This window comes from Metabacillus mangrovi (assembly GCF_009711125.1).
GTDB classification, from domain to species: domain Bacteria; phylum Bacillota; class Bacilli; order Bacillales; family Bacillaceae; genus Metabacillus_B; species Metabacillus_B mangrovi.
In genome coordinates, this window is record NZ_WMIB01000008.1 from 57,672 (window position 1) to 115,342 (window position 57,671).

General features: G+C 47.4%; 56 protein-coding genes, 1 tRNA gene, 1 pseudogene and 1 riboswitch (2 of these 59 cut by a window edge). Of the genes and pseudogenes, 46 read left to right on the forward strand and 12 right to left on the reverse strand.

The window, feature by feature from the left end; all coding sequences use genetic code 11:
• The 7 genes from GKZ89_RS10025 to GKZ89_RS10055 form a co-directional block, all read left to right on the forward strand.
• Nucleotides 1–642 carry the 3' portion of a dipeptide epimerase gene (locus GKZ89_RS10025; protein WP_155112272.1) on the forward strand. Its footprint begins 432 nt before the window's first position, so the window shows 642 of its 1,074 coding nt (coding positions 433–1,074); the start codon falls outside the window, past its left edge; the stop codon is at nt 640–642.
• A gap of 15 nt (nt 643–657) precedes the next feature.
• The gene (locus tag GKZ89_RS10030; protein WP_155112273.1) at nt 658–1,635 is read left to right on the forward strand and encodes a C40 family peptidase; all 978 of its coding nucleotides are present in this window, start codon (nt 658–660) and stop codon (nt 1,633–1,635) included.
• Between the two features lie 160 nt (nt 1,636–1,795).
• Nucleotides 1,796–3,475, forward strand: coding sequence for a choice-of-anchor I family protein (locus tag GKZ89_RS10035; protein ID WP_155112274.1), 1,680 nt, complete (start codon nt 1,796–1,798; stop codon nt 3,473–3,475).
• Nucleotides 3,476–3,619: 144 nt separating this feature from the next.
• Nucleotides 3,620–5,002, forward strand: a complete 1,383-nt coding sequence (locus GKZ89_RS10040; protein ID WP_155112275.1) for an MATE family efflux transporter — start codon at nt 3,620–3,622, stop codon at nt 5,000–5,002.
• Nucleotides 5,003–5,519: 517 nt separating this feature from the next.
• Nucleotides 5,520–6,509: a LacI family DNA-binding transcriptional regulator gene (locus GKZ89_RS10045; protein WP_155112276.1), complete on the forward strand. Its 990-nt coding sequence runs from the start codon at nt 5,520–5,522 to the stop codon at nt 6,507–6,509.
• Nucleotides 6,510–6,788: 279 nt separating this feature from the next.
• Nucleotides 6,789–7,412 carry a DUF47 domain-containing protein gene (locus tag GKZ89_RS10050; RefSeq protein WP_155112277.1) on the forward strand — a complete coding sequence of 208 codons (624 nt, stop codon included), beginning with the start codon at nt 6,789–6,791 and terminating at the stop codon, nt 7,410–7,412.
• Nucleotides 7,413–7,423: 11 nt separating this feature from the next.
• Nucleotides 7,424–8,428, forward strand: a complete 1,005-nt coding sequence (locus GKZ89_RS10055; protein WP_155112278.1) for an inorganic phosphate transporter — start codon at nt 7,424–7,426, stop codon at nt 8,426–8,428.
• 47 nt (nt 8,429–8,475) lie between these two features.
• On the opposite strand, the gene GKZ89_RS10060 is transcribed toward GKZ89_RS10055, so the two are convergent.
• The 4 genes from GKZ89_RS10060 to GKZ89_RS10075 all read right to left on the reverse strand — a co-directional run bounded on the left by GKZ89_RS10060 (nt 8,476) and on the right by GKZ89_RS10075 (nt 14,767).
• Nucleotides 8,476–9,300 (reverse strand): carbohydrate ABC transporter permease, encoded by an 825-nt coding sequence (locus GKZ89_RS10060; protein WP_155112279.1) that lies wholly within the window; start codon nt 9,298–9,300, stop codon nt 8,476–8,478.
• Nucleotides 9,300–10,160, reverse strand: a complete 861-nt coding sequence (locus GKZ89_RS10065) for a carbohydrate ABC transporter permease (RefSeq protein WP_155112280.1) — start codon at nt 10,158–10,160, stop codon at nt 9,300–9,302. Before GKZ89_RS10065 ends, GKZ89_RS10060 begins: the two co-directional genes overlap by 1 nt.
• Before the next feature lie 78 nt (nt 10,161–10,238).
• Nucleotides 10,239–11,522 (reverse strand): ABC transporter substrate-binding protein, encoded by a 1,284-nt coding sequence (locus GKZ89_RS10070; protein ID WP_155112281.1) that lies wholly within the window; start codon nt 11,520–11,522, stop codon nt 10,239–10,241.
• A 554-nt stretch (nt 11,523–12,076) separates the two neighbouring features.
• Nucleotides 12,077–14,767 carry a M14 family metallopeptidase gene (locus GKZ89_RS10075; protein ID WP_155112282.1) on the reverse strand — a complete coding sequence of 897 codons (2,691 nt, stop codon included), beginning with the start codon at nt 14,765–14,767 and terminating at the stop codon, nt 12,077–12,079.
• Between the two features lie 216 nt (nt 14,768–14,983).
• Between GKZ89_RS10075 and GKZ89_RS10080 the strand changes: the two genes are divergently transcribed.
• Genes GKZ89_RS10080 through GKZ89_RS10090 form a run of 3 tightly spaced genes read left to right on the forward strand, consistent with a single transcriptional unit; the run spans nt 14,984 to nt 16,534 of the window.
• Entirely contained in the window at nt 14,984–15,130 is a 147-nt protein-coding gene (locus tag GKZ89_RS10080; protein ID WP_155112283.1) for a hypothetical protein, read from the forward strand.
• A gap of 53 nt (nt 15,131–15,183) precedes the next feature.
• Nucleotides 15,184–15,909, forward strand: a complete 726-nt coding sequence (locus GKZ89_RS10085; protein ID WP_155112284.1) for a VOC family protein — start codon at nt 15,184–15,186, stop codon at nt 15,907–15,909.
• 58 nt (nt 15,910–15,967) lie between these two features.
• The gene (locus GKZ89_RS10090; protein ID WP_155112285.1) at nt 15,968–16,534 is read left to right on the forward strand and encodes a biotin transporter BioY; all 567 of its coding nucleotides are present in this window, start codon (nt 15,968–15,970) and stop codon (nt 16,532–16,534) included.
• A gap of 3 nt (nt 16,535–16,537) precedes the next feature.
• Here the strand turns inward: GKZ89_RS10090 and GKZ89_RS10095 are convergent, their stop codons facing one another.
• Nucleotides 16,538–17,296, reverse strand: coding sequence for an alpha/beta hydrolase (locus GKZ89_RS10095; RefSeq protein WP_338324919.1), 759 nt, complete (start codon nt 17,294–17,296; stop codon nt 16,538–16,540).
• A gap of 90 nt (nt 17,297–17,386) precedes the next feature.
• A riboswitch (SAM riboswitch) is annotated at nt 17,387–17,490 on the reverse strand.
• 123 nt (nt 17,491–17,613) lie between these two features.
• On the opposite strand from GKZ89_RS10095, the gene GKZ89_RS10100 reads away from it, so the two are divergent.
• A complete protein-coding gene (locus GKZ89_RS10100) occupies nt 17,614–18,195 on the forward strand; it encodes a histidine phosphatase family protein (RefSeq protein ID WP_155112287.1) in 582 nt (193 codons plus the stop codon).
• Nucleotides 18,196–18,231: 36 nt separating this feature from the next.
• On the opposite strand, the gene GKZ89_RS10105 is transcribed toward GKZ89_RS10100, so the two are convergent.
• Both GKZ89_RS10105 and GKZ89_RS10110 read right to left on the reverse strand, forming a co-directional pair.
• Nucleotides 18,232–18,669 carry a GNAT family N-acetyltransferase gene (locus GKZ89_RS10105; RefSeq protein ID WP_155112288.1) on the reverse strand — a complete coding sequence of 146 codons (438 nt, stop codon included), beginning with the start codon at nt 18,667–18,669 and terminating at the stop codon, nt 18,232–18,234.
• Nucleotides 18,666–19,727, reverse strand: coding sequence for an NAD(P)H-dependent flavin oxidoreductase (locus tag GKZ89_RS10110; protein ID WP_241680200.1), 1,062 nt, complete (start codon nt 19,725–19,727; stop codon nt 18,666–18,668). The genes GKZ89_RS10105 and GKZ89_RS10110 overlap by 4 nt, the downstream gene beginning before the upstream one ends.
• Nucleotides 19,728–19,956: 229 nt before the next feature.
• Between GKZ89_RS10110 and GKZ89_RS10115 the strand changes: the two genes are divergently transcribed.
• Entirely contained in the window at nt 19,957–21,546 is a 1,590-nt protein-coding gene (locus tag GKZ89_RS10115; RefSeq protein WP_155112289.1) for a peptide chain release factor 3, read from the forward strand.
• A 1,049-nt stretch (nt 21,547–22,595) separates the two neighbouring features.
• On the opposite strand, the gene yidC is transcribed toward GKZ89_RS10115, so the two are convergent.
• The 3 genes from yidC to GKZ89_RS10130 all read right to left on the reverse strand — a co-directional run bounded on the left by yidC (nt 22,596) and on the right by GKZ89_RS10130 (nt 24,905).
• On the reverse strand, nt 22,596–23,411 hold the full coding sequence (gene yidC / locus GKZ89_RS10120; protein ID WP_155112290.1) for a membrane protein insertase YidC: 816 nt from the start codon (nt 23,409–23,411) through the stop codon (nt 22,596–22,598).
• Entirely contained in the window at nt 23,377–23,724 is a 348-nt protein-coding gene (locus GKZ89_RS10125) for a hypothetical protein (protein ID WP_155112291.1), read from the reverse strand. The genes yidC and GKZ89_RS10125 overlap by 35 nt, the downstream gene beginning before the upstream one ends.
• 86 nt (nt 23,725–23,810) lie before the next feature.
• Nucleotides 23,811–24,905, reverse strand: a complete 1,095-nt coding sequence (locus GKZ89_RS10130) for an oxidoreductase (RefSeq protein WP_155112292.1) — start codon at nt 24,903–24,905, stop codon at nt 23,811–23,813.
• A 140-nt stretch (nt 24,906–25,045) separates the two neighbouring features.
• Between GKZ89_RS10130 and GKZ89_RS10135 the strand changes: the two genes are divergently transcribed.
• From GKZ89_RS10135 to GKZ89_RS10275, 29 genes and pseudogenes are all read left to right on the forward strand, one after another.
• A complete protein-coding gene (locus GKZ89_RS10135) occupies nt 25,046–25,702 on the forward strand; it encodes a haloacid dehalogenase type II (protein ID WP_155112293.1) in 657 nt (218 codons plus the stop codon).
• Between the two features lie 47 nt (nt 25,703–25,749).
• Nucleotides 25,750–25,986: a CsbA family protein gene (locus GKZ89_RS10140; protein WP_155112294.1), complete on the forward strand. Its 237-nt coding sequence runs from the start codon at nt 25,750–25,752 to the stop codon at nt 25,984–25,986.
• A gap of 826 nt (nt 25,987–26,812) precedes the next feature.
• Nucleotides 26,813–28,792 carry an excinuclease ABC subunit UvrB gene (uvrB, locus tag GKZ89_RS10145; RefSeq protein WP_162356691.1) on the forward strand — a complete coding sequence of 660 codons (1,980 nt, stop codon included), beginning with the start codon at nt 26,813–26,815 and terminating at the stop codon, nt 28,790–28,792.
• A gap of 7 nt (nt 28,793–28,799) precedes the next feature.
• Entirely contained in the window at nt 28,800–31,673 is a 2,874-nt protein-coding gene (gene uvrA / locus GKZ89_RS10150) for an excinuclease ABC subunit UvrA (protein WP_155112295.1), read from the forward strand.
• A gap of 437 nt (nt 31,674–32,110) precedes the next feature.
• On the forward strand, nt 32,111–32,422 hold the full coding sequence (locus GKZ89_RS10155; RefSeq protein WP_155112296.1) for a magnetosome magnetite crystal formation protein family: 312 nt from the start codon (nt 32,111–32,113) through the stop codon (nt 32,420–32,422).
• A gap of 64 nt (nt 32,423–32,486) precedes the next feature.
• The gene (locus GKZ89_RS21490; protein WP_155112297.1) at nt 32,487–33,599 is read left to right on the forward strand and encodes a DUF4097 family beta strand repeat-containing protein; all 1,113 of its coding nucleotides are present in this window, start codon (nt 32,487–32,489) and stop codon (nt 33,597–33,599) included.
• 6 nt (nt 33,600–33,605) lie between these two features.
• Entirely contained in the window at nt 33,606–33,809 is a 204-nt protein-coding gene (locus tag GKZ89_RS10165; protein ID WP_155112344.1) for a PspC domain-containing protein, read from the forward strand.
• The gene (locus tag GKZ89_RS10170) at nt 33,802–34,167 is read left to right on the forward strand and encodes a phage holin family protein (RefSeq protein ID WP_162356693.1); all 366 of its coding nucleotides are present in this window, start codon (nt 33,802–33,804) and stop codon (nt 34,165–34,167) included. The genes GKZ89_RS10165 and GKZ89_RS10170 overlap by 8 nt, the downstream gene beginning before the upstream one ends.
• A 251-nt stretch (nt 34,168–34,418) precedes the next feature.
• Nucleotides 34,419–35,279 (forward strand): metallophosphoesterase, encoded by an 861-nt coding sequence (locus GKZ89_RS10175; RefSeq protein WP_162356696.1) that lies wholly within the window; start codon nt 34,419–34,421, stop codon nt 35,277–35,279.
• A gap of 117 nt (nt 35,280–35,396) precedes the next feature.
• Entirely contained in the window at nt 35,397–36,323 is a 927-nt protein-coding gene (hprK, locus tag GKZ89_RS10180) for an HPr(Ser) kinase/phosphatase (RefSeq protein ID WP_155112299.1), read from the forward strand.
• A 33-nt stretch (nt 36,324–36,356) separates the two neighbouring features.
• A complete protein-coding gene (gene lgt, locus GKZ89_RS10185; RefSeq protein WP_155112300.1) occupies nt 36,357–37,178 on the forward strand; it encodes a prolipoprotein diacylglyceryl transferase in 822 nt (273 codons plus the stop codon).
• 5 nt (nt 37,179–37,183) lie between these two features.
• On the forward strand, nt 37,184–38,143 hold the full coding sequence (locus GKZ89_RS10190) for a nucleoside recognition domain-containing protein (RefSeq protein ID WP_155112346.1): 960 nt from the start codon (nt 37,184–37,186) through the stop codon (nt 38,141–38,143).
• The gene (gene ppaX / locus GKZ89_RS10195) at nt 38,118–38,759 is read left to right on the forward strand and encodes a pyrophosphatase PpaX (RefSeq protein WP_155112301.1); all 642 of its coding nucleotides are present in this window, start codon (nt 38,118–38,120) and stop codon (nt 38,757–38,759) included. Before GKZ89_RS10190 ends, ppaX begins: the two co-directional genes overlap by 26 nt.
• Nucleotide 38,760: 1 nt before the next feature.
• Entirely contained in the window at nt 38,761–39,285 is a 525-nt protein-coding gene (locus GKZ89_RS10200; protein WP_155112302.1) for an acyltransferase, read from the forward strand.
• Between the two features lie 321 nt (nt 39,286–39,606).
• On the forward strand, nt 39,607–40,779 hold the full coding sequence (locus GKZ89_RS10205; RefSeq protein ID WP_338324916.1) for an ATP phosphoribosyltransferase regulatory subunit: 1,173 nt from the start codon (nt 39,607–39,609) through the stop codon (nt 40,777–40,779).
• Complete coding sequence (gene hisG, locus GKZ89_RS10210; RefSeq protein WP_155112304.1) at nt 40,772–41,425, forward strand: ATP phosphoribosyltransferase; 654 nt, start codon at nt 40,772–40,774, stop codon at nt 41,423–41,425. Before GKZ89_RS10205 ends, hisG begins: the two co-directional genes overlap by 8 nt.
• Nucleotides 41,406–42,614 (forward strand): annotated as a pseudogene (gene hisD, locus GKZ89_RS10215) (histidinol dehydrogenase); the annotation flags it as partial. The gene hisG and the pseudogene hisD, both read left to right, overlap by 20 nt.
• Nucleotides 42,615–42,620: 6 nt before the next feature.
• The gene (gene hisB, locus GKZ89_RS10220) at nt 42,621–43,205 is read left to right on the forward strand and encodes an imidazoleglycerol-phosphate dehydratase HisB (protein ID WP_162356706.1); all 585 of its coding nucleotides are present in this window, start codon (nt 42,621–42,623) and stop codon (nt 43,203–43,205) included.
• Between the two features lies 1 nt (nt 43,206).
• Nucleotides 43,207–43,824 carry an imidazole glycerol phosphate synthase subunit HisH gene (gene hisH / locus GKZ89_RS10225; RefSeq protein WP_155112306.1) on the forward strand — a complete coding sequence of 206 codons (618 nt, stop codon included), beginning with the start codon at nt 43,207–43,209 and terminating at the stop codon, nt 43,822–43,824.
• Entirely contained in the window at nt 43,824–44,561 is a 738-nt protein-coding gene (hisA, locus tag GKZ89_RS10230; protein ID WP_155112347.1) for a 1-(5-phosphoribosyl)-5-[(5-phosphoribosylamino)methylideneamino]imidazole-4-carboxamide isomerase, read from the forward strand. Before hisH ends, hisA begins: the two co-directional genes overlap by 1 nt.
• Nucleotides 44,558–45,316: an imidazole glycerol phosphate synthase subunit HisF gene (gene hisF, locus GKZ89_RS10235; protein ID WP_155112307.1), complete on the forward strand. Its 759-nt coding sequence runs from the start codon at nt 44,558–44,560 to the stop codon at nt 45,314–45,316. The genes hisA and hisF overlap by 4 nt, the downstream gene beginning before the upstream one ends.
• Nucleotides 45,313–45,924: a bifunctional phosphoribosyl-AMP cyclohydrolase/phosphoribosyl-ATP diphosphatase HisIE gene (gene hisIE, locus GKZ89_RS10240; protein ID WP_155112308.1), complete on the forward strand. Its 612-nt coding sequence runs from the start codon at nt 45,313–45,315 to the stop codon at nt 45,922–45,924. Before hisF ends, hisIE begins: the two co-directional genes overlap by 4 nt.
• A 361-nt stretch (nt 45,925–46,285) precedes the next feature.
• Nucleotides 46,286–47,722, forward strand: a complete 1,437-nt coding sequence (locus tag GKZ89_RS10245) for a tetratricopeptide repeat protein (RefSeq protein ID WP_338324918.1) — start codon at nt 46,286–46,288, stop codon at nt 47,720–47,722.
• 148 nt (nt 47,723–47,870) lie between these two features.
• Nucleotides 47,871–48,821, forward strand: a complete 951-nt coding sequence (trxB, locus tag GKZ89_RS10250) for a thioredoxin-disulfide reductase (protein ID WP_155112310.1) — start codon at nt 47,871–47,873, stop codon at nt 48,819–48,821.
• 543 nt (nt 48,822–49,364) lie between these two features.
• Nucleotides 49,365–49,823 carry an 8-oxo-dGTP diphosphatase gene (locus GKZ89_RS10255; RefSeq protein ID WP_155112311.1) on the forward strand — a complete coding sequence of 153 codons (459 nt, stop codon included), beginning with the start codon at nt 49,365–49,367 and terminating at the stop codon, nt 49,821–49,823.
• Between the two features lie 40 nt (nt 49,824–49,863).
• Nucleotides 49,864–50,778 (forward strand): RNase adapter RapZ, encoded by a 915-nt coding sequence (rapZ, locus tag GKZ89_RS10260; RefSeq protein WP_155112312.1) that lies wholly within the window; start codon nt 49,864–49,866, stop codon nt 50,776–50,778.
• Nucleotides 50,775–51,734, forward strand: coding sequence for a uridine diphosphate-N-acetylglucosamine-binding protein YvcK (locus tag GKZ89_RS10265; RefSeq protein ID WP_162356708.1), 960 nt, complete (start codon nt 50,775–50,777; stop codon nt 51,732–51,734). The genes rapZ and GKZ89_RS10265 overlap by 4 nt, the downstream gene beginning before the upstream one ends.
• 37 nt (nt 51,735–51,771) lie before the next feature.
• Nucleotides 51,772–52,722: a DNA-binding protein WhiA gene (gene whiA / locus GKZ89_RS10270; protein WP_155112313.1), complete on the forward strand. Its 951-nt coding sequence runs from the start codon at nt 51,772–51,774 to the stop codon at nt 52,720–52,722.
• A gap of 65 nt (nt 52,723–52,787) precedes the next feature.
• Complete coding sequence (locus GKZ89_RS10275) at nt 52,788–53,045, forward strand: HPr family phosphocarrier protein (protein WP_155112314.1); 258 nt, start codon at nt 52,788–52,790, stop codon at nt 53,043–53,045.
• A gap of 45 nt (nt 53,046–53,090) precedes the next feature.
• On the opposite strand, the gene clpP is transcribed toward GKZ89_RS10275, so the two are convergent.
• The gene (gene clpP, locus GKZ89_RS10280; RefSeq protein ID WP_162356698.1) at nt 53,091–53,693 is read right to left on the reverse strand and encodes an ATP-dependent Clp endopeptidase proteolytic subunit ClpP; all 603 of its coding nucleotides are present in this window, start codon (nt 53,691–53,693) and stop codon (nt 53,091–53,093) included.
• Nucleotides 53,694–53,899: 206 nt separating this feature from the next.
• Here clpP and GKZ89_RS10285 point away from each other — a divergent pair, with 206 nt between their 5' ends.
• Together GKZ89_RS10285 and GKZ89_RS10290 are read left to right on the forward strand one after the other, a co-directional pair.
• Nucleotides 53,900–54,157 carry a DUF2164 domain-containing protein gene (locus GKZ89_RS10285; protein WP_155112315.1) on the forward strand — a complete coding sequence of 86 codons (258 nt, stop codon included), beginning with the start codon at nt 53,900–53,902 and terminating at the stop codon, nt 54,155–54,157.
• Between the two features lie 55 nt (nt 54,158–54,212).
• Nucleotides 54,213–54,291: transfer RNA gene (locus tag GKZ89_RS10290), tRNA-Arg, on the forward strand.
• Nucleotides 54,292–54,928: 637 nt separating this feature from the next.
• On the opposite strand, the gene yvfG is transcribed toward GKZ89_RS10290, so the two are convergent.
• Nucleotides 54,929–55,147 (reverse strand): protein YvfG, encoded by a 219-nt coding sequence (gene yvfG, locus GKZ89_RS10295; RefSeq protein ID WP_155112316.1) that lies wholly within the window; start codon nt 55,145–55,147, stop codon nt 54,929–54,931.
• A gap of 59 nt (nt 55,148–55,206) precedes the next feature.
• Between yvfG and rpoN the strand changes: the two genes are divergently transcribed.
• The 3 genes from rpoN to GKZ89_RS10310 form a co-directional block, all read left to right on the forward strand.
• The gene (gene rpoN / locus GKZ89_RS10300) at nt 55,207–56,535 is read left to right on the forward strand and encodes an RNA polymerase factor sigma-54 (RefSeq protein ID WP_155112317.1); all 1,329 of its coding nucleotides are present in this window, start codon (nt 55,207–55,209) and stop codon (nt 56,533–56,535) included.
• The gene (locus GKZ89_RS10305; protein ID WP_155112318.1) at nt 56,528–56,797 is read left to right on the forward strand and encodes a glutaredoxin family protein; all 270 of its coding nucleotides are present in this window, start codon (nt 56,528–56,530) and stop codon (nt 56,795–56,797) included. The genes rpoN and GKZ89_RS10305 overlap by 8 nt, the downstream gene beginning before the upstream one ends.
• Before the next feature lie 99 nt (nt 56,798–56,896).
• A protein-coding gene (locus GKZ89_RS10310) for a sugar-binding transcriptional regulator (RefSeq protein WP_155112319.1) crosses the window boundary here: on the forward strand, nt 56,897–57,671 show its 5' portion. 242 nt of this gene lie beyond the right edge of the window; 775 of the gene's 1,017 nt are visible here — the first part of the coding sequence; it begins with the start codon at nt 56,897–56,899; its stop codon lies off the right edge, out of view.

Here is a 57,671-nt window from a genome sequence, read left to right on the forward strand (position 1 = left end):
GAAGACGCTAAAATCGCTGCTGAAAAAGGGTTTGCTGTGCTGAAAGTAAAAGTGGGTGCTGATCCTGAGCAGGATTTCGAACGGGTTGAAGCCATCCAGACTGTTCTTCCTTCCCATATACGCCTGCGGCTTGATGCGAACCAGGGCTGGGATCCGAAACAGGCAGTCGCGTTTATCAGGCAATTTGAGAAGATGAACTGGAATATTGAACTGATCGAGCAGCCGGTAGCGGCAAGTGACTGGGATGGCCTTAAATATGTGACAGACCACTCGGGTATTCCGATTATGGCAGATGAAAGCCTGTTTTCCGCGAAGGATGCGATGAAGCTCGCTGCGGGCCGATATGCTGATATGCTGAATATAAAGTTAATGAAATGCGGGGGGCTCAGTGAAGCATGGAAAATTGCCACTGTCGCTCAATTACACGGTGTGGCCTGTATGGTTGGAAGCATGATGGAATCCTCCGTCTCCGTAGGGGCGGCTGCCCATTTAGCGGCAGCTCATCCGAACATCCGCTACTTCGACCTCGATGCACCTCTTTGGCTGAAAGAAGATGCGTCCTGTATCCAATACGACAGGAATCACGTTCTGCTGTCAGACCTTCCTGGTTTGGGACTTCCTGCAGCAGAACTCATTTCATAAAAGGAGTGAAGAAGGATGAAAAAAATCTGGATTGGAATACTGGCTGTTTTGCTGACGATTGCTGCTGTCCCTTCTGCTGTGAAAGCCGAAAAGAATCAAACCGCCTACATTAATGTATCAGCAGCCACTCTATGGACAGAACCCGATATCCTTCGGGAGGTAGACAAGCCGTCTGCACAAGTACCGGCTGATTTGCGGAAATGGACAAGCTCCATGACGCTGGCTGAAAAGCAGCAGCTTTCAGGGAATGGGATGCTTGAGACTCAGGCACTTTATGGAAATGAAGTAACCATTCTTGAAAGAAAAGGAGCGTGGGTGAAGGTAGCCGTACATGGACAGGGGACACCAAGAAATGAACAGGGCTATCCAGGGTGGATGCCGGCAAAACAGCTTACCTACAGCCCTGCTTTTGCCTTCCACCAGGACAAGCCCTTCGTATTGGTAACAAAGCCAACGGTACAGCTGAAAAAGCTTGAAGTCAGCTACAATACCAGGCTTCCTTATATCAAGGAAACAAAAAAAGCATATAAGGTCATGACTCCGGATGGTAAATCAGCCTGGATCAGCAAAAACGACGCAGCGGCGTACCGATCAGAAGAAGCAATCCCTGAGCCGTCTGGTGAAGAGCTAGTCCGGAAAGGGAAGATGTTTTTGGGACTTCCTTATTTATGGGCCGGCATGAGCGGCTTCGGCTTTGACTGTTCAGGCTTTACCTTTACTCTTTATCAATCTCATGGCATTTCAATACCGCGTGACTCTTCTGTCCAGGCACTGGCAGGGAAGCCGGTCGACCCTGAAAACCTTGAGCCTGGGGACCTGCTCTTCTACGCTTATGATCAAGGCAAAGGGAGAGTCCATCACGTGTCCATGTATGCCGGGAACGGCATGATGATTCATTCACCAAATTCTGAAAGATCCGTTGAACTCATTCCAGTTGATACGAAAGGCTACGCAGAAGAATTCGCAGGGGCGAGACGGTATATTCATCAATAACTAAACATGAAGAAAAGGAACCTGTAAGCGAGCAGGTTCCTTTTTTTGGATGTGTCATCATTCATTTACAAACACTTTACATGGCTGTCCAAGTATGTCCATAATCCCCCCTTACAATTAATGACAGGAAAGCACAGTGATTTTATAAGGGGGAATTCATGTGAAGAAATTCGTTAAGCCGATTATTGCGGCAGTCACAGCTGGAGCATTGCTCGTCCCATCCATTCAAACGAGTGCTGCACAAACTGGAAAGAAAATTGATTTATCCAAGATTGCCGGCTACAGCACAGGGTCCCAGGATGAAGAGGGCGGCGTAGCGGAAATTATTAAATACAACAAAGACAACAAAAAGTTTTACCTGATCAACGGAAAAACCCAGACGATTGATATTGTTTCTCTAAGTGAGCTGAAGAAAGGGAAAAATCAGGAGCTGAAAAAAGAGACTTCCATCAACATTGCTGAAGCAGTCAACTCTGATTCCTTCACCTATGGTGATGTTACAAGCATCGATGTGAACACACGGAAAAAAGTGATTGTCGCAGCTGTCCAGGAAAAGGATTATTCCAAACCAGGCAAAATTGTCGCGACGGATTACAGCGGAAAAGTGCTGAAAACCTTTAAAACAGGCGTTCAGCCTGACATGATCAAAATGAGTGCAGATGGAAATTCCATTCTGACCGCTGACGAAGGGGAACCGAGGGAAGGATTGGAGAAAGGAACAGATCCTGAAGGCTCGGTAACGATTGTGGACGTAAAAACCGGAGCGGTCAAAAAGGTCAGATTCAATAACGCTTCTGTCATTGACCGGGACGTTCATATCCGCAATAAAGAAGGCGGGGCTCTGAAAGACCTGGAGCCGGAATACATGGCCCTTTCCGCTGACGGCAGCAAAGCTTACGTCACGCTTCAGGAAAATAATGCGATTGCAACCGTAGATGTCAAAAGCGGCAAGCTCGTTTCTGTCAAATCTCTCGAATACAAGGATCATTCTGTAAAAGGAAACGAACTGGATGCTGCAAATGATGGGAAAATCAATTTAGAATCCCTGCCGGTTCTCGGCGCCTACATGCCGGATTCCATTACTTCTTATACAGTGAAGGGAACGGATTATCTCGTAACGGCAAATGAAGGCGATGCAACAGAATGGGAAGAGTTTGAAAACGTAAAGGACTTCAAAGATGTAAAAAATAAGATTACGATCGGCAGCAGCCTGTTCAAAGGCATGTCACCAGAGCAGGCTCAGAAGAAGCTTGAAGAAATGAAGAAAAATCCTGCTTATGACAAGCTTGAAGTGCTGACAGACAGAGGCAATGATGCCATCTACACGCTGGGCGGAAGGTCATTCTCCATCTGGAAGGCAGACACAATGGAGCTCGTGTACGACAGCGGCAGCGATTTTGAAAAGATTACAGCGGAGCAATATCCTGACTTTTTCAACTGGTCCAATGACGATGACAAAATGGATAAGCGAAGTGCGAAAAAAGGACCGGAGCCTGAGGATGTCAAAGTCGGAGAGGTGAACGGAAAACCATATGCATTCATTGGACTTGAAAGAATAGGCGGGATTATGAGCTATGATCTGTCCAACCCGAAAGAGGCCCGGTTTGCAGACTATCTCAATACACGCAGCTTTGAGGACAAAATTGCTGGGGACGTTTCACCGGAAGGGCTGGATTTTGTTCCGGCTGCTGAAAGCCCGACAAAGCGCCCGCTCGTATTGGCAGGCCATGAAGTGAGCGGAACGGTCGCAGTCAATCAGGTCGATTCTTTCAAGAAGCAAAAGCATGAAAGAGAAGAAAGACGCGGTTTAATGTTTTTGAAGGAACTGCTTGGCTTATAAAAGGAATGGACAGAACTCCGTATCAGCGGGGTTCTGTTTTTTTGTTTCATTTCTGTAAACATCCAAAAAGTGAGTGCCGGTTTTCCAAAAACTGTGGTACGATACATATTACTGCATTAGTCAATTCATAAAGAAGGTGACAACATGGCCCAGACCCAAACGGATTTGCCGGAAGGCAGCAAGCCAGCCAAAGAGCTGAGTTTATTTATGCTCACATGGCCTATTTTTCTGGAAGTTTTTTTATTTATGCTTATGGGAATTGCAGATACCTTCATGCTTAGTGCGATATCAGATAACGCGGTATCGGGCGTAGGGGCTGCCAATCAATTTTTACATATTGCCATCCTGGTTCTTGAAGTAATTGGAAACGGAGCTTCCATCGTTGTCGCTCAATATATTGGATCTAAACGGTTCCATGAGGCAGCGCGAATTTCGGCGCTGGCTGTCGTGCTGAACCTCGGTGCCGGCCTGCTGATCAGCGCATGCTTCCTGCTGTTCAGTGATTCGATGCTTCAAACGCTCAACCTGCAAGGGGAAGTATTGGCCAATGCACAATCATACCTGCATATTGTAGGCGGGGCGATCTTCCTGCAGGCCATCATCAACTCGCTCGCAGCGATTATCCGGGTGCACGGTTTCACAAAAGAAGCGATGTTCGTCTCTCTTGGCATGAACATCATCCACATCGCCTTGAACTATCTGCTGATTTTTGGCCATTTCGGTTTCCCGGAGCTTGGAGTAGAAGGGGCTGCTGTATCATCCGTTGTGAGCCGTGTTGCTGCGATTATCGTATTTTTCTGGCTTCTGTACCGGATTATGGAGGTACGGATCCGCTTGAAAGACTACTTGACGTTCTCTGCAGAGTTTGCCGGGAAAATTTTAAAGGTGGGAATTCCGTCAGCCTTTGAGCAGGTGATGTATCAGGCGTGCCAGATTGTATTCCTGTACTATGCAACCTTTCTCGGAGCCTCGTCCCTCGCTGCCAGACAATACGCTTCAAACCTGTCCATGTTTATCTTCCTGTTTGCGATAGCGGTTGGAATGGGAACAGCCATTATGGTAGGAAGGTATGTTGGAGGAGGGCAGAAGGACACCGCCTATGGGCAGGTCTGGCGCAGTGCCGCCTGGGCCCTTGCGGTGACCGTCGGGATGGTCGGAGTGATTATCGTCCTGCGGTATCCGCTCATGAGCATGTTCACGGACAATCAAGAAATCATCGAGCTCGGAGCGAATGTCCTGTTGCTCAGCATCGTCCTTGAAACAGGAAGAACCATCAACATTGTGCTGATCAATTCACTTCGTGCGGCAGGTGACGCCCAGTTCCCGGTCTGGATGGGGATGATTTCAATGGTCGGCATGAGTGTCCCGCTCGGATACCTTCTCGTATTCCAGCTCGATCTCGGCCTAGCGGGCATCTGGCTCGCAATCGCAGCCGACGAATGGACACGTGCCATCATCATGTACTTCCGGTGGAAAAGCCGGAAATGGGAAAAATTCGCGCTTGTTAAGCAGAGTGGCGCGGCATAAAGGATCACGCGAGCGGACATTGTCCGCTCTTTTTTAGTGAGAGAGTCTCCAGCCTGCTCAGGCCGGTGAATCCGGTCTCAGAGGACGCTATCTCAGCTGAGACGCCTGAATTCCGCCTCGATCGGTCTGAGAAGCCGTTATTTATGCAGTAAGTGCTGAAATTAAGGCTTCGAGCCATAAATAACGGCCGCTGGGACCGAAAGATTGTGGAAACAGGAATTTAAGATAAAATAGCGGCTCTGGAGACCGGTTCTGGTGTTATTAAGCGGGGAAAATCTCTTTTCACCGGCAAAATGAACGGAACGGAAGTCCTGGAAGGCATCATAATAAAAGATTAAGTCGAAATAAACGAGAAATCCGCTTGCAGACCGAATCCGCTGATTGAACCATGCCGTCCAGTCATTCAAATTCCTCTGCTCATCTTGTATTCTCGCCATTTTTCGTATAGAATTTAAGAATGAAAACGATTTCACGAATCGATTTCACATCAAGGGGGAATTGATAAGGGGGAACTCGATTGGCAACAATTAAAGATGTTGCAAATCTTGCGGGGTTGTCACGGTCTACTGTTTCGAGAGTAATGAATAAGTATCCTTATGTGTCAGAGGAGAAAAAGAGATTGGTAGAAGAGGCGATGAAAAGCCTGAACTACTATCCGAATTCATCTGCACAGACATTAAGAAGCCAAAAGACGGATACGATTGCTGTATTTATCCCGATGCTGACCAATCCTTTTTTTTCGCATTTGCTGGAAGGAATCGATACCGTTGCGACGGAAAAGGGGATCCGGCTGCTTGTATGCCAGACGAAATACGAGGCAGCGATCGAGAAAGAGTTTTTTAATCTATTAAAATCCAAGCAGGTGGACGGCATTATCTTAACGTCCCTTGAAAATGACTGGGCTTCCGTCCGGGAATTTGCGGAGCACGGACCGATCGTGATGTGCAATGAGTATGATGCATCTTCCGGGATGCCAAATGTGTGCCTGGACCAGGTTTATGGCGGATACATAGGGACGAGGCATTTGATTGAAAAGGGGCACAGAAAAATTGCGTTTTGCCAGGGCAGGTTTAAGAGTCTTGTATCCAAAGCGAGAGAGTCGGGCTACAAGCTGGCATTAGAAGAGTTCGGCCTGGCTGCAAAAGAAGAGTATGCGTTCCGGATTGCTGCGGACTACCAGGATGGAAAAGAAGTGCTGAAGCAGATGCGTGCATTGTCTGACCCTCCTACAGCCATTTTTACAGGCAGTGACCAGGTGGCAGCGGGACTCGTATATGAAGCGAGAAATCTTGGGTTGAAAGTGCCGGAGGAGATCGCTGTCATTGGCTTTGACGATCAGCCGATTGCAGAGGTCACATATCCGCAGCTGACCACGATCCGGCAGCCTGCCAGAGAGATTGGAAGACGAGCCATGCTTCTCATGCTGAGCAAAATCCTTTCTGAGGAGAACCAGCTCGAGGATCTGGAGCCCTTGATGCTTGAACTGATCGAACGATCTTCAACGTAAAAATGAAAAGGCTTACAAAACCCTTCTCGTCTGAGAGGGGTTTTTTCTGATAGAGAGGGTAAAGTGTAAATAAACAATTATAAATTACTAACATTAATAAAATTCTTGTTTAATGTTAAGAGTTTGTAAATATTCGAGCAGTTTATTTCCCAATTCGACAAATTCTTATATAATGCCTAAGGATGCAAAAAAAGAGAAGGCATCGCTGTTTTACATTTCCGCATCTGCATACAGCTGTGCCATAGAGAAAAATAATAGGCTCCATGGAGGGATAAGGTAATGGTTTTCTCAAAGAAGAAGGACAAGTTTTCTGATATGCTGATTGATATCGCGGATAACATTAAAGTGGCATCCGAATATTTTGTCACGTATAAGATCTCCAATGCTCATGACTTAAAGGAATTCTTTGAGTCGGTTAAGGATTATGAGAACAAAGGGGACACATTGGTTCATCATCTTGTTAAAGAACTGAATCAGGCATTCATTACTCCGATCGAGCGTGAGGATATTCTTCAGCTTGCCGTTATTTTGGATGATGTGATCGATGGGTTTGAACAGGCAGCAGCTCTGTTTGAGATGTACTCTGTTACCCAGCCGACTGATCACATGAGGAAGTTTGTGACCCAGCTTAATGAAGCGGTCATTGAAATTTCCCGAGCGATTGATTCACTTTCTGAAAGAAAGCTTGATCTTGTAAGAGAGCATGCGATACGAATCAAAGAAATAGAGTCTAATTGTGACAATCTTCTGCGGACGTCTGTAAAGAATCTGTTTGCCGTGGAAAAAGACAATCCAATTAAGATTATCCAGCATAAAGAAATTTTTGAAACGCTTGAAGAAATTGCAGACAGCTGCCAGGGAGTCGCCAATACACTTGAAACCATCATCATGAAAAACGGGTAAGGCGGTTTATTATGGAATTAACTCTTATTATCACCATCCTAATTGTCATCCTTGCTCTGGGCTTCGATTTTATAAACGGCTTTCATGATACAGCCAATGCAATCGCTACTTCGGTATCGACAAAAGCGCTCAAGCCCCGCCACGCGATCATTCTTGCTGCAGTAATGAACTTTGTAGGGGCGATGACCTTTACAGGGGTTGCCAAAACCATTACGAAGGACATCGTGGATCCGTTCACTCTGCAAAACGGCTCAATCGTTATTATGGCTGCTCTAGTTGCAGCGATCGCCTGGAACCTGATCACCTGGTATTACGGGATACCAAGCAGTTCTTCCCATGCATTGATCGGATCGATTGCAGGCGCCGTTATTGCCGCTGCAGGATTCGGTGCGCTGAATTGGGCTGGTTTTATTAAAATCATCCAAGCGCTGATTGTTTCTCCGCTCTTGGCTTTTGCCATCGGTTTTATTGTGTACAGCATTTTTAAAGTGATTTTCAAAAAAAACCGCCAGCGGACGAAGACCAACAACAATTTCCGCCGGATTCAAATTGCTACCGCTGCTTTACAGGCTTATTCCCACGGTACGAATGATGCCCAGAAAGCAATGGGGATTATCACGCTTGCGCTGATAGCCAACGGGTTCCACACGAATCCTGATGACATTCCGCTCTGGGTTCAAGTATCCTGTGCACTGGCGATGGGACTTGGTACTTCAGTCGGCGGCTGGAAGATCATTAAGACGGTCGGCGGCAAAATTATGAAAATCCGTCCGGTAAACGGTGTAGCAGCCGATTTGACGTCTGCCGCTATTATATTCGGTGCTACATACATTCATTTGCCTGTAAGCACTACACACGTGATTTCCTCCTCCATCCTTGGAGTTGGTTCTGCTCACAGGGTAAAAGGGGTTAGATGGGGAACGGCTAAAACGATGCTGATTACCTGGGTCATCACACTTCCGATTTCCGCCTTGCTCGCAGGGATTATGTATCTTCTTCTTAACCTTATATTTTAAGTTTATTCAAAATAAAGGGAGCGCATCTGCGCTCCCTTTTCTGTTCTTTATTTTACTGCTCCATCGGAAACCCCTTTGATAATCTGCTTTTGCGCAATAAAGTACGCGATGATAACAGGGATGATGGAGATGGTCAGGCCTGCAAGTGCGAGATGCCATTGCTTCGTATACTGTCCGAAAAAGAGGAACAGTTTCAGTGGAATGGTATCAGTTCCATCACCGCTGATGACAAGCGACGGAAGAAGGAAATCGTTCCAGATCCAGATGACATTCAAAATTCCGACTGTTACTGAAATCGGTTTCAAAAGCGGCAGGATGATGTGCCAGAAAACCTGGAATTTGTTGCAGCCGTCAATTGTAGCTGCTTCATCCAGCGATTTTGATATTCCCTTCAATGCTCCGTGGAAAAGGAAGATGGAAAGGCTGCAGCCGAATCCGAGATACATAAAAATCAATCCGTTGAAGTTCAGTGCATCAGCTCTTCCGAAAATGGAGACGAGCGGAACCATAACCGCCTGGAAGGGAATCAGCATGGCTGCAATGAACATGAAAAAGATTAAGCCGCTGAGCTTACTCGTGTTCCGGGACAGAGCATAGGCAGCCATCGCAGAGAAAAAGATGATCAATGCAACACTGAGTCCGGTGACGAGCAGGGAGTTCATAAAGGTCTGCAGGAAGGTAAGCTCTTCAAATGCCTGCTTAAAGTTGTCAAATACAAGAATTTCAGGAAGCTTGGTTGTGTTTGTGAAGATTTCCCGTTTTGTTTTGAACGCATTAACAATCATCAAGTAGAAAGGAGACAGCCAGAGCAGGGCCAGCAGGATCCCGAGTATTTCCAGGGTCCATCTTGCTGCTGATTTTTTCTTTTTCATTACAGCTCGACCTCCCGCTTCTTGTTGATGTATACCTGTGTCAATGAAATGGCTGCAATGATTACGAAGAAGATAATCGCTTTAGCCTGGGCGGATGCCATTTGGTTTACCTGGAATGCGGTGTTAACAATGTCCATCGAGACCGCTTGTGTGGAATTGTACGGACCTCCATTCGTTAAGGCGAGATTCTGGTCGTACACCTTAAACGAGTGGGACAGAGTCAGGAACAAGCTGACCGTAAAAGCAGGTGCAACAAGAGGGAACGTGATGCTGCGGAATCTCTGCAGGGCATTTGCTCCATCGATTTCTGCTGCTTCCAGCAGGTCCTGCGGGACATTTTCAAGGTATGCTACATAGATGATCATGATATAACCGGCCATCTGCCAGCTTGTCAGAATGACCATTCCCCAGAAGCCGGTACTGGAATCAGAGAGCCAGCCTTGCATCCATTCAATACCGGTAGCCTTGCCGATCGAATCGAATACTTTTGTGAAAACGAACTGCCAGATAAACCCGAGGATCAGCCCCCCGATGAGATTCGGCATAAAGAAGATGGTGCGCAAAAGGTTTTTTGATTTGATATAAGAGGTGACAAGCATCGCAAGTCCGAGTCCGATGATGTTGACGCTGATGACCGTCGCGATGGAAAATTTAAAGGTGAACCACAGCGAATTCAAAAACTCCTTATCCCCAAGCAGCTTCGTGTAATTCTCTAAGCCTATAAATTGAGCAGCGTTCACTCCATCCCAGTCGGTAAAGGAATAGTAGACGCCGTAGACGAGCGGGACGACAATCACTAATCCCAGTGCAAGAAGAACGGGAGCCAGAAATAACCAGAATGCTAAATCCTTATTTTTCATGATGGCAGTACCTCACTTCAATCTGAATTGTGAAAAGAAAAAGATAACAATGGGTCTGTTATCTTTTTCTTTTAGACTTTATTGACGAGCGTTAGACCATTTATCCTGACTCGCTTTTACTACTTCATCCCAAGTAGCTTTTCCGCCAAGATACTTTTGAACTTCTGCTCCGAATGAGTCGCTCCAGTCCAGAGGGAAGTTTTGGAATACCCATGAAGTGGTGTTGCCTTCATTAGAATATTTATAGATTTCCTGAGAAAGAGGATCTGCGATTTTGCTGGAATCATAGCCTTCGTAAGCAGGGATAAATTTGAACTCGGACAGAACCGCTTCTTTTCCTTCATCTGAAGTGTACATCCAGTCAAGGAAGTCAGCTGCAGCCTTTTGCTCTTCATCGCTCGCTTTTTTATTCACAATGTAATAGCTCGGTACGCCGACAGGCATTTTAGACTCATTGTTCAAAGGAATAGGAATGACACCTGTGTTCTTTTCTGCAAGCTCAGGATCCATCTGTTCAATGGTCGGATAAACCCAGTTCCCTTGCTGAATCATTGCTACGCGGCCGGTAGAGAACAATTCTTCAACTTGCTGGGAGTAATCAAGGTTAATAGCCGGCTGCACAGTGTATTTGTTTTGGAGATCAATATATTCCTTGAAAGCATCTCCGTTCTTGAATGGAACTTCTTTAGCATCATAGGTTGCTTTCGGGTCAAAATTGAAGTCACTGCCCACAAAAAGGTTAGCGGCATGGTTTCCCTGCACCCATTTTTCTTTCCCTGCCAAAGCGAATACGGCATCAAGCTTCAGCTTGTCCTTCTGGCTGTCCAGCTTTTCAGCTGCTGCCGTCAAATCTTCCATTGACTTGATGGAGGCAGCGTCAATACCGGCGTCTTTAAAGATTTGTTTGTTGTAAATGATTCCGTATCCTTCCAGGTTAACAGGAAGACCAATGACTTCTTCACCGATCTTCACGTTATCAAGGGTGCCTTCAAGAGCGAGCCCGGCTGCTTTCGTATCTTTTAGATCAGATAGACGATCGCGGTATTGATCGATATCTGTCTGGCCCGATACTGTGAAAATGGTAGGCTCTTCACCGGATGCCAGTTTTGTTTTAAGGGTTCCGGCATAGTCATTTCCGCCTCCAACCGTCTGAACCTTGATGTTTACATCCGGATTCTCTTCTTCGTACTTTTTGGCAAGGTCTTCAAACTGAGTTTTAAATTCTACTTTCCCCTGAAAGATGTTTAAAGTGACGCTTCCGTCTTTACCGGTGGAACTCGTTTGATCGCCGCCTCCGGTAGAGCACCCTGCAAGTCCGAGAATCAATGCGGATGACAGCAATAATGTCTTTTTATTAATCATAAAATTTCTCCCCTTAACTCGTTTTTATTCCCCTGATGATAACGCTTGCATAACTGCGCGGCCTGAACTGTTTCTGATCGCTTCGGCTGCGGCTTGTCCGCTTTGCACTTCTTTTGCGGCGTCTTATTTATAGCCCCTGTCTGACTGCGGACAAACACCTCCTTTAATGCTGCCGGTATCTGGATGAGATTCTGGCCTGTCCGTACAGAATTCAGAATCACAGCTTTTAAGATTCATATGTACAATGGCTTATACTAGAATAATGGTAGCGCTTTCTTTTGATCTTGAGATGATTATAACTTAATATGGTATCGTTTTCAATACGTTTTCTTAAAAATGAATAAATTATCAAAAGAAGTCTAAACGACTCCGATATTCCTAGATCGTTAATGAGGCTTTAGGAGTGTAAAAGAAAAGGACCAGCCGGGGTTCGGCCAGTCCTCTTTTTAAAGAGACTTTGTTAAAGCATAGTGTTGGTTTTTCACACTTGTTGATTGGAGCGAACGCCTGCAGCGTAAATCAACAACCAAGTTTAACAGAGCTTTTAAAGAAAATTACTTCCCTGCTGCATAAATGGAATTAGCAAGGAGCCTGTAGCTGTACTGAGGGTGAGCTTTATTGGTTAAATCGATTGAGAAAAGAGTCATCTCGTCTTTTGTAAAAGCGATCGTCTGATTTTTCAGGACATCATGGTTCGGCCACCATCCGCTGATAAAGAAGTCTTCCCGTCCGGAGACCTTCGCGAGGATATGACTGTCTTTTGGAACAGCTTTCATATAAGAACCTGTCGCAATATAAAGCTTTTCTTCCGCTGTATATCCGCTTGTCTGGAGCATTTCAGTATTGACGTCTGTCCGGAGAAGTCCTTCATGGGAAGCACGTGATCCGGTTGTGGTCGAATAATCGAAACCAGGCAGGAGGTTTTCTTTTTCAATAAAGTTTAATGCACTGCTGCCTATCCCGATATAAGGCTTTCCTTCCTGTATCAACGCTTTTTTCGCCAGCCCGGCGTCATCTACAACGACGTCTGCCTCTTCTTCGGAAGGGGCAAAAGCAAATCCAAGCTCTTTGAGGACATATTTAGATGCTGCGGACCCTGTACTGTATATCTTAGGCTGCTGAAGCTTCACAGTCTTGACTTTTTTATTATAAGGAACAGTCTCTAAATAATAAGCTTTTTTAATAGAAGAGAGATCTTCGGAGGATACCGCATAATCTCCTGCCGCATAGTTCTTTCCGTCTTCTGTCAGCTGATAAACGGTTTTTTTCATCTTTAGCAGCTTATTGACTGCCTTTACAGCCTCATTGCTGGAATTTTTGATGACATATGAATCTGCATTGCCCTTCATCTTGGTTTTTGGGGCTTCGGCTGTTCTGACCGGCAACAGTACCCCGGCAAAAGCATTTTCCGCCCGCACTTCCATTCTGTCAAATCCGCGCAGATCATGGAAGTTATTGATGACCTCAGCGTACATTTCCTCCCATTCGGACAAGTCCTCGCCGTCATATAGGACCGCGTTTATGAATCCGCGTTTTGCCTGCTTCATATCAATTACGTAGGATCCTTTTGGATATGTTTTGCCGTCAGCTTTCACCTTTTTTTCAGACTTGCTCACCTTGATGCCGTTGCGGATCAGATAGTTCGCCATTTTGTGTGCTTCAAGGACATTTTTCTGCCCCTTTTTGTCTACTGGAATCACGTAGTAATCAGGGAAGAAGCTTTCATTGCCATCGCGGTCCCGGCCGATTTTTTCACCCTCCGGATTCACGAACCAGGAATCAACAGCACGGTTGTCCTCGCCTTTTACTCCCCGCTCATATACATTGAGCTGATTCAGGAACAGCCGCTTCTTGTTTTCAGACACATACTTTGCAGCCCCCAAGCCTGCGTTTACGAGTGCTTTATAGGATTCAGAGTTGATATCCGGTATTTCCACTGTATGTCCCATTGCTCCGTGGAACATCGAGTAAGTGGAAGTATAGGATGGGGTGGCATCGTCAAATTTATTTGGCCAATCCTTAAGAGGAATCAGATAACTGTCGTACTTTGTATTCGCAATTCCCGCTTTCCCCATTTCCTCAGCCTGCTCCATCATCCCATCCATCAGTAGATCATATTCGTAGTTCGGATTGTGTGGCGGGGTACATGGCTCAATAACGAATTCGTCATAGAAGCCGTGGAAATCAAGCAGTGACACAGGTGACCATTTTGTCAGGCCTTTTGCCAGATTCTGAGTTTCGATTTGAGTCTGGTACGTGTTATCCCTGTTCAAATCAAAGCCATTTGCGTTTTGCCGGGTGTTGTGGACGCGTCCGTCAGGGTTTTGGGTGAAGTTAAAGAGAAAGATGACATTGTCGAGTGCCTGATCGATATCCAGGTTTGTTTCTTTTTCTTTCCCTGGCTCACCGGTTTTAAAGGTTTTGCTTTTTTCAGTAGCCATAATCCGGTAGAGCTCAATGATCGCATCCACTCCCGGTGATTCATCAGGATGGATGTTGTTGATCCAGATGGGAACTTTGTAATTGTTCAGTTTTCCGTTCTCTATTTTTCTCTTTATAGCTGCCGGGTTCTCGAGTTTCTGCTTAGCAATCTCGTTTAAATATTGGTCAACGGACGCTTTGTCTTTCGCAAGGACCATAAAATGCATCGGACGTCCTTCCGTTGAGTGGCCAAGGGTTTCAGAGGATACGTACCGTCCATTGATGGCATTTTTGCTGATCCGGTCAACTTCCGGCTTGATTTCCTCCCATTTCAGGTACTCATCATAAACATTCAGTTTCATAGAGGTGACAGCCGATTTTCCTTTAGAGGGATCGCTTACAGCAAGGTCATAATTTCCGATCAGAGCCGGGTAAAGTGTGCGGAGACTTCTTGGTGACACATCATTCGTACCGTACAGAAGGCTGAATTTAATGGTGGCTTTTATTTTGGTTGATCCTTCTATGTAGGCAGGGGGCTCGGAGAACGTAATGTAAGGTTTTCCGGAATATTTTTTTGCATTAGGATCCCATTGCTTCCATTCTTCCAGCGGCTTGCCGCCAAAAGTCCACTTCAGCTGATTGACATCTGTTTTCGTTCCGAGATCTGCCGTAATTTGAATTTCCCGCTCCTCCGTCATCGAATTCTTGGACTGGCTTGCAGTGATTTTTGCGTCATTCGTCGCTGACACGGGAGGTGCAGCAGGCAAGACAAGAGTGAATAGTAAAATAAAGGACAACAGCAGTGAAAATGCTTTTTTCTGCATCGCATTCCTTCCTCTCTTATAATCTGTCAATATAGAACAAAAGATACCATATAAAAGTCGGTAAAAGAATAAGTAATATGCACTAAGATTAATAAATATGTATTTTAGGAGAGTAAAATATAAGATAAAACAAAGTTTTTGTATGATATTATTGTATATTTATTCGTAATGACTCATCCATCCCGTTCATATGAATAACAAAAAGGAGGACGGGCGATGGAGGATTTGATTTTGGCGGCTTCGGGATTGCTGTTTATCTGGTATACGGTACAGGTGCTGAAGGACTGGTGGGGTGCCGAGTACAGGGGCAGATCAGCGGCGGATCTCCTGATCAGGCCGGATAGGGAAAAAGAAAGGGAATAGTTGCCGTTTCCTCTTCCTCCCGCTAAAGTGGAAGAAAGAGGAGGGATCGCAAAATGATGCTTGATCACATCGTTCATTTTGTTGAGAAGCCTGCAGACCGGGCTGGAGCAGCATTTCAGCTGCTTGGGTTTCATACAGCTGCTGGCGGGAGCCATGCCGATTGGGGAACAGCGAACCATTTATGCTATTTCGATCTGGACTATATTGAATTTCTGGCGGTTACAGATGAAGAGAAAGCCGGAAAATCGGTAAACCCGCTTATCAGGCACTGCGCCGCTATGAAGCAGGAAGGATTTGCACAACTGGCTATCCGGACTGGAAATATGGATGAGCTTTTGCAAAGCCTGAACTCTGCAGGAATGCCGGTGGAAGGCCCGTTTGAAGGAAGACGAGTCCGTCCTGATGGAAAAGAAATCACTTGGAGGATGCTCTTTTCCGGCGGGAATGAGGAGCTGCCGTTCTTTATTGAATGGGGAGATCCTGATCACGTGCGCCGGGAAGAGCTGATTTCAGCAGGAGCTCTGGCACCCCATCCAAACGGAATCAAGGGCATCGGGCATATTCTGATCCACTGCAAGAAGCCCGCCGAAACAATTGCTGAGTGGGCGAAATGGCTGCAGTTGGAGAGAGGGGAAGAGGAGAACAGTCTGCTGCTGGGGGACAAGCATCTTTTATTTGAAAAAAGCACAGAAAACAGCGGGATTTATGCGGTTGCCTTCAATAGCCCGAGAAAACAGACCCTGGAAAAGAAGTGGAGAGGTGGGAATTATATTTTCTAGATGGCCTATTTATGTTAACATTACTTTGATTTAAGTTAACATATTGAGGGGGATGGGCATGGAGCAACAAAGAAAAAGACTGCGGATGCTGATTTACAGCGGGATGTTCGCAGCCGTGACAGCGGTTTTCGCACAGATTGAAATTCCTTTGCCGGTTGTGCCGATCAGCGGGCAAACTTTGGCAGTAGGGATAACAGCCGTTATTCTGGGAAGCCGGTATGGGGCTGCAGCCATGGCTGTTTATGCCGGACTTGGAGCAGCAGGTCTGCCCGTCTTTGCGGAGGCAAAAGGGGGGCTGCATATTCTTGCAGGACCGACAGGCGGGTACATCATCGGATTTATCGCTGCCGCGTTTGCCACAGGATGGATTCTGGAAAAGACCGCCTTCACGTTCCGCTGGGCATTGGCAGCGAATATAGCCGGGATGCTGATCACGCTGCTGTTTGGGACCGTCTGGCTGAAAATCGTGCTAAACGTACCTTGGGATAAAGCGATGGCGATCGGGGTATGGCCGTTCATTGCGGTAGGGCTGATAAAAGCCGCCCTTGCCAGCTGGATCGGAGTGGAAGCCAGAAGAAGATTGGTTCAGGCAAGACTTCTTGCGAATGAACGGTCTGCAGCATAATGACTACATGCTCATCCTTTTAGCAGGATGGGCTGTTTTGCGTGCGTAAAAATGGTTTGCTTCCTCTGCAATCCTGTTCAGGTCATAATCCATCGATGCGACGTGATAAGAGTTGGGCAGAAGAATGTACTCTTTTATAGAAGAGGCAATCATGTGGTAAATCTTTTCCGAGCAGGCGGCAGGAACGACATGGTCCTCCGGTGAGCAGAAAATGACGGCAGGGCAGCTGACAGTCTTCAGTTTAACGCATGCTTCCTTCATTGCCTTTTTTAACTCCGCAATGGCATGCAGAGGAACCCGGTTATACGCGATCTCTTTCACATTTGGGTTTTTAATGTCAGGTGCACCCTCTTCCAGGTATCCATCGCTGCCATGAATGTTTTCATAATCAGGAACCTCCAGCGCAGCATTGATTAGACCGATTCCATCGATGTCGGGATAGGCAGAAGCGAGCTTGATGGTCAGGCTTCCTCCCATAGATTGACCGATGACGTACACTTTTTGAAAACGGGCACGCAGCTTCAAATAAGCGGATTCAAGCGTCTGGTACCATTCCTCAGCCGTACTGCATTCCATATCCTCAGGGCAGGTGCCGTGGCCGGCGAGTCTAGGAGCATAAACGGAATACCCTAAGGAAGCGAACTGTTCACCAAGGGCTTCCATGCTTTGCGGAGTTCCGTTAAAACCATGACATAGAAGAACGGCCTGCTCTGAACTTTTATGGATTGAAAAGGACTGGGCGCCGGGTATCACTTTTTTCACTTCCTTCAATGCAGATCTCCTCCTTAGTGGAACAAAATAAATAACCTTCCTGCTGCCCGCTGCTTCAGAAAGGTTCGAATGCTGACATTCCCTTTATCGGCCAAAGCAGACAGCTTTGCTGGCAGGAGCACCTTTCCGTCAGGCGGTTGCTGTGAAGTCATGGAGCCAGATCTCTCGTTCACTCTTCATAAAAAAATATATCCTATAAGTTTACTTGGTTTTAATGTACTTTAGCATGGGAGACCAAGAGTGTCAAGGAGGACAGTGGCCCACTCTCATACTATAATGAAGGGTATGTAAGGAGAGGGAGTGAAGAAATGACGAAGCTTGGTATAATCAGACACGGCATCACGGAATGGAATATGGAAGGGAGAGCCCAGGGGAGCTCAGACATTCCGCTTCATGAAACAGGACGGCAGGAGGCGGAATTGCTTGCGGCCAGGCTTAAAGACGAAGAGTGGGATCTTTTGTACTCAAGTCCTTTGCAGAGAGCAAGGCAGACAGCTGAAGCAGTAAGCAAAAGCCTTGGAGGAATTTCTGTTAAGACTGATGAACGGCTCCGGGAAACAGGAGGGGGACGGATTGAAGGAACCACTGAAGCAGAGCGGCTGGAGAAATGGGGAAGCCGATGGAGAGAAATGGATCTTGGCAGGGAGCTGCCGGAGGAGATCGTGAACCGGGGGCTGTCCTTTATAGATGACGTCCTCAGGGAACATCGCGGAAAAAAAATCCTGATCGTCTCCCATGGATCCTTTATCCGCCATTTGCTGGAGAAGATCGCTCCTGCAGAAGAGGAGCGGCTGCCGCTCGGTAATACATCGATTACCCATCTCCATTTTGAGGATGAAAGATGGACGTGCGGTTTGTATAACTGTACAGAGCACTTGCAGAAAAAATAGGTGGCATGACTCACTGGAACCATCGCCGGTGAGTCATTATTTCAAGGATTTGTACATCACCACATGTGCGCCAATTCCAACAATATCAAATTCACCCCCAATTACAGAAAGCCCTTGTTTTCTGTAAAAGTTCGCTGCGCTCATTCTGGCATTGCACCACCACAGACCAGCGCTGCGTTCAATTAAAAGCTGATTTGCCTCTTTCAGCAATCGGCTTCCAGAACCGATTCCGCGATATTCTGTAAGGGTGGCCATTCCCCGCAGGCGGTATTGAACAGGCTCGCTGAAAAAAGAAGACTTCTCCTTTGAAAAGGTGGCGATACTGATCAGCTTGCTGTCCAGCCGGGCCCCGAGGTGAAGGGTCGTGTCTGCTGAATCTGTATCATAGACGGACTCATGCTGCGGCCGCCCGGGACGGAGCAATTGCTGCCGCAGCGGAATGGTTTCTTCTGCTTGTATGATCTTAATCTTCACGTTCTTGCCTCCTTGTTCGCGTGAATAATGGAATTCACCAGTTCCTCTACTGACTGGCTCCGGCTCAAACGAGGGCTCTGGCCGCACCACAAAGACATGAATTCAGCATCGTTCTGTTCTGCTGCCGCCTTGCGGATGCTCTTCGTCAGTTCATTTTGAAGCGGATAAGGAAGGATTCTGGTCTCATTCTCCATGCCGTGAATAAATTGATTCTTGATTCCGCGTGCTTCTTTTCCGGAAAATGCAGCCGTCACGACTACTTGATCTTCTCGTGCATTTAATACGGCTTCCTTGTAAGCAGGATGGGCACTGCTCTCATGAGTTGTCAGAAAGGCTGTACCCATCTGAACGGCCTGAGCGCCAAGCTGGAGGGCTGCTCTGAAACTGCGTGCGTCCATAATTCCTCCAGCTGCGATGACAGGGACAGATACAAAATCACAAATTTGCGGAACAAGCGACATTAATCCGAGCAAATGCTGTGATGACGGTCCCGAAAACGTCCCGCGGTGGCCCCCGGCTTCGCTCCCCTGTGCGACGATGGCATCCACTCCCCGGTCCTCAAGCAAAATGGCTTCCATGACGGAGGTGGCCGTGCCGATGATAAAAACGCCTTGATTTTTTAACTCCCGAACCTCCTCCGAGGCCGGCATGCCAAATGTAAAGGAGACGACCGGCACGTTTTCTCTCAGCACGATTTCCAGCTGTTCATGGTAGGGACTGGCCATTTCTTGAAGCGCTGGCATGGTTTCTGAAATCCCAAGCTCCCCGCGGTAAGGCTGAAGTGCATCATAAGCCACTTTGATTTCGCTCTCGGAAACATTTTGACTCTCCGGCACGAACAAATTCACTGCGAAAGGAAGCTCCGTTTCAGCCTTCACCTCCGAAATTAAGGAGGAAAGGTCTCCCGGCTTCATATAGCCTGCGCCAATCGATCCGAGGCAGCCAGATTTTGAAACGGCGCTTACAAGCTCCGGCCCTGTTATTCCGCCTGCCATGGGTGCCTGGATGATTGGATAGCGGAGTTTCAGTTTTTCATGCAACAGGATTGTCATGTTCATCCCCCCATTTCTCCTTTAAAAAGTTTGACGTTTTATCTGGAAACTCCTTTTCCAGCATGAAAAATAGGAAAGAGTCATCACATTTTCATGGATGGCGGCGAATAGGATAAATGGGCGGCAGAGCCAATAGCTTTTTGACGTCTGTTTATGGTATATTTTTTGAAGTGCATCTGGACAGCCAACTCTGATTTCAGAGCTGAATAAACTGATATAGAACGAGGTTATATACATGAATTTAAAACAGGAAATTGATAAGCGCAAAACGTTTGCGATTATTTCCCACCCGGATGCCGGGAAAACGACCCTGACCGAAAAACTGCTGCTATTCGGAAATGTCATCCGTTCTGCAGGAACAGTCAAAGGAAAAAAATCAGGCAAGTTTGCCGCATCCGACTGGATGGAAATCGAGAAAAAACGCGGAATTTCCGTTACCTCCAGTGTTATGAGCTTTCCCTACCATGATTTCCATGTAAACATTCTGGACACTCCCGGACATGAGGATTTCAGTGAAGATACGTACCGTACCCTGACGGCTGTTGACAGCGTCGTCATGATTATTGATTCCACTAAAGGCGTGGAGCCGCAAACCATCAAGCTCTTTAAAGTGTGCCGGATGCGCGGTATTCCGATTTTCACCTTTATGAACAAGCTTGACCGCGAAGGACGCGACCCGCTTGAACTGCTGGCGGAAATCGAAGAAGTACTTGGAATTGAATCTTATCCCATGAACTGGCCGGTCGGAATGGGAAAACGGTTCCTCGGCATCTATGACCGCTACTCCGAATCCTTTGTCCGCTTCAACGGAAACGAAGAAGAATCGGTATATAAGGTGGACGAAATGGAAGAAAAAGCGGCGGATATATATGAAAACCCAACGTACCAGGACACCCTTGGAGAACTTGAACTGCTGAATGAAGCAGGGAACGATTTTGATCCGGAGCGTGTCCGGAAAGGTGAACTGACACCTGTCTTCTTCGGAAGCGCTCTATCCAATTTCGGAGTTCAGACGTTTTTTGACACCTTCCTTCAGTTCGCTGCTTCACCTCAGCCGCGCCGCACAAATGAAGGCTTCATCGAACCGGAGAAGCAAGATTTCTCAGGCTATGTCTTTAAAATCCAGGCAAACATGAACACAAAGCACAGAGACAGGATTGCTTTCCTGCGCATCTGCTCCGGCACTTTTGAACGCGGAATGAGCGTCACCTTGAGCAGAACGAACAAAATTATTAAGCTCTCGCAATCTCAGTCGTTTATGGCAGGTGACCGGGAAACCGTCGACGTCGCCTATCCTGGAGATATAATCGGAATCTATGATCCGAACGCCTACCAGATCGGTGATACCCTCACTGCAGGAAAAGACCGGTTTGAATATGAGGAACTTCCGCAGTTCCCGCCGGAAATGTTCAAAAAAGTCCGGGCGAAAAACGTCATGAAATCCAAGCAGTTCAAAAAAGGAATCGACCAGCTCGTACAGGAAGGCGCCATCCAGCTCTTCCGCCAGGAACTGACCGACGACATCATTCTCGGAGCAGTCGGCCAGCTGCAATTTGAAGTGTTCGAGGAGCGGATGCGCTCTGAATACAATGCAGAAATCGAGTTCACCTCCCTCGGAGACCGGATCGCCCGCTGGATCGACGGCGACAAAGTCGACCGGAAAAAATTCGACAACCGGAGCATGCTCGTCAAAGACCGCTACGGCCAATACGCCGTCCTGTTCGAAAACGAATTCACCTACCGCTACTTCAGAGACAACAACAAAGACATCAAACTCATTGATCTCCTGGAGAGCAACGATTACCAAAGCTACTCCGGTCAATAAATAGAAACCCCAACCGGCAGATTGCCGGGCGGGGTTTTTTGGTTTTTTGTGGGGGGGCTAGCAGGGGGAAACAGGGATAAGGCAGGGATTTCTGTGACGTTGTCTGAGACCTAAAAACAGGGAAGAACGCTGAAATCCGGCGAAATAGCGTCTCCTGAGACCGGAAACTGCGCGATCGGTCTCTAGGGACCTTATTTCAGTGGTGAAAGCGCTATCTTTTAGGATTCCGGTCTCAGATGCAGCTATTTTCTGCTGAGAGGGAAAAATCAGGTCACTTTGGCGAAAATAGCGTCTCCTGAGACCGAAACCAGGGAAGAACACTAAAATCCAGCGGAATAGCGTCTCCTGAGACCGAAAATAGAGAAGAACACTAAAATTCCGCGAAATAGCGTCTCCTGAGACCGGAAACTGCGCGTTCGGTCTCCAGGGACCTTATTTCAGTGGTGAAAGCGCTATCTCTTAGAATTTCGGTCTCAGATGCAGCTATTTGCTGATGAGAGGGAAAAATCAGGTCACTTTGGCGAAAATAGCGTCTCCTGAGACCGAAACCAGGGAAGAACACTAAAATTCCGCGAAATAGCGTCTCCTGAGACCGGGAACTGCGTGTTCGGTCTCCAGGGACCTTATTTCAGTGGTGAAATCGCTGACTAGTGAACTTCCGGTCTCAGATGCAGCTATTTCCTGCTGAGAGGGAAAAATCAGGTCACTTTGGCGAAAATAGCGTCTCCTGAGACCGAAAATAGGGAAGAACACTAAAATTCCGCGAAATAGCGTCTCCTGAGACCGGGAACTGCGCGTTCGGTCTCCAGGGACCTTATTTCTAAGGTGAAAGCACTATCTAGTGAACTTCCGGTCTCAGATGCAGCTATTCGCTCCCGAAACCGTAAAATCAGGTCACTTTGGCGAAAATAGCGTCTCCTGAGACCGAAACCAGGGAAGATCACTAAAATCCAGCGGAATAGCGTCTTCTGAGACCGGAAACTGCCCAACCGGTCTCAAGCGCCGTTATTCGATGCAAAAAAAGCGCCCCAACTAGGGACGCTCTCCAATCAATTCTCAAGTGCTTTCGGCACCGCAGTTCCTTTTTCTCTGTAAAGCTGCCTTGCGAGCAGGGTCTGCAAAACAACAAAAATTCCGCCGATCGTCCAGTAGAGCGGGAGGAATGCAGCTGCACCAAAGGAAGCTGCTCCCATCATGATCGGCATCACATAGGCAAACATCGCCATTTGTTTTTGCTGCTCGGCCGGCATGTCAATTTGCGACACTTTTGCCTGCAGGAAGTAAACAGCAGCAGCAATCAGCGGCATGATGGGATCCGGGCTGCCGAGGTCAAACCACAGGAAGGAGTGGGCTGCAATCTCGGGGGTCCGCTGGATCGCGAAGTAAAAGCCGAACAGGATTGGTGTCTGGATCAGGATTGGAAGACAGCCGACTGCAAGCGGGTTGTAGCCGTGCGTCTGATAGAGCTTTAAGGTTTCCTGCTGCATCAAGCGCTGTGATTCTGGATCTTTCTTCTTCGTTTTGTATTTTTCCTGAATCTTCTTCATTTCCGGCTGGATAATGGCCATTTTTTTCTTCATAACCTGCTGGTTTTTATATTGCTTCATCATAAAAGGCATAAGAAGAAGCCGGACAAGGAACGTCACGATAATAATCGCAACCCCGTAGCTTCCGCTAAAGAGAGAGGCCGCAAATTTAATCAGCATGGAAAATGGGAAAACGACAAAATGGTTGAAAAATCCGGCTGTTTCATTGCTGATCGGTGTATGATCCGCCTGACAGCCGCTCAGCAGCAGGACCGAAAACAGCAGAATAAAAATACTTGACCGTTTAAGGAATGTGAACAGAGATGTTTGGTTTGGCATATATGCCCTCCTCGTATTGTTTAGCTTGTTGTGTATACGAGAAAGGGCGGCGGTCTCCATCATCATCAGGTGCGGAGGCCATTTTCATAATCCTGCTGATCCAGATGAGAATTTGGTCCATTCCTCCGGTAAACAACCTGGATGGCTTTGGATCTGAGCAAGCGTTCTGCCACATGCTCTTTACGGACAGATCGGCCTTCAGCGCTTTACCGGCGGTAAAAGCAGCAGCAAGGGTCCCGCCTGCAGAAATGATAAGGGAGAAAAGGACGATTAAATTCCCCACGTCATTCAGAAAATCTAAGTCGAACAGCATCTCTGTTCACCTCCTCTCTTATGTAATGCTTTTATTATATCATTTTTCTAAGAAAGGCATTCAAAAAAACCGCCAGATAATGGCGGTTACAGCTCTGAATCTTTAATATCGGCAAGTGGCATCAGTATCTCTTCCGGATTAAATTCTTTCAGTTCTTTTCCTTTTCTGATCCTTTTAGGAGCATCAGGGTTTGCTAATGCGCCCGTACCGAGGCTGATGAATTCTGCAGTATTCGCGTTTACCAGAGCAGAGGCTTTTCTGGGCTCCTGCAGTTTGCCGTTTGCGATCACCGGCAGACCGCTGAACTCCTTAGCCGCTTCGGCAAGGGACCTTGTTCCGTCTCCAAATGCGGGCGCATAGCCATCTGCATCGGTAACATGAATGTAATCGAGAGGCGTTTTGCCGAGAAGAGAAAAAATCTCTTCCGCATCTTCCTCTCCTTTCCGCCATTTGTAGCCGCTGTCGGAAACCTTAGCCTGGGAAATGCGGATTCCGACAATCATTCCGCTGCCTGCTGCCTGCTGAACATCATAGATGACTTCCATTAAAAATCGCATTCTGTTTTGCAGCGATCCGCCGTAGGAGTCCTCTCTTTCATTAAAGTAAGGGGTGAGAAATTCATCAAGCAAATAGCCGTTCGCTGCATGAATCTCCACTCCGTTAAACCCGGCCTGCCGTGCATTCATTGCAGCCGCTGCAAAGCCTCTTTTCACTTCAGAAATATCCTGTTCACTCATTTCTTTTGGAACAGGATACGGTCCGGAGCCGCCATAAAAACCTAGCTTTTCTCCTTTTGGTGCGACTGCAGAAGGAGCTGCAGTCTGCTTTATATAAATGTTCCCTTGAGACTGTCCGCCTGCATGCATCAGCTGGGCGATCATAACCGCACCGCTGCTTTGCACGGATTCTGTAATCGGCCTCCAGGCTGCAATATGGCCGGCGCTTACAAGGCCGGGCTGATTGTAGTAGCCTTGGCTGTATCGGTCATCTGTATAGATCCCCTCAGAAATAACCGCTGCAAAACCGCCTTTTGCGAAACGCTTATAATAGCGTTCCATGCGGGAGTTGGGCATCCCATCTTCATCTGCACTGATCCGGGTCATCGGAGAAACCATAAACCGGTTTTTTAATTTGTACGGTCCGAGCATGTGTTCAGAAAAAAGTTCTGGATACTTTTCCATAGGTTATTCCTCCAATTTTCACCGTCTGTCCTAAACTACATGATACCCGTTTTCTTTCTTGCAATCACTTTTGCGCACTCGAAGGTTTTGAGGCCGTTATATTGTGCAATAGTAAACCCATAAGGTAAGGAGGCGGAGAAATGTCAGCGAAAATAATCCTTTTTGATGCGTATGGTACGCTATTTGATGTATATACAGTAAAAGAAAAATGCGAGGAGTTTTATGAGGGAAAAGGGGAATCAATCAGCCGGCTGTGGAGGGAAAAGCAGCTCGAATATTGTTTTTTGAGCCAGCTGACCCAAAAATACGAACCGTTCGACCAGCTTACAAGAAAGGGGCTGCAGGCTGCTCTCGATCAGATGGGTGAAAATTATGACACGGAAAGGATAGACACCTTATTCAAAGCTTACGAGCAGTTGCAACCTTTTGAAGAAACAGAAACCGTACTGAAACAGCTAAGTGGGAGAAAAACCGCTATTTTTTCCAACGGCACGAAAGGAATGCTGGACCCTCTTATCAGGCATAACGGGTTTGAAGAGCTAATTGGATCCATCAGTGCAGATGGAATCCGCCAGTATAAGCCCGCACCTGCTGCCTACAGCTATGCAATGGAAAAACTGGGGGCCGCCAAGGAAGACATCCTCTTTGTATCCTGTAACCAATGGGATATCGCAGGAGCAGCATCTTTCGGCTTCAAAACGGTATGGATCAACCGGAAAGAGGAACCGCTATCCCGTCTTGGCTTCAAGCCGCACAAGCAACTAAACAGCCTGGAAGGTCTGGCTGAAATCGGCTGAAGCATGATAGAATAAAAGCATTACTCACAGAGAAGAGGGAGTGCCCGATGCTGACTAAAGCCATAGTCGCATTGATTTTTCCGTTTGTCCTTGTTGTGCTGTTCACAAGGGTCACCTATAGTTATATCGTAGGCACAGCCTTAACCGCAGCGCTGATTATTGCTTCTTATTTAAAAGGATATACCCAGTTTGACTATATAGTGGGCCTGGATGCTGTCTCATTAGTGGCAGGAGCAATCTTTGCCAGAAAAATGAACAGGAAACCCAACCATTTAAATAAGTGAAAACAGCTCTCCCTTAATGAAGGGAGAGTTTTTATGTGCCGGAACCGGATGCTTCCATACTGGTCTGCCTGACCTGACCGAACAGCTGAAAACATAATTTACAGAATTGACCACGTTCTGCAAAACAGAATTTACGTGCCACAAACCCTGAAATACGACCAGTCCGTTAACGTGCCGCTCCACTCAAAGGACGTGCCAAAAAGTGGACTCAACGTGCCAAACTGAATTTACGTGCTCAAACCCAAGTAATACGAGCCGAACCAGTCTGTTAACGTGCCGTTCCACTCAGAAGACGTGCCCAAAAGTGGACTCAACGTGCCAAACTGGATTTACGTGCCGAAACCCAAGTAATACGAGCCGAACCAGTCCGTTAACGTGCCGCTCCACTCAAAGGACGTGCCAAAAAGTGGACTCAACGTACCAAACTGAATTTACGTGCTCAAACCCAAGTAATACCAGCCTAACCACCACCTATACGTGCCGTTCCACTCAATCTACGTGCCCAAAAAAGACCTCAACGTGCCAAACTGTCTTTACCTCCCAGGGTTTCAGCAGTTTCAAACTTCAATCCCTTGTTGCCTGCAAAACTAAATCCATCCTCCACCCCACATCTGGGTCTCAAACTTCCATTCTAAACCCATCCTCCTAACCGAATTTATCCTTTCCACGCATCCATCTTAATAAAAAAGATTGCAGTCATGGAAAAGCGGGAAAACTGTAGGATATGAATGAAGGATTTACAAACATTAGTTCGTATTCTTGGATTATTCCATTCTAAGTATGGTAAAATATAAACAATATTTTGTGCGAATTGGGGGTCAGTGGAGTGGAGCAGCAGTTTAATTTGGTATCGAAATACAAGCCAGAGGGAGACCAGCCCGCTGCCATTAAAAAGCTGGTTGAAGGAATTGCAGAGGGGAAGAAGCACCAGACGCTTCTTGGAGCTACCGGTACCGGTAAGACGTTTACCGTTTCCAATCTGATAAAAGAAGTGAATAAGCCTACCCTCGTGATTGCCCACAATAAAACGCTGGCAGGGCAGCTCTACAGCGAGTTCAAGGAGTTTTTCCCTGACAATGCAGTAGAGTATTTTGTCAGTTATTACGATTATTATCAGCCGGAGGCATATGTCCCCCAGACGGATACGTTCATTGAAAAGGATGCGAGCATCAATGACGAGATTGATAAGCTTCGCCACTCAGCTACCACTTCCCTTTTTGAACGCAGAGATGTCATTATCATTGCAAGTGTTTCGTGCATTTACGGTCTCGGTTCGCCGGAGGAGTATCAGGAGCTTGTTGTTTCGCTGCGGACAGGCATGGAGCTTGAGCGGAACCAGCTGCTCAGGAAGCTTGTCGATGTTCAATATGAGCGGAATGATATTGATTTTAAGCGCGGGACGTTCAGAGTGCGCGGAGATGTCGTCGAAATTTTTCCTGCTTCAAGGGATGAACACTGCATCCGGGTTGAATTCTTTGGTGATGAGATTGACCGGATCCGCGAGGTGGATGCCCTGACAGGAGAAATTCTTGGCGAACGCGAGCATGTTGCAATTTTCCCGGCTTCCCACTTCGTAACCCGTGAAGAAAAGATGAAGATTGCCATTGGGAACATCGAGAAAGAGCTGGATGAAGAACTGGTGAAAATGCGCGAAGCCGGCAAACTGCTTGAAGCCCAGAGGCTCGAACAGAGAACGAGATATGATCTGGAAATGATGAGGGAGATGGGATTCTGCTCCGGAATCGAAAACTATTCCAGGCACTTGACACTCCGGCCGCCAGGCTCCACTCCTTATACTTTGCTGGATTACTTTCCGGATGATTTTATGATTGTCATTGATGAGTCGCACGTTACTCTTCCGCAGGTCCGGGGAATGTTCAACGGGGACCAGGCCCGTAAGCAGGTTCTCGTTGATCATGGCTTCCGTCTGCCTTCTGCCAAGGACAACCGTCCACTGCGCTTTGATGAGTTCGAGAACCACATGACGAACATGATTTATGTATCGGCTACACCGGGGCCATATGAGATTGATCACACTCCTGAAATGATTGAACAGATTATCCGGCCGACCGGCCTTCTCGATCCTAATATCGAGGTCCGCCCGATTCAGGGGCAGATTGATGATTTGATCGGCGAAATCAATGCCAGAGTGGAACGAAATGAACGGGTGCTTGTCACGACCCTTACGAAAAAAATGTCTGAGGATCTGACCAATTACCTCCGGGAAATTGGCATTAAAGTTACGTATCTGCATTCTGAAATTAAGACACTTGAACGGATTGAGATTATCCGGGATCTGAGGCTTGGTAAGCATGACGTTCTGGTGGGGATCAACCTTTTAAGGGAAGGACTTGATATTCCGGAGGTTTCCCTTGTTGCCATCCTCGATGCCGATAAGGAAGGCTTTCTCCGCTCAGAGCGGTCCCTTATTCAGATTACCGGCCGTGCGGCAAGGAATTCGAACGGCCATGTGATCATGTATGCAGATAAAATAACCAACTCAATGGATGTAGCGATAAATGAAACAAAGCGCCGCCGCGAAATTCAGGAAGAATACAATAAAAAACATGGTATTACACCGACAACCATCCAGAAGGATATCCGCGATGTAATCCGGGCGACGATGGAAGCGGTGGACGAAGATACAGATCAAGCAGCACCGAAGCTTGCGAAGATGACGAAAAAAGAACGGGAAAAAGTCATCGCGCAAATGGAAACCGAAATGAAGGAAGCAGCAAAAGGACTCGACTTCGAGAGGGCTGCCGAGCTTCGTGACCTGCTAATTGAGCTTAAAGCGGAAGGATGACGAAAGTATGGCCAGTGAACATATTGTTGTAAAGGGAGCCAGGGCGCATAACCTGAAAAATATTGATGTTACGATTCCGCGCAATCAGCTTGTCGTCCTGACCGGACTGTCAGGATCCGGAAAATCATCTTTGGCATTTGATACAATTTATGCAGAAGGGCAGAGGCGTTATGTAGAATCGCTGTCTGCCTATGCAAGGCAATTTCTCGGACAGATGGACAAACCGGATGTGGATTCCATTGATGGTCTGTCTCCGGCCATCTCCATCGATCAAAAAACAACGAGCCGGAACCCGCGTTCCACTGTTGGTACTGTGACGGAGATCTATGACTATCTGCGCCTGCTGTATGCAAGGGTCGGCAGGCCTGTTTGTCCGAATCACGGAATCGAGATTAGTTCCCAGACGATCCAGCAGATGGTTGACCGGCTGATGGAATTCCCGGAGCGTACAAAAATGCAGGTCCTCGCACCGGTTGTTTCCGGAAGAAAAGGAACGCATGCCAAATCACTCGAAGATATTAAAAAACAGGGATACGTCAGGGTACGTGTTAACGGTGAGATGCTGGAGCTCTCAGAGGAGATTGTCCTCGAAAAGAATAAAAAGCATTCTATTGAAGTTGTTATTGACCGGATTGTTATAAAAGAAGGGATCGAAGCACGGCTGAGTGATTCCCTTGAAGCTGCTCTTGCCCTTGGTGAAGGTAGAGTCATGATTGATGTAATCGGGGAAGAAGAGCTTCTTTTCAGTGAGCACCACGCCTGCCCGTATTGCGGATTTTCGATTGGAGAGCTGGAACCGAGAATGTTCTCGTTCAACAGTCCTTTCGGTGCCTGCTCAGCCTGTGATGGGCTTGGGTCTAAGCTGGAAGTGGATTATGAACTGGTCGTTCCGAATAAGCACCTGACCCTCAAGCAGCATGCGATTGCACCATGGGAGCCGACGAGTTCCCAGTATTATCCACAGCTGCTGGACGCAGTGTGCAGCCATTATGGAATTGAGACGAACGTTCCCGTAAAGGATCTTCCGAAAAACCAGCTGGATAAAATTTTATACGGAAGCGGGAAGGACGAAATATACTTCCGCTATGAAAATGATTTCGGACAGGTCAGAGAAAGCTATATTAAGTTTGAAGGTGTTATGAAAAATATTGAGCGCCGCTATCGCGAGACAAGCTCTGATTACATCCGAGAACAGATGGAGAAATACATGGCCCAGCAGCCATGTCCGACTTGCAAAGGATACAGGCTGAAAAAAGAAACACTCGCCGTGAAAATTGATGGCCGCCATGTAGGGGAAACCACTTCTCTTTCTGTTCACGCAGCGCACGATTTCTTTAAGCATCTGCAGCTGACAGAAAAAGAGATGAAGATTGCCAACCTTATTTTAAGAGAAATCTGTGAACGACTGAGTTTTCTTATAAATGTAGGCCTGGATTATCTGACGTTAAACCGCTCAGCCGGCTCTCTTTCAGGAGGCGAGGCACAGAGAATCCGGCTTGCTACTCAAATCGGCTCCAAGCTGACAGGCGTGCTGTATATTTTGGATGAGCCTTCCATCGGACTCCACCAGCGGGATAATGATCGTCTGATTGAAACGCTTCAGAATATGAGAGACATCGGCAATACGCTCATTGTCGTCGAGCATGATGAGGATACGATGCTTGCTGCCGATTATCTCATTGATATTGGCCCGGGAGCAGGTGTTCACGGCGGAAATGTCATTTCCGCCGGTACACCGAAGGAAGTGATGGAAGATGAAGCCTCCCTGACAGGGAAGTATTTGTCTGGAAAGAAATTTATTCCGCTTCCTCTGGAAAGAAGAAAACCGGATGGCCGCTTTATTGAAATCAAAGGGGCGCAGGAAAACAACTTGAAGGATGTTTCGGTGAAATTTCCGCTCGGTATGTTTATCGCCGTTACCGGTGTTTCCGGATCCGGGAAAAGTACACTCGTAAATGAAATACTCCATAAATCCCTTGCCCAGAGGCTGCATAAAGCAAAAACAAAGCCGGGTGAGCATAAAGAGATCCTTGGCATCGATCATCTGGATAAAGTCATTGACATCGACCAGTCACCGATCGGCCGGACACCACGGTCCAATCCTGCTACGTATACAGGTGTATTTGATGATATCCGAGATGTCTTTGCTTCTACGAACGAGGCGAAGGTGCGCGGCTATAAAAAAGGCCGCTTCAGCTTTAATGTGAAGGGCGGCCGTTGTGAAGCGTGCCGGGGAGACGGAATTATCAAAATTGAGATGCACTTCCTGCCGGATGTCTACGTGCCATGTGAGGTATGCCACGGGAAGCGGTATAACCGGGAAACACTTGAAGTGAAATATAAAGGGAAAAACATTTCCGATATTCTGGAGATGACCGTTGAGGACGCCCTGGATTTCTTTGAAAACATTCCGAAGATCCACCGTAAAATGCAGACGGTATACGACGTTGGGCTCGGCTATATTACGCTCGGTCAGCCGGCGACTACTCTATCCGGAGGGGAAGCACAGCGAGTGAAGCTTGCTTCTGAACTGCACAGGCGTTCCACTGGACGTTCGCTCTACATCCTTGATGAACCGACGACAGGTCTCCACGTTGACGACATTGCAAGGCTCCTTAAGGTGCTGCAGCGTCTCGTTGAAAATGGAGATACAGTTCTGGTCATCGAGCATAATCTGGATGTCATAAAAGCAGCCGATTATCTTGTAGACCTCGGGCCGGAAGGAGGCAGCGGAGGCGGCCAGATCATTGCTTCCGGATCGCCGGAAAAAGTGATGGAGGACCAAGGCTCCTACACAGGCCGCTATCTAAAGCCAATTATTGAACGCGAGCGCAAGCGGATGGAAGAGCTGGTGAAAGAAAAAGAAGCGGCTGTTAAGTGACGGATGAATAAAACCCCCAAGATGGCAGATCTCCATTTGGGGGTTTTCCTGTTTAAAACGGCAGTCGGAGCGTTAGCTTATACTCAGTCAAGCTTCCAGCGCTTTTGCTAGGCGGGAACCTTCCACGTTCAGGTGTTTGCTGCGATTCTCCCTATCTCCCTTTTAACCAAATTATTCCGTTTCCATGCGTTAAGAAATCGCATAGCCTAATACAATATAAATACTGGGCTATATTGAAACAGCATTCTGTCGGACATACGGGCTCGGTGGGCATGCACAGGCCAATCAGAGGGGAAGAGGGATAGGAGGAAAGGCGGAGATCCCGCTAGAGAGAGGATATTTGGTTCAGTAAGAAGGCTGCTTTTTGTGATGCCGGGCTAAAAACTTGAAACCCTGCTTCTTCTCATTCGTATCAATTTAAAAGGAGATGTTCAATCATGCATTCTGACCGGATTATTTCTTCCCTGTGCTATTTCAGTGTGTTGTTTGCTCCGTTTTTACTACCTATCGTGGTTTATTTTGTTACCGAAGATTATGAAACAAAGAGGCACGCGAAGGCATCGCTTCTCTCCCATCTTGTACCGGTGATTTCGATTTTCCTGTACTTCTTTGTTTTTCTGGGAGCGGCTGCTTCCGGAAGTGAGTGGATTGGCGGGATTGCTGTAGTTGGCGGAATGCTGCTGCTGCTTGGTGTAAACGCCGCTGTATTCATCTGGAATCTGGTAAAAGGAATCAAGCTTTTAACATAAAGGGATGGTACACGAAAATCACGAATAAGGTGATAGTAGGCTGAAGGGATAAGGAGGAGTTAAAGTGAAAGAAGAACGCAGAAGAATTCTCAAGCTCGTGGAGGAAGGCAAGCTTTCTGTCGAAGAGGCTTTGTCCCTCATTGAAAAGCTCGATCAGGAGAAGGAAAGCCACGAAAAGAACTGGGCTTCGTTCTCACCTTCCATTTTGCTAAAGAAAGAGGAGAAGGAAACGGAAAATCCTTCTTCAGAAGGAGCTCAGTACGGGCAGGGGAAAACAGCTTCCAAACTGATGAACTGGATTGATACGGCCGTAAAGAAAGTAAAGGAGCTGGATCTTGATCTAGCCATCGGAAGTTCATTTGATGTGCCGCATGTGTTCCAGTTCAGCGGAGAAGGGATGAATGAGTGGGATATTCAAATCGTAAACGGTCATGTGGATTTTAAACCGTGGTCAGGCGATGAAGTCCGGATTGAATGTGATGCGAAGGTCTTTCAGACAGAGAGTGAACTGGAAGCGAAAGAAGCATTCTTGAAAAACTTTTATTGTGAAATGGAAGGAAGCAAGCTGAAGGTTGCGTGCGAAAAAAAATCTATGAAAGCGAATGTCCTCGTTTATTTGCCTGACCGGGCCTATGATTCTGGAAAAGTTAAACTGTTTAGCGGCCCGATTAGAGGGGAACAGCTAACTATAAAGGATTTTAAAGCAAAGACGGCCAACGGTATGATCTCATTAACCGGGATGGCCGGCAGTAAAGCGGAACTTGAAACGGCAAACGGACAAATTAAATGTTCAGGTCATCGATTCGAAACGCTTGAAGCGGAAACCATTCATGGGATGATCGATGTCAGTGGAACAGGCAAAAAACTCGACCTTCAAAGCTTCAACGGTAAAATCATGCTTAACGCGGCGGATCCTGAATGCAGAACCATACATTGCAGTGCTGCCACTGGCAGCGTCGAGATTTCCATTCCGCGTGATGTAAAAACGAGCGGAGAGCTTAAAACGAATCTTGGCTCACTGCACTGCTATCTGGATGCTCTTGAAATTACAGCAGAGAAGCATGATTCGATTGCGAAAGAACTGCGTTTCCGTTCGAATGAAGCTTCAGAAGGTGGACTGTCCGTATTTGCCGATTCGAAAACAGGTTCTGTTGTCTTAAAGCATAAGGAGAGGTGAATCTTGATGAAGAAACTAGTCAAATCTACTACAAACAAAAAAATTGCAGGTGTATTAGGAGGCATAGCTGACCGCTACGGCTTTAATGCGAATGTGCTGCGTATTGCATATGTACTGGCGGCTCTCTTTACAGCCGGATTGCCATTCGTGATTGTGTACGCAGTCCTTGCGATGGTTCTGCCAAAAGAAAGCGGTCCGTACGGTGCTTAGATGGGTTGCGAGCATTCTCATCAATGCGGTTATATTGATGGTCTGCGCGCTCCTTTTTAAAGAAAATTTCCAGCTCGCCGGGATCTGGGCTGCTGTATTGGCAAGTCTCGTCCTTTCAATTGTAAATTTCCTGATCAAACCGTTCCTTGTGTTGCTTACTCTTCCGGTAACGGTCCTGACCCTGGGGCTTTTTCTTTTTGTGATTAATGCGATTACGCTGATGATCACTCAGGCGCTGCTCGGCGATTCATTTAACATCAGCGGGTTCGGAACCGCATTATTAGCCTCTATCGTCATTTCCCTTCTGCATCTGGTCGTGCAAAAAGGAGTGCTTCAGCCGATGAGAGAGAACAAATAGGAACTGTCCGTTGAAGTTCAGTTCTGCTGATTTCCTAATAAAGCTGTCAAATCAGACGGTGTGCTTCCATTCTGCAGGGCATCTTGAAGTGCTGTTTTCCCTGCAGGAGTTAAGCACCTCAATCGTATTGAATAAAAAGCAAAACCCCCGGACATTTCCGGGGGTTTTTTCGCTTCATTTCCCTAACCGGACCGCTCCTTTTTTCTCATGGTTTTCATCTAATGGGGAATGATAACGGTCAGGTGATGACGATGAGATACATGAGGGCTGGTCTAATTGCAACGGTTATTGTTGTTTTAACGGCGGCTCCGTTTAAAGGCCATGCCGATGAGGGCTTTTCTTTTGTTTGGATGAGTGATACCCAGTATTATGCGAAGGATTACCCGGAAATCCTGATGAGCCAGATGAACTGGATTTTGAAAAACAGGTCAACTCAGCGCCATTCGTATCTTGTGCATACAGGGGACCTCGTCCATAATCCAAATCAGTTTGCACAGTGGGAAAGGAATCACATCGCATTCAGCAAGCTGGATCAGCAGGGGTTTGCTTATGGGCTGCTGCCGGGAAATCATGATTTCAAGCAAGAAGAGGGGCTTCAGCCGTACTACCGCTTTTTTGGAGAGCACCGCTTTAAGGAAAAGCCCTTTTATAAGGGGGCGTTTCTCGATAATTGCGGCCATTATGACGAAGCCGGAGGCAGGCTTTTCGTATACATGGGCTGGTGCAGTGCCGGAAAGAAAGAATTGGACTGGATGAATACAGTGCTTAAAGAAAACCAGGATAAAGAAGCAGTGCTGGCTGTCCATGATTATCTGACCTTTCGCGGTACGAGGAGCTACAATGGAGAAAAGATTTACCGGCAAGTCGTTGTACCGAACCCGAATGTGAAGCTCGTATTAAGCGGCCATTATTACGGGGAGGCCGCAAAAACGGATCGGCCCCAAGAGGGGAGAATCGTCCATCAGCTGATGGCGAACTACCAGGGTTTTCCTCAGGGAGGGGGCGGATACATGAAAGTGATTCAATGGAGACAGGATGAGCTGGTGGTTCGGACCTATTCGCCTTATTTGAATAAAGAGCGTGAAAAACCGTATACGCTGAAATATAAATGACCTTCTTGTGATGAGAAGGTTTTTTAATGACCTTCTGAAAGACTATATCCTCATGGGCAAAAGTGCTAAAATGAAAGAAGATTTTACAAAAGCGGTTTCTTAGAAGGGGGATTTATGATGCCTAAGGTTCGTACGAAGGACATTATGGACAAATTTAAAATGGAACTGATCAGCGGAGAAGAAGGAATTAACAGGCCGATAACGACAAGTGACCTTTCCCGTCCAGGCCTTGAAATAGCCGGATATTTTGCCTATTATCCGAAGGAACGTGTTCAAATACTCGGAAAAACGGAGCTGTCTTTTTTTGAGAAGCTGGGCCGGTTCGAGAAAGAAGAGCGGATGGCCGGGCTGTGCAGTCCGATCACACCGGCAATCCTCGTTTCGAGAGAAATGGATATTCCGCAGGAGCTCGTTGATGCATCTGAAAAAACCGGAGTACCCGTTCTGCGGTCCAATATGAAAACAACCAGGCTGTCCAGCCATCTGACGAACTTTCTTGAAAGCCGTCTTGCTCCAACGACAGCCGTTCACGGCGTGCTTGTGGATATTTACGGTGTCGGTGTGCTGATCATTGGGAAAAGCGGGGTCGGAAAAAGTGAAACGGCTCTCGAACTTGTGAAACGGGGCCATCGCCTGGTAGCGGATGACTGCGTGGAAATCAGGCAGGAGGACCAGAATACGCTGATCGGAAATGCTCCGGAATTGATCGAGCATCTACTTGAGATCCGCGGACTCGGCATTATTGATGTGATGACTCTTTTCGGTGCAGGTGCAGTCCGCAGCAATAAACGGATTACACTCGTCATTGACCTTGAAACATGGGATCCAAAGAAGCAGTACGACCGTCTCGGTCTGGAAGAGGAGACGATGAAGATTATCGATACGGATATCCAGAAGCTCACCGTTCCAGTTCGTCCGGGCCGAAACTTGGCCGTCATCATCGAAGTGGCAGCCATGAATTTCCGCTTGAAGCGAATGGGGCTAAATGCAGCTGAACAATTTACAACAAAGCTTGCTGATGTAATCGAAGAAGGAGACCGTTAAAAATTTCAGCTGTAGAAAGAGGAGTGGAAAGATATGCTAGCAGCAATTCAGCCGATTAACCCTATAGCCATTGAACTTGGCGGGCTTCAGGTTCACTGGTACGGCGTTATCATCGGACTTGGAGCTCTTCTCGGACTGTGGATTGCGGTCAGGGAAAGCATCCGGCGCGGGATGCATAAAGATACATTTGTCGATTTGGTTCTGTTTGCCATTCCGATTGCCATCATTTGTGCCCGGCTCTATTATGTTGCGTTTCAATGGGACTACTATTCACAGAACCCGGCGATGATCCCGCAAATCTGGCAGGGAGGGCTCGCCATTCATGGAGGCTTGATTGGAGCTGTCGCAACAGGGGTTATTTTTGCCAGGGTAAAAAAAATATCGTTCTGGAAGCTTGCTGATATCGCTGCACCAAGTATTATTCTTGGTCAGGCCATCGGCCGCTGGGGAAATTTTATCAACCAGGAAGCATTTGGAGGGCCGGTAACAAGGGGATTTCTTGAAGGTCTTTTCATTCCAGAATTTATTATTAACCAAATGTACATAGACGGCCAGTACTATCATCCAACCTTTCTCTATGAGTCACTCTGGAACTTTGCAGGCTTTGCCCTTCTTATCTTCCTCAGAAGAGTGAACTTAAAAAGAGGCGAATTGTTTCTCTCCTATGTGATCTGGTATTCCATCGGCCGCTATTTTATCGAAGGCATGAGAACCGACAGTCTGATGCTCACGGCCGATTTGCGGATTGCCCAGGTGATTTCGATTGTATTGATTCTGATTGCCGCAGGACTTATCTTTTACCGCCGAAAGAGCGGACTCGCAAACAAGAGATACTTAGATTCCGATAAGGAGTGATTCAACTGAAGGCGAGCTTGGAAAAAGGCTTTAAAGCGGGGCTTTCTACGACGTGGACTCTTGGAAAAGTCATTTTCCCCGTCACGCTGCTCGTAGGAATTCTGCGCTACACCCCTGTCTTGGACTGGATCATTCAGGTGATTACACCGTTAATGGGTCTCATTGGACTTCGCGGTGAGGCGGCCATTCCGCTTGTCCTTGGGAATTTCCTCAATTTATATGCTGGAATTGCCGGGATTCTGACCTTGGATCTAACGGTGAAAGAGGTTTTTATCCTCGCCGTGATGCTTTCTTTTTCCCATAATCTGATCATTGAATCGACAGTTGCCGCAAAAGTAGGCCTCAAGCTATGGCTCATTCTTCTCGTCCGGATCGGCCTTGCTGTCATTTCGGCGGCGGTCATCAACCTTGTATGGCAGGGAGGCGGGGAACTGGCGCAATATGGGTTTATCTCAAAGGGAGAAAGTGTTCCGGATGGCTGGGGTGAAATTCTGCTGGATGCTGTTGGTAAAGGGGTTCTTGGCATCGTTCAGCTGGCGGCCATCGTGATCCCGCTTATGATTATTATGCAATTTATGAAAGACTTTGGCTGGCTGCACGTTTTCTCCCGATGGATGGCACCGGTAACCCGTTTTCTGGGAATGAAGGAAAACACATCCATGACACTAGTGGCCGGTCTCACGATCGGGCTTGCTTATGGAGCCGGTGTGATGATCCAGGCAGTCAAAGAAGACGGCGTCAGCTACAGGGATTTGACGCTGGCTTTCATTTTCCTTGTGTCCTGCCATGCGGTCGTAGAAGATACACTGATCTTTGTGCCGCTCGGAATCCCGGTCCTCCCGCTCTTCATCATTCGGGTCGTCACAGCAGTACTTCTTACCATACTTGTAGCCAAGCTTTGGAAACAGCCCGATTCTTCAGCAAGAAAGGAACCTGCAAATGAAAAGAACTACCATTCTGTTTGATTTGGACGGAACATTGATTAATACGAACGAGCTCATCATTGAGTCCTTTTTGCATACCCTGCATCATTACAAGCCGGGTGAATACAGCCGGGAAAAAGTGCTGCCATTCATCGGGCCTACCCTTTATGAGACCTTTAACAGCGTTCATCCGGAAAAAGCAGATGAAATGGTCAAGGTGTACAGGAAATTCAACCATGAGCAGCATGATGCACTCGTAACAGAATTCGCTACCGTGTATGAAACGGTGGAGAAGCTTCATGCTGCCGGATATAAGCTCGGGATTGTCACGACCAAAATCCGTGATACGGTAAACATGGGCTTAAAACTCACCAAGCTTGACCGCTTTTTTGATGTCGTTGTGACCCTCGATGATGTAGAGCATGCGAAGCCGCATCCGGAGCCGGTATTGAAAGCTCTGAACTTGCTCGGCTCAAAGCCTGAAGAGGCCATCATGGTAGGAGATAATCATCATGACATTGAAGCAGGTCAAAATGCCGGAACAATGACAGCCGGGGTGGCCTGGACGATTAAAGGGAGAGAATACCTTGCTTCCTATCACCCAGATGTAATGCTTGAGCAGATGAGTGATCTGCTTCCTGTCGTTGGAGTGGAATAGCATGCGAAGAACAGTAAGGTATCCGGTCGAAGGAGCCAATTCACTCTGGCATATATACAAAACCGTTCCTTTCTGGAAGGTGACCCGGAATTTTATCGTCATTCAAATAGCCCGCTACACTCCTTTTCTTTCAATGAAAAATTGGCTGTACCGGACGTTCCTCGGTGTGCAGGTCGGCAAGCAGACTTCCTTTGCGCTGATGGTCATGCTGGACATCATGTTTCCTGAAAAAATTAAAGTAGGGCGCAACACAGTGATCGGCTACAATACAACGATCCTGGCCCACGAATATTTAATCAAGGAATACCGCTTGGGTGATGTCATCATCGGGGATGAAGTCATGGTTGGCGCAAATACTACCATCCTTCCGGGAGTTGTAATCGGTGACGGTGCGATCGTGTCAGCCGGCACCCTCGTACACAAGGATGTCCCGGCTGGTGCATTTGCCGGCGGCAACCCCATGCAGATCATCTATACAAAAGAAGAGATGGAAAAACGGGCACACATTGAACCCGCTGGACAGTAAACAGTCCGGCGGGTTTTTTCTTATGCTGAATCAATGCCGGACAGGGATTCAGTATAAATTGCGAATTCAGCATATGGAGATGCAATGAGGATTCAGCATAAATTCCGGAAGTTCAGCATAAGCGGTGAGGATTCCTTCAAAACAGCGCAGCGGCTGCACAGCAATATCCGACAGGGAGGTTGATTCTTTCGGTAATAAGGGAAGTATACCGGTAGGACAAAGAACTTTTTCTTGATGAGATACCTTTAATTTGTTAGCATGGTAATATATTAGCGAGATAAAGGATTTGGAACATTTACATAAAACGGGGGTGCAGAAGCGGTGTTTATGTTTGAAAAACCTCTTGGAATGAGAGATACGCTGCCGGCTCTTTATAAAACTAAAAGAGCGCTAAGGGATAAAGTGATGAAGGAAATCAGCGGCTGGGGCTATGATTTTATGGAGACCCCTGCCTTGGAATATTATGAAACAGTTGGTGTACAGTCGGCTATTTTAGATCAGCAGCTTTTTAAACTGCTGGATCAGCAGGGGAAAACCCTTGTTCTGCGGCCGGATATGACTGCTCCGATTGCGAGGGTGGCGGCTTCAAGGATTCAGCAGCCATTTCCGCTCAGGCTTTCTTATCAGGCAAATGTCTTCAGAGCCCAGCAGCGCGAAGGCGGGCGTCCTGCAGAATTCGAACAGATCGGCGTCGAATTGATCGGAGATGACTCAATCAGTGCGGATGCAGAAGCCATCTCCCTGATGATTTCTGCTCTTAAGGCGGCGGGGCTGGAAAATTTCAGAGTAGCAGTGGGGCATATCGGCTTTGCGGATGCGCTTTTCAAAGAAATTCTCGGAAACCAGGAAAGAGCAGATAAACTTAGACGTTTTTTATATGAGAAAAATTATGTCGGTTACCGCGAGCATGTGAAATCACTGTCCTTGTCCTCCATTGATAAGGAACGTCTCCTTGCTTTCCTGACTCTGAGAGGGGAACCTGCCAAGATGGAGCAGGCCCTCTCCATATGCGAATCCGAGGATTGCAGAAAAGCGATCGATGAATTGAACAGGCTTTGGGAGATGCTCGAAGCATTCGGAGCAGCCGGCCATGTAAAGCTTGATTTAAATATTGTCAGCCATATGAGCTACTATTCCGGAATTCTGTTTGAAGTGTATTCGGATAAAGCCGGATTTCCGCTTGGCAATGGGGGCCGGTACAACGGGCTGATGGAAAAGTTCAACCAGCCTGCTCCAGCTACAGGCTTCGGTCTTCAGCTTGACCGCCTGCTTGAGGCGCTGGCTCCGGCAGAAAAAGCAGAGGAGAAGCAGTGCGTGATCTATTCCCAGGAACGGATGAAGGAAGCGGCTGAGTACGCCGGAAATCTAAGGGCGGATGGAAAAATGGCCGTTCTCCAGAATCTCTCCGGCATCCGTGATGTAGATGCTTTTACGAAGCAGTTTGAAGAGGTTGCTTATTTCATCGGTTCAAAGAGAGGTGCTTCAGATGAATAATGTGCTGACCATTGCGATGCCGAAGGGCAGAATTTTTGAAGAAGCCGCAGAGCTTCTCAGGGAAGCAGGCTATAAGCTTCCGCCTGAACTGGATGACAGCCGGAAGCTCATTCTGGATATTCCAGAAGAAAATCTCCGTTTCTTCCTGGCAAAGCCTATGGATGTTTCAACCTATGTCGAGCATGGCGTCGCAGATGCCGGAATTGCAGGCAAGGACGTCCTTCTCGAGGAAGAGCGGGATGTTTATGAGGTGCTTGACCTGCAAATCAGCAGCTGCTATCTCGCCGTTGCCGGTCTTCCTGATCATCCGATGAGTGATGTGGCACCAAGAATTGCAACCAAGTATCCGAACATTGCCTCGAGCTATTTCCGGGAGCAGGGAGAACAGGTCGAAATCATTAAATTAAACGGATCGATTGAGCTTGCTCCCATGATCGGGCTTGCGGACCGGATCGTCGATATTGTATCAACAGGACGGACATTGAAGGAAAACGGGCTTATTGAGTACGAACAGATCTGTGACGTGACGTCCAGGCTGATCGTGAACCCGGTCAGCTACCGGATGAAGGATCTTCAAATCGATGAGCTGGCAGAACGGCTCTCTAAAGCAGTGAGCAGCAGGCAGGGAGGGAAAACGGTTGGTTAAGGAAATTATTGAAGCGGTCAGGCAGCAGGGCGACACTGCGCTGAGAGATTATACAGAACGCTTTGACGGGGTCCGGCTTGAGTCTTTGCGTGCAACACCTGAAGAAATAGAGGAAGCCTACAAGGAAATCAGTGATTCTTTGCTTGCCGTTATAAGGGAAGCGATTGAAAATATCCGTCTGTTCCACAGCAAGCAGAAGCGCGATTCCTGGTTTATGACCAATCCGGATGGAACCGTGCTTGGCCAGAAAGTGACGCCGCTTGATTCTGCAGGTGTTTATGTACCGGGAGGAACGGCTGCTTATCCGTCGTCCGTCCTGATGAATGTTATACCGGCACAGACCGCCGGGGTAGAACGGATTGCCATGGTATCGCCTCCTTCTAAAGAAGGCAAGCTGCCGGCAGGTGTACTGGTTGCCGCAAATGAGCTAGGAGTGACCGAAATCTACAAAGTTGGCGGAGCCCAGGCTGTTGCTGCCCTCGCTTACGGTACGGAAACCATCCCGCCGGTCGATAAGATCGTAGGTCCGGGCAACATTTACGTGGCCACTGCCAAACGGGAAGTCTTCGGGGACGTGGACATTGATATGATTGCCGGTCCGAGTGAAATTGCTGTTGTGGCAGACGAGACAGCGAGGGCGAACGAAGCCGCAGCGGACATGCTTTCCCAGGCAGAGCATGATCCGCTCTCAAAAAGCGTTTTGATCACGACTTCCGCAGCTTTTGCTGAAAAGGTAAAACATGAGGTCGAGAGGCAGCTGGAGGATTTACCCCGTAAAGAGATCGCGGAAGCTTCAATTAGGCAGAACGCTCAGTTTCTTGTGGCCGCATCAAAGGAAGAAGCTGTAAAAATGGTCAACGACATGGCACCCGAGCATTTGGAATTGCTTGTCGACAACCCTTTTGAGTGGCTTGGCTCCATTAAACACGCAGGTGCTATTTTCCTCGGCCGATACAGTTCAGAACCGGTAGGCGATTATTTTGCAGGGCCGAACCATGTCCTTCCGACAAGCGGGACTGCCCGGTTCTCAAGTCCGTTAAATGTAGATGATTTCACAAAAAAATCAAGCGTTATTTATTATAGTAGAGAAGCTTTTGAACAGCATGCCGGCAAGATTGCAGAATTTGCCCGCTATGAAGGGCTCGAAGCCCATGCCCGTGCAATAGAAGAACGGTTGAAGGAGGAATAGCAGGTGGTGAGAAAGTCAGCGATCGAACGAAATACAAATGAAACGCAAATCAGCCTTGAGCTAAATATAGACGGGGAAGGGCAGTCAAAGCTTGAAACCGGTGTTCCTTTCATGAGCCATATGCTGGACCTGTTTGCGAAGCACGGCCAGTTTGACCTTACCGTTCAGGCAACAGGTGATACCGAAGTGGACGATCATCATACGACAGAAGACATCGGAATCTGTCTTGGACAGGTTTTCCGTGAGGCGCTTGGGGATAAAAGGGGCATCAAACGGTACGGCTCAGCGATCGTTCCGATGGATGAGGCGCTTGCCCAGGTTGTCGTAGATCTGAGCAACCGCCCTCACTTTGAAATGAAGGGAAGCCTCCCCTCTGCAAAAGTCGGAACGTTCGATACGGAGCTTGTGCATGAATTTCTATGGAAGCTTGCCCTCGAGGCCCGAATCAATCTTCATGTGATCATCCATTACGGCTACAACACCCACCACATCATAGAAGCGGTGTTTAAAGCTTTGGCGCGCGCATTGGATGAAGCTTCAACAATTGATCCGCGTATTAAAGGAGTGCCGTCCACGAAAGGAATGCTGTAAAATGATCGGAATCATCGACTATGGGATGGGCAATATTTTCAGCGTCCGAAAAGCACTTGAACGGATGGAAGTGCCGTACTTTGTTTCAGGGCTCAGGGATGAATTGAAGGAGGCGGACGGCTACCTGCTTCCGGGTGTTGGTGCATTTCGCGATGCTATGCAAAACCTGCATGCAGCGGGTCTTGCCGATTTTATAAAGGATGAAGCAGCAGCCGGAAAACCGCTTCTTGGAATTTGCCTCGGTATGCAGCTGCTGTTTGATGAAAGTGAAGAAAACGGCCGGACGAAAGGTCTTGGGCTCCTGAAGGGAAAGGTTCTCAGAATACCGGAGGGGAAACTGAAAGTCCCGCATATGGGCTGGAATCAGCTGCAGGTCCACAACGGATCTTTTTTGCTGGAGGATCTTGAAAAGCAGTACGCTTACTTCGTGCATTCCTACTACGTGAAGGCTGAAGAGCAGGAGACTGTTCTTGCCAGTGCAGGGTACGGGGTAGATGTACCTGCTGTAGTAGGCAGAGGAAACGTATTCGGCACGCAGTTCCACCCTGAAAAAAGCAGCGCAGCAGGGCTTGCAATTTTAAAGCGGTTTTCTGAAAAAGTGAAGGAGGGCTCTGAGTGATGAAGCCATTCGTTTTATATCCAGCCATTGATATGAGAGACGGCAAATGTGTGAGACTCATTCAAGGCGATTACAATCAGGAGACCATTTATGGTGATTCCCCATTTGAAATGGCTGAGCAGTTTGCACAGGATGGAGCAGAATGGATCCACATGGTCGACCTTGATGGGGCGAAAGCAGGCAGACCTGTGAACAATGAACCTGTCCTGAAGGCAGCCCGTGAACTGAAGGCGAACATTCAAATTGGCGGAGGCATCCGGAACGCAGCGGATGTGGAACTCTATCTGGAACACGGAGTCAGCCGGGTCATTCTCGGAAGCTCAGCCATCACCGATCCTGATTTTGTAAAAGACATGCTCAGGCAGTACGGGGAGAAAATCGCAATAGGTTTGGATGCAAAGGATGGGTATGTATCCACGGAAGGGTGGCTCCAAACCTCGACAGTAAAGGCTGCCGATCTTGGACAGGAGCTTGCCGGGCACGGAGCAGAAACGTTTATTTTCACAGACATCGCAACAGACGGGATGCTGTCCGGACCGAATACAGAATCCACTGCAGCGATTGCACGGGCAACAGGCAAATCCGTGATCGCTTCAGGAGGAGTCAGTTCGATTGAAGATCTGCTTTCGCTGAGAGAGCATCAGCAGGACGGGGTTTCCGGAGCCATCATCGGAAAAGCTCTTTACACGAAGCGGTTCACACTTCAAGATGCATTAAAGCAGGTGACAGATAAATGATTACAAAACGCATTATTCCCTGCCTGGATGTAAAGGAAGGCCGGGTCGTGAAAGGTGTCCAGTTCGTTGAGCTCAGAGATGCGGGCGATCCTGTGGAACTGGCGAAATTTTATGATGAAGAGGGTGCAGACGAGCTTGTTTTTCTGGACATCTCCGCATCGCATGAAGGACGGAAAACCATGATTGAGGTCGTTGAGCAGACAGCGGCTGAGCTCGCGATTCCCTTTACGGTCGGCGGCGGGATTAACAGTCTTGAAGATATGAAGGCAATCCTTCGTGCCGGAGCTGATAAAGTTTCTGTGAATACCGCAGCCCTCCTCAACCCTCATCTCATTTCCGAAGGGGCTCTTTATTTTGGGTCCCAATGCATAGTAACCGCCATTGATGCTAAGTATGATGAAGCGCTCGGCAGCTACCGGGTCTACACACACGGCGGCCGTAAGCCGACTGAATGGAAGGCCGTTGACTGGGCGAAGGAAGCAGTGAAGCGGGGGACCGGGGAAATCCTGCTCACAAGCATGGATCAGGACGGGGCAAAAAATGGTTTTGAGCTGGAGCTGACCCGCCAGATCAGTGAAGCGGTCTCCGTACCGGTCATCGCCTCGGGCGGTGCCGGGAACGCTGATCACTTTTACGATGCGTTTACTGAAGGCAAAGCAGATGCAGCACTCGCGGCATCGATTTTTCACTATAAAGAGACGTCCGTTAAGGAAGTCAAAGACCGCTTAAAAGGCAGAGGAGTGAACATCAGATGAATGCAGACGAAATAAAATTTGACGAAAAAGGCCTTGTACCTGCCATCGTTCAGGACGCTGTCAGCAAAGAGGTACTGACGCTCGCCTATATGAACAAGGAATCACTAGGAAAAACGATTGAGAGCGGTGAAACATGGTTCTACAGCCGGTCACGCAGTGAGCTCTGGCATAAAGGAGCGACCTCGGGCAACACACAGGCTGTTACAGAACTGCGTTATGACTGTGATCAGGATGCCATTTTAGTGCAGGTTGTGCCAAACGGTCCTGCCTGCCATACCGGAGCCTACTCCTGTTTTAAAAAAGCAGAAGCAGAGCGGGAGATCCAAAATCCATATGCCATCCTCGGTGAACTGGAAAGAGTGATTGCTGAGCGGGATGCCGAACGTCCGGAAGGATCCTACACCACGTATCTGCTGACAGAAGGCGTCGATAAAATCCTTAAAAAAGTGGGCGAAGAAGCATCTGAAGTCATCATCGCCGCCAAAAACAGAAGCCATGACGAACTGAAATGGGAAGCAGCAGACCTTCTCTTCCACCTGCTCGTCCTTCTGAGAGAACAAAACCTGCCATTCAGCGAAGTGCTGAATGCACTGGAAGAACGGAAATAGAAAAAACCAGGCCGGAGCGCCTGGTTTTTTCTATTCCGCGCTGCTGAAAGACGGTAATGTGGCAATTCGACAACGTAATTGAGCAATTCGACAATCAAAGTGAGCAATTCGACAACGAAGATGTGCAATTCGACAATAGGAGTGTGCGATCCGGAAGCCAGCTGTGAAATACGGGCCAGCCTTAACGGTTTACGTGCCAACTTCGTACATATACGGTCCATCTGACAATTAGCGACACACTCCGCCTGCCTTCTGAACGGTCAAAAGGAAATTTATACCCAAATGGCGCTCCGCTCTATTGTGTACGGCCTGAGTTATGGTATACTAACGTACGGTTAAACGTATGAAATGGAGGATATCCGTGGGAAAACAACTATTTGATCGACAGCAAAAAGCGCAGGTTGTTCCCTTTTTTCAAAACGGTTCGTATTACTACCGGAGAGCGATGAAAGCCTACCGGATGGAGCGCAATTTGGAAAGAGCGAGCAAGCTTTTAAAGCGGGCTGCGGCACTTGAGCCTGATAACCCCATTTTTTTATCCCAGCTTGCCATGATCTACACTGAAATGGGAAATTACCAGGAATCCAATGAAATTTTATCCGTCATTCTTGAGAGAGTGGATCCGGATATGACGGATTGCCATTATTTCATGGCGAATAATTATGCGCACCTCGGCTTGTTCCATCAGGCTCATAAATGTGCAGCAGCCTATTCAGAAAAAGCTCCGGATGGAGATTTTATAGAAGATAACGAAGAGTTGCTCGAGCTACTCATGATTGAAGGGGAGGATGAAGACCCTTCCTTTGGAGATTCCGACGAGCTGATCATTAAGCAGGAGACGGCAAGGTCCCTCCTCGAAAACGGAAAGCTGGATGAGGCCATTGCCCTTTTGCATGAAATCATCGAAGAGTTTCCGGAATTTTGGTCTGCCTACAATAATTTATCCTTAGCGTACTTTTATTCAGGAGATGTGGAAAAAGCGAAGCATTATCTGGAGCTTGTCCTTGAACTGAACGAAGGAAATCTTCATGCGCTCTGCAATCTGCTTGTGTTTTATTACTATGAGCGACGTGATGCTCAAGTGAAGAAGCTGACCGACCAGCTTTCGTCTGTCCATCCGATTATGATTGAGCACCGGTATAAGCTCGGCGCAACGTTTGCGCTGACCGGAAAATACGACCTTGCTTTTAAATGGCTCAGATCTCTTCAGAGACAGGGGTTTGAAGGCGATGATACGTTTTATTACTGGCTGGCCTACTCTGCCTGGAATCTTGGACATGAGGATCTGGCGAGAACAGCATGGAACCGTGTCGTGCAGGAAAATCCATCAAAAGCCGGTTCTGAGCCATGGCTGCAGACGAAGCCGCTGAAGGCCATGACGCTGAAGGAGCGAATGACGCTCATCTATCTCGCGTCCCAATCAAATCAGCTGGAGGAAATCCGGCATCATCATGCGCTGAGGCCGCAATCGGAGCTTGAGAAGGAATTTTTGAAGCAATCGCTTCTTCCGGGGGCAAAACCGGATGGCGCAGGGGCCTGCTTGTTTACTGCAGCAGCTGCGCTTGGAGAAAACCTTGATTGTGCAGATGAAGGGGTCTTCCTTTCGTTTTTTGAAGTGATGCTGAAAGCCCATTCGGCTAAACATGATTTGAGGAATACTTCGGCCTGGGCAGCGTCCGTTTTCTATATGATCAATGAGAAGAACGGAACCCGGGTTACAAAAGCCGAAACAGCTCGTGCCTTTGGTATTTCGGCCGCGACGCTGACTAAGTATGAAAAGCTCATAAAATCATTATAAAACCGGAAAAAACGCATGCATTCGCTGCTGCGCTTTTTTTCTGAGCAAAAATATAGCACGTTTTTTTATTATTTAATAGGATGATACTAAGGGATAATCATTCGAATCAATGGATAAAATCGGATTCAGAGTAAGGAGTGGAAGATCAATGACAGAAGAAAAAATTTATGATGTAATTATAGCCGGAGCCGGTCCTGCTGGCTTGACTGCTGCTGTTTATACATCCAGGGCGAATCTTTCCACGCTGATGATTGAGCGCGGTGTTCCTGGCGGACAGATGGCCAATACAGAGGACGTAGAGAACTATCCCGGATTTGACCATATATTGGGGCCGGAGCTTTCAACTAAAATGTTCGAGCATGCGAAGCAGTTCGGTGCGGAATATGCTTACGGCGATATAAAAGGCATAGAGGACGGAGAAGAATACAAGATCGTACGCGCAGGCAGCAAGGAATATAAAACCCGTGCAGTCATTATTGCGACAGGCGCCGAGTACAAGAAACTGAATGTACCGGGTGAAAAAGAGCTTGGAGGACGCGGAGTATCCTACTGTGCCGTCTGTGACGGAGCTTTCTTTAAAAACAAAGAGCTTGTTGTAGTCGGCGGAGGCGATTCTGCAGTCGAAGAGGGCGTCTATCTGACACGCTTTGCTTCAAAAGTGACAATTGTCCACAGACGGGATGAGCTGAGAGCGCAGAAAATCCTTCAGCAGCGCGCCTTTGACAATGATAAAATTGAGTTTATCTGGAACCATACGGTAAAAGAAATTCATGAAGAAGGCGGAAAAGTCGGCGGAGCCACGCTTGTGAACACAAAAACAGGCGAAGAATCCAACTTCAATGCAGACGGTGTATTCATTTACATCGGGCTGGTGCCGCTATCAACTCCGTTCGAAAACTTAAGAATCACGAACGAAAACGGCTATATCGAAACGAACGAGCAAATGCAGACGAAAGTTCCTGGAATTTTTGCAGCCGGTGATATCCGCGAGAAAACATTGCGCCAGATCGTCACGGCTACCGGAGACGGAAGCATCGCTGCGCAAGCTGCCCAGCACTACATCGAAGAGCTGCAGGAAAAGCTTAAAGCGTTAAAGTAAAAACGTAATTATGTTTTAACCATGTTGTAACACGTGTGAAACAAAGATGGGGTAACATATAAATAGTAATTGACCCCCTTTTATAAATAATTTTTTTAGAGCGCAGGTGCCCTTTCCTGCGCTCCTTTTTTTTGCTGAAAAAAAGCTAAAGTATCTGACCTGTACAATATCAGCGTACAAAAGCTCCGGCGTCTCTTTCAGACCGTTTCTGTGCAATGGCTCACAGAATTAGACCAGTCCTCCTCAGCTTAAAACCTGGAGGGCACTGGCCCCGTGCCAGTCCCGACATTCTATTCCGGACTAAAGCTCCGGGCCCGATTCCTCCATCCCTTCTGTACCAAAGGATTTCAGTGTCGAGTCTTCATCCGCGCATCCGTTAGAGCGATGCTGAACTGATTCCCGCTATCCCCGCATATTAACTTGCAATCAGGCAAAACCAAAATGTGAACGCAGGTCGGCAGGAGTTGTTCATTGTGGCAAAAGAACATAAATAGTATAATTAAGTGAATGAAATCTGGCTCTTGTACAGCGAGGTGAAAGACATTGCAGCGTGTAACAAACTGTGTGCTGAAAAAGGACGGAAAAGTTCTCCTTCTGCAGAAACCGCGGCGCGGATGGTGGGTCGCCCCCGGAGGAAAAATGGAGCAGGGTGAATCACTGAAAGACTCTGTGATCCGTGAATACCGGGAGGAAACAGGCATATATTTAAAAAATCCAGTCATTAAAGGAATTTTTACGTTCCTCATTAAAGAAGGCAATGAAATCATCTCGGAATGGATGATGTTCACATTTTCCGCAGAGGATTACAGCGGCAAACATGTCGACGAGTCAGAAGAAGGCAGGATTGTCTGGCACGATGAAGAAGCTTTGGCCGATTTGCCGATGGCTCCCGGCGACCATCACATCCTGGATTTTATGCTGAAGGGATCAGGTGTCATTTATGGCACGTTTACGTATACAAAGGATTTTGAACTGCTGAGCTACAGGCTCGATCCCCAATAAATTAGACCCTTATCGCTGAAGGGGGAGGAGGAAATTCCGGATGGAAGTGACAAGCCGCAACACGGAACAGGACCAAAGCACTTATTCAGACATTCAGATGGTCATCATTACCGGAATGTCCGGGGCAGGCAAGACCGTTGCCATTCAAAGCTTTGAGGATTTAGGCTTTTTTTGTGTAGACAATCTGCCGCCTACGCTTCTTCCGAAATTTCTTGAGCTGATGAAGGAATCTGGATCAAAGATGAATAAGGTGGCTCTGGTCATGGATTTAAGGGGAAGGGAGTTTTTTGACAGCCTGCTTCAGGCGCTGGATGAAATCGGTGACTCCGCATGGATAACACCTCAAATCCTCTTCCTTGATGCTAAGGATTCAACGCTCGTCACAAGATACAAAGAGACGCGGCGGTCACACCCTCTTGCATCAACCGGTCTTCCGCTTGAAGGGATCCAGATTGAAAGAGAACTTCTTGAGGAATTGAAGGGCCGCGCCCAGATCATCTATGATACTTCTGATTTGAAGCCGCGTGAACTGCGTGAGAAAATCCTTAAGCAGTTTTCTGCAGCAGAGGAGCAGACATTCACTGTTAATGTCATGTCCTTTGGTTTTAAATACGGGATCCCCATCGATGCGGATCTGGTTTTCGATGTCCGCTTTTTGCCAAACCCTCATTACATTGAACATATGAGGCTGAAAACCGGCCTTGAGGAAGAAGTTTCTTCCTATGTCCTGAAATGGAACGAAACCTCCAAATTTCTGGAGAAGGTTCTGGATCTGCTTACTTTTATGCTTCCCTATTACAAACGTGAAGGAAAAAGCCAGCTTGTCATTGCAATTGGCTGTACAGGAGGCCAGCACCGCTCAGTTACACTGGCAGAACATATTGCGGGTTACTATAAAAAGGAATATAAAGCCCATGTGTCCCACCGCGATATAGAAAGAAGAAGCAGGAAATAGACGTGCAGCCGAAGATCGTTATTATCGGCGGAGGAACGGGGCTTTCCGTTTTGCTGCGCGGGCTTAAAGTATATCCTGTGGATATAACGGCCATCGTAACGGTAGCAGATGACGGAGGAAGCTCTGGGCGCCTCCGGGATGAACTGAAAATCCCACCTCCTGGGGATATCCGCAATGTGCTGGCAGCTCTTTCAGATGTAGAGCCTCTTGTTGAGGAGCTGTTTCAGCACCGCTTCAATAAAGGCGACAGCCTGACCGGCCATTCGCTTGGCAATCTCATCCTTGCCGCCATGACGAACATAACCGGTGATTTCACACATGCGATTAAAGAAATGAGCAAGGTTCTGAATGTCAGAGGAAGGGTTCTTCCTGCCGCAAACAGCAGTGTTATGCTGCATGCGGAAATGGAAGACCGTTCTGTTGTATCCGGGGAATCGAAAATACCCGCTTCCGAGAAAAAAATCAAGCGGGTATTTCTGACACCCGAAGATATTGACCCTCTCCCTGAAACGATTGAAGCTATTCAGGAAGCTGACTTGATTATCCTCGGGCCGGGAAGCCTGTATACGAGTATCCTGCCTAATCTGCTTGTGCCGAAGATCGGACAGGAAGTTTGCAGGGCGAAGGCCAAAAAAGTATATATCTGCAATGTAATGACCCAGCCGGGTGAAACGCTTGGCTATAAAGCAAGCGACCACATAAAAGCCCTGTATGATCATATGCATTGCGCTTTTATCGACACAATACTGGTAAACGCGGACAGCATCCCGGATCTCATCAGGCAGCGCTATGCAGCTGAGCTTGCCCAGCCTGTGCAGGCAGATCTCGAAGAGCTTGAGCAGCTTGGTTTGTCCGTGATCCATGATTTGCTCATTACAGATGACCGTGACGTCATCAGGCATGATACGAACAAAGTCGCCGGGCTGCTTTACGGGATTTTACAGGAATCCATCTAAAGCAAACGCGTGCGCAGTGGAAATGGAGGTGCAGAATATGTCTTTTGCATCCGAAACCAAAAAAGAACTGACACAGGTTGAAATTAAGGGCTGCTGCCTGAAAGCCGAACTCTCGGCTCTAATCAGGATGAACGGCTCTCTTTCCTTCTCCAACAGGAAATTGGTATTGGATATCCAGACAGAAAACGCGGCGATTGCCCGCAGAATTTATATCCTGCTTAAACGGCAATATGATGCAACCGTTGAGCTTTTGGTACGGAAAAAGATGCGTCTTAAAAAGAATAATGTATATATTGTCAGACTGACAGAGCAGGCGAAGGAAATCCTGGAGGATTTAAAAATACTGGGAGAATCCTTTACATTTGTTAGAGAAATCTCACCCGAACTGATTCAGAAAAAATGCTGCAGACGCTCTTATATGAGAGGAGCTTTTCTTGCAGGGGGCTCAGTAAACAATCCGGAAACGTCCTCTTACCATCTTGAGATCTTTTCCCTTTATAAAGAGCACAGCGATTCATTAAGCAGCCTGATGAATACATTTCATTTAAACAGCAAGTCCCTGGAGCGGAAAAAAGGGTACATCGCTTATATGAAGGAAGCTGAGAAAATTGCGGAGTTCCTCAACATCATCGGGGCCCATACAGCACTTCTGAAGTTCGAAGACATCCGCATTGTAAGGGATATGAGAAATTCCGTTAACAGGCTCGTCAATTGTGAAACCGCTAACCTGAACAAAACCATTGGGGCTGCTTTAAGGCAGGTAGAAAATATCCGCTATATTGACAGCAAGATCGGGCTCGATATGCTTCCTGATAAATTAAGGGAGATTGCAAGGCTTCGGGTCGATTATCAGGATGTTACGTTAAAGGAACTAGGGGAAATGGTATCAAGCGGAACCATCAGCAAATCCGGCATTAACCACCGGCTGCGGAAGCTTGATCAAATTGCGGACAACTTAAGAGCCGGCAAGCCGGTCACCATGAAATAATGACTCCGGGAAATTGTGCCTAGCAGCACTTTATATAATGATCAATCATGGGAGAGGGGATTTATATGGTAGAAAAGCATGTGGAAGTCCGCCTTAAAAACGGCTTGCAGGCGCGGCCGGCAGCTTTGTTCGTCCAGGAAGCCAATCGCTACGGATCGGATATATTCCTTGAAAAAGAAGGAAAGAAAGTGAATGCGAAAAGCATCATGGGGCTTATGAGTCTTGCCATTGGGACGGGCTCTGCTATCACGCTGATTGCAGAAGGCCATGACGAAGAAGAAGCGCTGGAAGCTTTAACGGAGTACGTGCAGCAGGAAGTTTAAACATAAAAAAACGGATTTGCAAGCGCAAATCCGTTTTTTCTATCATTACTTGGTATTTTCGCCAAGAGTGTTGCGTTCCATCACTTTATCGATCAAACCATACTCCAATGCTCTCTCAGCTGTCATGAAGTTGTCGCGGTCTGTATCGCGGCTGATGATATCCATCGGCTGTCCAGTACGCTCAGAAAGGATCTGGTTCAGCTTGTCACGAAGGAAAAGGATGCGTTTAGCGGCAATCTCAATTTCAGTTGCCTGTCCCTGTGCTCCTCCAAGCGGCTGATGAATCATAACTTCACTGTTCGGAAGCGCATAGCGTTTGCCTTTTGCTCCGGCTGCAAGCAGGAACGCACCCATAGATGCTGCCATACCGATGCAGATGGTGTTGACATCCGGCTTGATAAACTGCATCGTGTCATAGATGGCCATACCGGCTGTGATGGATCCGCCGGGGCTGTTAATGTACAGTGAGATATCCTTTTCAGGATCCTCTGCTGCCAGGAACAGAAGCTGTGCGACAACAGCGTTGGAAACATTATCGTCAATGCCGCTCCCAAGCATAATGATTCGGTCTTTCAACAAGCGGGAATAGATGTCATATGCACGTTCTCCGCGGTTCGTTTGCTCGATTACTGTAGGAATTAAATTCACAGTAAAGCCTCCCTTTTAATATGTAATTTCAATATGTACTCTCATCATACAATTATGGTCAATAAAGGTCAAACAAAAAAGATCGGGTAAAAAATGCAAGCTTAAATCGTATATGGCTGTAATCATCATACCCGTTCATACAATATTTAAACAGAGCCTGCAGAATTTGGAGAACGAAAAATTGAACGCAAAGGGGCCTTTATCACATGATCAAACTGAAAAAAGAAGCAAAAGCCGAAATGATCTCAAAACTTCAGGACTACCTCTATAAAGAGTGGGATGAAGAGATCGGAGACCTGGCCGCAGAAATCTTCCTGGAATACATCGGCAAGGAGCTTGGCCCGTATTTCTATAATCAGGGGGTCGAGGATGCAAGAGCGCTTCTCAGCGAAAAGCTGCTCGACCTTGAAGAAGAATACTACTCTTTGGAAAAGCCGCTTCACAAAAGAAAACTTGATTCATAAAAGTACTTGCTAATTATACTTTAGTGTCATATAATACTTATTGCTGACACTAAAGGCGCTCGTAGCTCAGTCGGATAGAGCGGTGGTTTCCGGTACCACGTCTGTCGGGGGTTCGAATCCCTCCGAGCGCGCCAATCATACATACTCAAAGTCCTCTGCTGCTGTAGAGGGCTTTTTTTGTGCACTCAGGTTTTTAAGGCAGGCCAAAATTAAGCAGTTATGGGCGGAAATGCAAAAGAAAGAGTGCTGCAGCCTGGAAAAGCGGCTGTTTTTCAGCAGAAATACAGGGGCAGCAGCGAACAGACCAGTGATTTCAGTAAAAAGCCAGCATTATTCCAACAATTTGACTGAGAACGGGAGGGCAATCCACCTTATTCGCGGTTCAGCTAATCGGTTTTCAGCTTTTATTTGCGAAAATTTCAGGATATTTGCGAAATCCGGCCGCTTATTTGCGAAAAAATTTATATATTTGCGATACTGGAGAACTTATTTGCGAACGCAAATAAAACCTATATGTGCCGGTGACCTCACGTTGCTTCCTTCCCCCGGCTCCGGTAAATGGTAAACCGCCCAGCTGGTCCCGCTCACCTGAACAAATAAAACCCCGGAAGCTGCTCCGGGGTTATTGTCTATGATTTTGGTCCATCCACTAAAGAAAGTATGTACACTCCAGTGCACGGGGCACTGGTTTGGAATGGATGGAGTGTGCAGCAGCATTTCACTGCTGATTTAAGAATTGTACCAGAATTTTTTCTGCGAGGGAAGTGTAAATCATTTCTGCTCTGCTTTTACCGTATTATAGGCTTCGTCCAAATTCTGGATCCTTTTTAAAACCACAGCGTTTTTAGTGAGCTGATCCTGAACGAGAGTAGAGACGACGGATCTGTAGTAGCTGTTCATTGCGTCCGTTTTCGTCATTTTTCCCTGGTTCATGTCAATGTGCTGGCGGAAGTTCTGCTGAAAATATGGGGTGGAGAATAATTCGCTCATTTAAAATCTTCCTTTCAAGTGTCGTTTGTCTTCATGTAAAATAGAAGGAGGGGGGTGCGATGATGAAAATGAAAACAGGTATGGTGCAGGAGCAGTCACTCAAGCTTCATTTGACGCATGAGCTGAAGCAGTCCCTGGCCCTTCTTCAATATAATTCGATCGAGCTTGAGCAGTATGTACGGGAACTCGCCCTGGAAAATCCGTTAATCGAAATCAGTGAACATCAGATTGCAGATGTATTTTACCATAAGAAGCATCGTGATGGGAGAAACAGGGACAGCAATCCAATCGAAGCTTATACGGAACAGAGGATGAGCCTCCTCGAGTATTTGATCAGACAGCTGAGAGTAACGGACGCACCCGAACGGCATATAAGGGGAGCGGAAATACTGAGTGCCCAGTTAAATGAAAACGGTTACTTAATGGGAGATGCTGCTGAAATACTCGCCGAATATGGATATGCCGGGCTTGAAGCACATCAAAGCCTTAAGCTCCTGCAAAGTATGGACCCGGCAGGAGTGGGTGCAGCAGACCTTCAGGAATGTCTGATCCTCCAGCTGCAGCGTCTTGGAAACAAAGGAAAGACAGCAGAGAAACTCATAGACCGCCACTTTAATCTGTTCGCGGGACATTCTTTTAAGGAGCTCTCCAAAGCCAGTGGCTGCACCTTGAAGGAAGTACAGGCGGCGTACGATCTTGTCCGGACCCTTCTCCCGAAGCCTGGAAGTTTGTTTCAAAATGAGCCTACCTCTTACGTAATCCCGGATCTCATGATGGAAAAGACAGACGGAGTGCTGCAGGCGGAATACAACAGCGTTGCGCTCCCAGAAGTTCAGATCAGCTCCCGTTACAGCAAGTACCTTGGGGGGGAAGATGTAGATCACTATCTGAGTGCGAAAAGGCAGCAGGGAATGTGGCTCTTAAAAAGCATTCATCAACGAAAAGAGACAATGGTTAAAATAATGAAAGAAATCGCACAGAGGCAGAGCTTATATTTTCATACCGGAAAAGCAGGGGACCTGAAACCGCTGACCCTGTCCTGTCTTGCTGATGCCTGCGGTGTTCATGAATCGACGGTAAGCAGGGCCATCAGAGGGAAATACGTTCAGACCCCTTATGGGATGCTGGAGATGAGATTCTTCTTAACAAACCGGCTTCCTTCGCAAACGGATGAAGCAAAATCGGCAGCAGGGGCAAAAGAAATGATCGCCAAGCTCATTGAATTAGAAGATAAAGCCGCTCCGCTTTCGGATCAGATGCTTGCTGCTGCTCTACTGGACAGCCATGAAGTAAAGATATCCCGAAGGACTGTCGCAAAATACAGGGAACAGCTGAAAATTCCGCCTTCTAGCCACAGAAAGCGATACTCGGAGGCGTTCTATGATTAACCTGGCCATTTATACCAGACAGGGCTGCCATCTTTGTGAGGATGCCCTATTAATAGTAGAAGAGTTGAAAAAGGAGTGGGACTTCACGTACTTTGTTCTTGATATCGGGCAAAGTGACACGCTAACAGAAGAATATGGATTGAAAATTCCTGTGATTGAACTGGACGGCAAGGAGCTTGCTTTCGGACTGGTAAAAAAAGATTTTTTAAGTAAGCGGATACAAGAACGTATAAGGATTGAATGTGAACCCGGTCCCTGCTAAAATAAATAGTGCAGCAGGGATTTTTTTTGCAGTAAGCGGGACATAATATGTCTCGTAGGGACATTTTGAGTCCCGATTCCACGTTTGAAAGGATCGCATATGAGAGAAATGATAGAGGTACAAAAGAAACTGGTTCCCGATCTGCTTCAGCTGATGCAAAAGAGATATCAAATCCTGCAATACATACGGCTTATGCAGCCCATCGGACGCAGAAGCCTTGCCATCAGCCTCAGCATCAGTGAACGGATACTCCGGGCAGAGGTACAGTTCCTTAAAGACCAAAATCTGATTGCGATTGAAACTTCAGGCATGACCCTTACGGAAGACGGTTCAGTACTGCTGAAAGCTCTGGAAGAAATGATGAAGGATGTTTTAGGTCTCAGACTTATGGAAAATAAGTTAAGAGAGAGGCTGAAGCTCAAAAATGTGATCATCGTTTCAGGAGACAGCGACGAGTCGGAATGGGTCAAGCAGGAAATGGGCCGGGCCTGTGTCGGCTGTATAAAAGAACGCCTCTCGGAAGATACCACTGTCGCTGTAACGGGCGGAACGACGCTTGCTGCTGTGGCTGAGATGATGACACCCGATCCGAACCGCAATCTTCTTTTTGTTCCGGCAAGAGGAGGACTCGGTGAGAACGTTCAGAACCAGGCGAATACGATTTGCGCGAAGATGGCCGAGCGTGCAATGGGGAATTACCGGCTGCTTCATGTTCCTGACCAGCTGAGCCAGGAAGCGTGGCAGTCATTGACCGATGAGCCGTCTATCAAAGAGCTTTTGAAAATCATCAAGTCTTCAAGTATGGTTGTTCATGGAATAGGGGATGCTATGACAATGGCAGAACGGCGTAAAACTGCTGCTTTTGATATGGAAA

What these genes read in the sequence shown, in the direction of transcription:
- GKZ89_RS10090 (WP_155112285.1), top strand. Translation starts at nt 15,968, where the DNA reads ATGGAGCAACAAAGAAAAAGACTGCGGATGCTGATTTACAGCGGGATG.
- rapZ (WP_155112312.1), top strand. Translation starts at nt 49,864, where the DNA reads ATGGAAGTGACAAGCCGCAACACGGAACAGGACCAAAGCACTTATTCA.
- GKZ89_RS10040 (WP_155112275.1), top strand. Translation starts at nt 3,620, where the DNA reads ATGGCCCAGACCCAAACGGATTTGCCGGAAGGCAGCAAGCCAGCCAAA.
- hisF (WP_155112307.1), top strand. Translation starts at nt 44,558, where the DNA reads ATGATTACAAAACGCATTATTCCCTGCCTGGATGTAAAGGAAGGCCGG.
- GKZ89_RS10060 (WP_155112279.1), bottom strand. Translation starts at nt 9,300, where the DNA reads ATGAAAAAGAAAAAATCAGCAGCAAGATGGACCCTGGAAATACTCGGG.
- GKZ89_RS10055 (WP_155112278.1), top strand. Translation starts at nt 7,424, where the DNA reads ATGGAATTAACTCTTATTATCACCATCCTAATTGTCATCCTTGCTCTG.
- GKZ89_RS10065 (WP_155112280.1), bottom strand. Translation starts at nt 10,160, where the DNA reads ATGAAAAATAAGGATTTAGCATTCTGGTTATTTCTGGCTCCCGTTCTT.
- GKZ89_RS10175 (WP_162356696.1), top strand. Translation starts at nt 34,419, where the DNA reads ATGAGATACATGAGGGCTGGTCTAATTGCAACGGTTATTGTTGTTTTA.
- yvfG (WP_155112316.1), bottom strand. Translation starts at nt 55,147, where the DNA reads ATGAGCGAATTATTCTCCACCCCATATTTTCAGCAGAACTTCCGCCAG.
- GKZ89_RS10110 (WP_241680200.1), bottom strand. Translation starts at nt 19,727, where the DNA reads ATGAACATGACAATCCTGTTGCATGAAAAACTGAAACTCCGCTATCCA.
- hisA (WP_155112347.1), top strand. Translation starts at nt 43,824, where the DNA reads ATGAAGCCATTCGTTTTATATCCAGCCATTGATATGAGAGACGGCAAA.
- whiA (WP_155112313.1), top strand. Translation starts at nt 51,772, where the DNA reads ATGTCTTTTGCATCCGAAACCAAAAAAGAACTGACACAGGTTGAAATT.
- GKZ89_RS10140 (WP_155112294.1), top strand. Translation starts at nt 25,750, where the DNA reads ATGCTGACTAAAGCCATAGTCGCATTGATTTTTCCGTTTGTCCTTGTT.
- uvrA (WP_155112295.1), top strand. Translation starts at nt 28,800, where the DNA reads ATGGCCAGTGAACATATTGTTGTAAAGGGAGCCAGGGCGCATAACCTG.
- GKZ89_RS10155 (WP_155112296.1), top strand. Translation starts at nt 32,111, where the DNA reads ATGCATTCTGACCGGATTATTTCTTCCCTGTGCTATTTCAGTGTGTTG.
- GKZ89_RS10305 (WP_155112318.1), top strand. Translation starts at nt 56,528, where the DNA reads ATGATTAACCTGGCCATTTATACCAGACAGGGCTGCCATCTTTGTGAG.
- GKZ89_RS10165 (WP_155112344.1), top strand. Translation starts at nt 33,606, where the DNA reads ATGAAGAAACTAGTCAAATCTACTACAAACAAAAAAATTGCAGGTGTA.
- hisH (WP_155112306.1), top strand. Translation starts at nt 43,207, where the DNA reads ATGATCGGAATCATCGACTATGGGATGGGCAATATTTTCAGCGTCCGA.
- GKZ89_RS10130 (WP_155112292.1), bottom strand. Translation starts at nt 24,905, where the DNA reads ATGGAAAAGTATCCAGAACTTTTTTCTGAACACATGCTCGGACCGTAC.
- GKZ89_RS10125 (WP_155112291.1), bottom strand. Translation starts at nt 23,724, where the DNA reads ATGCTGTTCGACTTAGATTTTCTGAATGACGTGGGGAATTTAATCGTC.
- GKZ89_RS10275 (WP_155112314.1), top strand. Translation starts at nt 52,788, where the DNA reads ATGGTAGAAAAGCATGTGGAAGTCCGCCTTAAAAACGGCTTGCAGGCG.
- GKZ89_RS10085 (WP_155112284.1), top strand. Translation starts at nt 15,184, where the DNA reads ATGATGCTTGATCACATCGTTCATTTTGTTGAGAAGCCTGCAGACCGG.
- trxB (WP_155112310.1), top strand. Translation starts at nt 47,871, where the DNA reads ATGACAGAAGAAAAAATTTATGATGTAATTATAGCCGGAGCCGGTCCT.
- GKZ89_RS10135 (WP_155112293.1), top strand. Translation starts at nt 25,046, where the DNA reads ATGTCAGCGAAAATAATCCTTTTTGATGCGTATGGTACGCTATTTGAT.
- ppaX (WP_155112301.1), top strand. Translation starts at nt 38,118, where the DNA reads ATGAAAAGAACTACCATTCTGTTTGATTTGGACGGAACATTGATTAAT.
- GKZ89_RS10285 (WP_155112315.1), top strand. Translation starts at nt 53,900, where the DNA reads ATGATCAAACTGAAAAAAGAAGCAAAAGCCGAAATGATCTCAAAACTT.
- hprK (WP_155112299.1), top strand. Translation starts at nt 35,397, where the DNA reads ATGCCTAAGGTTCGTACGAAGGACATTATGGACAAATTTAAAATGGAA.
- GKZ89_RS10070 (WP_155112281.1), bottom strand. Translation starts at nt 11,522, where the DNA reads ATGATTAATAAAAAGACATTATTGCTGTCATCCGCATTGATTCTCGGA.
- GKZ89_RS10030 (WP_155112273.1), top strand. Translation starts at nt 658, where the DNA reads ATGAAAAAAATCTGGATTGGAATACTGGCTGTTTTGCTGACGATTGCT.
- GKZ89_RS10115 (WP_155112289.1), top strand. Translation starts at nt 19,957, where the DNA reads ATGAATTTAAAACAGGAAATTGATAAGCGCAAAACGTTTGCGATTATT.
- GKZ89_RS10080 (WP_155112283.1), top strand. Translation starts at nt 14,984, where the DNA reads ATGGAGGATTTGATTTTGGCGGCTTCGGGATTGCTGTTTATCTGGTAT.
- yidC (WP_155112290.1), bottom strand. Translation starts at nt 23,411, where the DNA reads ATGCCAAACCAAACATCTCTGTTCACATTCCTTAAACGGTCAAGTATT.
- GKZ89_RS10100 (WP_155112287.1), top strand. Translation starts at nt 17,614, where the DNA reads ATGACGAAGCTTGGTATAATCAGACACGGCATCACGGAATGGAATATG.
- lgt (WP_155112300.1), top strand. Translation starts at nt 36,357, where the DNA reads ATGCTAGCAGCAATTCAGCCGATTAACCCTATAGCCATTGAACTTGGC.
- hisG (WP_155112304.1), top strand. Translation starts at nt 40,772, where the DNA reads ATGAATAATGTGCTGACCATTGCGATGCCGAAGGGCAGAATTTTTGAA.
- rpoN (WP_155112317.1), top strand. Translation starts at nt 55,207, where the DNA reads ATGATGAAAATGAAAACAGGTATGGTGCAGGAGCAGTCACTCAAGCTT.
- GKZ89_RS10075 (WP_155112282.1), bottom strand. Translation starts at nt 14,767, where the DNA reads ATGCAGAAAAAAGCATTTTCACTGCTGTTGTCCTTTATTTTACTATTC.
- GKZ89_RS10050 (WP_155112277.1), top strand. Translation starts at nt 6,789, where the DNA reads ATGGTTTTCTCAAAGAAGAAGGACAAGTTTTCTGATATGCTGATTGAT.
- hisIE (WP_155112308.1), top strand. Translation starts at nt 45,313, where the DNA reads ATGAATGCAGACGAAATAAAATTTGACGAAAAAGGCCTTGTACCTGCC.
- GKZ89_RS10200 (WP_155112302.1), top strand. Translation starts at nt 38,761, where the DNA reads ATGCGAAGAACAGTAAGGTATCCGGTCGAAGGAGCCAATTCACTCTGG.